Source organism: Curtobacterium pusillum, assembly GCF_007680845.1.
Taxonomy (GTDB): Bacteria; Actinomycetota; Actinomycetes; order Actinomycetales; family Microbacteriaceae; genus Curtobacterium; species Curtobacterium pusillum_B.
In genome coordinates, this window is the sequence record NZ_VEIY01000003.1 from 56391 (window position 1) to 111338 (window position 54948).

General features: G+C 70.6%; 62 protein-coding genes (2 of these 62 running past the window's edge). 34 read left to right on the forward strand and 28 right to left on the reverse strand.

Annotated features, from left to right (window positions below; genetic code table 11):
- From FS825_RS07910 to FS825_RS07985, 16 genes are all read left to right on the forward strand, one after another.
- Window positions 1-1147, forward strand: the final stretch of a protein-coding gene (locus FS825_RS07910) for an ATP-dependent Clp protease ATP-binding subunit (protein ID WP_144711962.1). The gene continues 1448 nt to the left of window position 1, outside the view; 1147 of the gene's 2595 nt are visible here — the last part of the coding sequence; its start codon lies off the left edge, out of view; it ends in the stop codon at window positions 1145-1147.
- Between the two features lie 562 nt (window positions 1148-1709).
- Entirely contained in the window at window positions 1710-1946 is a 237-nt protein-coding gene (locus FS825_RS07915; RefSeq protein ID WP_144711964.1) for a hypothetical protein, read from the forward strand.
- A 64-nt stretch (window positions 1947-2010) separates the two neighbouring features.
- Window positions 2011-2553 carry an adenine phosphoribosyltransferase gene (locus FS825_RS07920; RefSeq protein ID WP_144711966.1) on the forward strand — a complete coding sequence of 181 codons (543 nt, stop codon included), beginning with the start codon at window positions 2011-2013 and terminating at the stop codon, window positions 2551-2553.
- A 102-nt stretch (window positions 2554-2655) separates the two neighbouring features.
- Window positions 2656-4644 carry a threonine--tRNA ligase gene (gene thrS, locus FS825_RS07925; protein ID WP_144712490.1) on the forward strand — a complete coding sequence of 663 codons (1989 nt, stop codon included), beginning with the start codon at window positions 2656-2658 and terminating at the stop codon, window positions 4642-4644.
- Entirely contained in the window at window positions 4644-5270 is a 627-nt protein-coding gene (locus FS825_RS07930) for an HIT family protein (protein ID WP_260981090.1), read from the forward strand. The genes thrS and FS825_RS07930 overlap by 1 nt, the downstream gene beginning before the upstream one ends.
- 12 nt (window positions 5271-5282) lie before the next feature.
- The gene (gene pdxS / locus FS825_RS07935) at window positions 5283-6203 is read left to right on the forward strand and encodes a pyridoxal 5'-phosphate synthase lyase subunit PdxS (protein ID WP_144711968.1); all 921 of its coding nucleotides are present in this window, start codon (window positions 5283-5285) and stop codon (window positions 6201-6203) included.
- Window positions 6197-6793, forward strand: a complete 597-nt coding sequence (pdxT, locus tag FS825_RS07940; RefSeq protein ID WP_395885952.1) for a pyridoxal 5'-phosphate synthase glutaminase subunit PdxT — start codon at window positions 6197-6199, stop codon at window positions 6791-6793. The genes pdxS and pdxT overlap by 7 nt, the downstream gene beginning before the upstream one ends.
- A gap of 99 nt (window positions 6794-6892) precedes the next feature.
- On the forward strand, window positions 6893-7657 hold the full coding sequence (locus FS825_RS07945; RefSeq protein WP_144711972.1) for a YebC/PmpR family DNA-binding transcriptional regulator: 765 nt from the start codon (window positions 6893-6895) through the stop codon (window positions 7655-7657).
- 4 nt (window positions 7658-7661) lie between these two features.
- Window positions 7662-8330, forward strand: a complete 669-nt coding sequence (gene ruvC, locus FS825_RS07950; RefSeq protein WP_144711974.1) for a crossover junction endodeoxyribonuclease RuvC — start codon at window positions 7662-7664, stop codon at window positions 8328-8330.
- Window positions 8327-8947, forward strand: a complete 621-nt coding sequence (ruvA, locus tag FS825_RS07955) for a Holliday junction branch migration protein RuvA (RefSeq protein ID WP_144711976.1) — start codon at window positions 8327-8329, stop codon at window positions 8945-8947. Before ruvC ends, ruvA begins: the two co-directional genes overlap by 4 nt.
- Complete coding sequence (gene ruvB / locus FS825_RS07960) at window positions 8944-9981, forward strand: Holliday junction branch migration DNA helicase RuvB (RefSeq protein WP_144711978.1); 1038 nt, start codon at window positions 8944-8946, stop codon at window positions 9979-9981. The genes ruvA and ruvB overlap by 4 nt, the downstream gene beginning before the upstream one ends.
- Window positions 9982-10077: 96 nt before the next feature.
- Window positions 10078-10485: a preprotein translocase subunit YajC gene (locus FS825_RS07965; protein ID WP_144711980.1), complete on the forward strand. Its 408-nt coding sequence runs from the start codon at window positions 10078-10080 to the stop codon at window positions 10483-10485.
- An 88-nt stretch (window positions 10486-10573) separates the two neighbouring features.
- Window positions 10574-12325: a protein translocase subunit SecD gene (gene secD, locus FS825_RS07970; RefSeq protein ID WP_144711982.1), complete on the forward strand. Its 1752-nt coding sequence runs from the start codon at window positions 10574-10576 to the stop codon at window positions 12323-12325.
- Window positions 12325-13326, forward strand: a complete 1002-nt coding sequence (gene secF / locus FS825_RS07975; RefSeq protein ID WP_144711984.1) for a protein translocase subunit SecF — start codon at window positions 12325-12327, stop codon at window positions 13324-13326. Before secD ends, secF begins: the two co-directional genes overlap by 1 nt.
- Window positions 13326-13673: a rhodanese-like domain-containing protein gene (locus tag FS825_RS07980; RefSeq protein WP_144711986.1), complete on the forward strand. Its 348-nt coding sequence runs from the start codon at window positions 13326-13328 to the stop codon at window positions 13671-13673. Before secF ends, FS825_RS07980 begins: the two co-directional genes overlap by 1 nt.
- Window positions 13674-13730: 57 nt before the next feature.
- Window positions 13731-16073, forward strand: coding sequence for a RelA/SpoT family protein (locus tag FS825_RS07985; RefSeq protein ID WP_260981091.1), 2343 nt, complete (start codon window positions 13731-13733; stop codon window positions 16071-16073).
- Here the strand turns inward: FS825_RS07985 and FS825_RS07990 are convergent.
- The 3 genes from FS825_RS07990 to deoC all read right to left on the reverse strand — a co-directional run bounded on the left by FS825_RS07990 (window position 16052) and on the right by deoC (window position 18652).
- A complete protein-coding gene (locus FS825_RS07990; protein WP_144711988.1) occupies window positions 16052-16627 on the reverse strand; it encodes a hypothetical protein in 576 nt (191 codons plus the stop codon). The two genes, FS825_RS07985 and FS825_RS07990, sit on opposite strands and share 22 nt — an antisense overlap.
- 166 nt (window positions 16628-16793) lie before the next feature.
- Window positions 16794-17762, reverse strand: coding sequence for an ROK family protein (locus FS825_RS07995; protein ID WP_144711990.1), 969 nt, complete (start codon window positions 17760-17762; stop codon window positions 16794-16796).
- 143 nt (window positions 17763-17905) lie between these two features.
- The gene (deoC, locus tag FS825_RS08000; protein ID WP_186377134.1) at window positions 17906-18652 is read right to left on the reverse strand and encodes a deoxyribose-phosphate aldolase; all 747 of its coding nucleotides are present in this window, start codon (window positions 18650-18652) and stop codon (window positions 17906-17908) included.
- 42 nt (window positions 18653-18694) lie between these two features.
- Between deoC and FS825_RS08005 the strand changes: the two genes are divergently transcribed.
- The 4 genes from FS825_RS08005 to FS825_RS08020 all read left to right on the forward strand — a co-directional run bounded on the left by FS825_RS08005 (window position 18695) and on the right by FS825_RS08020 (window position 22913).
- Window positions 18695-20227, forward strand: coding sequence for an SDR family oxidoreductase (locus tag FS825_RS08005; protein WP_144711992.1), 1533 nt, complete (start codon window positions 18695-18697; stop codon window positions 20225-20227).
- Window positions 20224-20808 (forward strand): GDSL-type esterase/lipase family protein, encoded by a 585-nt coding sequence (locus FS825_RS08010; RefSeq protein WP_144711994.1) that lies wholly within the window; start codon window positions 20224-20226, stop codon window positions 20806-20808. Before FS825_RS08005 ends, FS825_RS08010 begins: the two co-directional genes overlap by 4 nt.
- On the forward strand, window positions 20808-21263 hold the full coding sequence (locus FS825_RS08015; RefSeq protein ID WP_186377135.1) for a DUF6804 family protein: 456 nt from the start codon (window positions 20808-20810) through the stop codon (window positions 21261-21263). The genes FS825_RS08010 and FS825_RS08015 overlap by 1 nt, the downstream gene beginning before the upstream one ends.
- 96 nt (window positions 21264-21359) lie before the next feature.
- Complete coding sequence (locus FS825_RS08020) at window positions 21360-22913, forward strand: stealth conserved region 3 domain-containing protein (RefSeq protein ID WP_144711995.1); 1554 nt, start codon at window positions 21360-21362, stop codon at window positions 22911-22913.
- 524 nt (window positions 22914-23437) lie between these two features.
- Here FS825_RS08020 and FS825_RS08025 read toward each other — a convergent pair.
- From FS825_RS08025 to ctaE, 5 genes are all read right to left on the reverse strand, one after another.
- Complete coding sequence (locus FS825_RS08025) at window positions 23438-24397, reverse strand: phosphodiesterase (protein ID WP_144711997.1); 960 nt, start codon at window positions 24395-24397, stop codon at window positions 23438-23440.
- Between the two features lie 192 nt (window positions 24398-24589).
- On the reverse strand, window positions 24590-26278 hold the full coding sequence (gene qcrB, locus FS825_RS08030; RefSeq protein ID WP_144711999.1) for a cytochrome bc1 complex cytochrome b subunit: 1689 nt from the start codon (window positions 26276-26278) through the stop codon (window positions 24590-24592).
- Window positions 26278-27345, reverse strand: a complete 1068-nt coding sequence (gene qcrA / locus FS825_RS08035) for a cytochrome bc1 complex Rieske iron-sulfur subunit (protein WP_186377136.1) — start codon at window positions 27343-27345, stop codon at window positions 26278-26280. Before qcrA ends, qcrB begins: the two co-directional genes overlap by 1 nt.
- A gap of 33 nt (window positions 27346-27378) precedes the next feature.
- Window positions 27379-28188: a cytochrome bc1 complex diheme cytochrome c subunit gene (gene qcrC, locus FS825_RS08040; RefSeq protein ID WP_144712001.1), complete on the reverse strand. Its 810-nt coding sequence runs from the start codon at window positions 28186-28188 to the stop codon at window positions 27379-27381.
- A 21-nt stretch (window positions 28189-28209) separates the two neighbouring features.
- Entirely contained in the window at window positions 28210-28839 is a 630-nt protein-coding gene (gene ctaE / locus FS825_RS08045) for an aa3-type cytochrome oxidase subunit III (protein WP_144712002.1), read from the reverse strand.
- A 79-nt stretch (window positions 28840-28918) separates the two neighbouring features.
- Here ctaE and trpD point away from each other — a divergent pair, with 79 nt between their 5' ends.
- Entirely contained in the window at window positions 28919-29962 is a 1044-nt protein-coding gene (gene trpD, locus FS825_RS08050) for an anthranilate phosphoribosyltransferase (protein WP_144712004.1), read from the forward strand.
- Window positions 29963-30073: 111 nt separating this feature from the next.
- Here trpD and glpK read toward each other — a convergent pair whose 3' ends face one another.
- Window positions 30074-31585 carry a glycerol kinase GlpK gene (gene glpK / locus FS825_RS08055; protein ID WP_144712006.1) on the reverse strand — a complete coding sequence of 504 codons (1512 nt, stop codon included), beginning with the start codon at window positions 31583-31585 and terminating at the stop codon, window positions 30074-30076.
- Between the two features lie 47 nt (window positions 31586-31632).
- Window positions 31633-32355 carry an MIP/aquaporin family protein gene (locus tag FS825_RS08060; protein ID WP_144712008.1) on the reverse strand — a complete coding sequence of 241 codons (723 nt, stop codon included), beginning with the start codon at window positions 32353-32355 and terminating at the stop codon, window positions 31633-31635.
- A gap of 315 nt (window positions 32356-32670) precedes the next feature.
- Between FS825_RS08060 and dhaK the strand changes: the two genes are divergently transcribed.
- The 3 genes from dhaK to dhaM are packed head-to-tail and all read left to right on the forward strand — an operon-like array spanning window position 32671 to window position 35073.
- The gene (gene dhaK / locus FS825_RS08065; protein ID WP_144712009.1) at window positions 32671-33672 is read left to right on the forward strand and encodes a dihydroxyacetone kinase subunit DhaK; all 1002 of its coding nucleotides are present in this window, start codon (window positions 32671-32673) and stop codon (window positions 33670-33672) included.
- A 55-nt stretch (window positions 33673-33727) separates the two neighbouring features.
- The gene (gene dhaL, locus FS825_RS08070) at window positions 33728-34354 is read left to right on the forward strand and encodes a dihydroxyacetone kinase subunit DhaL (protein WP_144712011.1); all 627 of its coding nucleotides are present in this window, start codon (window positions 33728-33730) and stop codon (window positions 34352-34354) included.
- Window positions 34351-35073, forward strand: a complete 723-nt coding sequence (gene dhaM / locus FS825_RS08075) for a dihydroxyacetone kinase phosphoryl donor subunit DhaM (RefSeq protein ID WP_144712013.1) — start codon at window positions 34351-34353, stop codon at window positions 35071-35073. The genes dhaL and dhaM overlap by 4 nt, the downstream gene beginning before the upstream one ends.
- Before the next feature lie 70 nt (window positions 35074-35143).
- Here the strand turns inward: dhaM and FS825_RS08080 are convergent, their stop codons facing one another.
- Window positions 35144-35731, reverse strand: a complete 588-nt coding sequence (locus tag FS825_RS08080) for a TetR/AcrR family transcriptional regulator (protein WP_144712015.1) — start codon at window positions 35729-35731, stop codon at window positions 35144-35146.
- A gap of 56 nt (window positions 35732-35787) precedes the next feature.
- Between FS825_RS08080 and FS825_RS08085 the strand changes: the two genes are divergently transcribed.
- Together FS825_RS08085 and FS825_RS08090 are read left to right on the forward strand one after the other, a co-directional pair.
- Window positions 35788-37008, forward strand: coding sequence for a beta-ketoacyl-[acyl-carrier-protein] synthase family protein (locus FS825_RS08085; RefSeq protein WP_144712017.1), 1221 nt, complete (start codon window positions 35788-35790; stop codon window positions 37006-37008).
- Between the two features lie 25 nt (window positions 37009-37033).
- Window positions 37034-37717 (forward strand): alpha/beta hydrolase, encoded by a 684-nt coding sequence (locus FS825_RS08090; protein ID WP_144712018.1) that lies wholly within the window; start codon window positions 37034-37036, stop codon window positions 37715-37717.
- On the opposite strand, the gene FS825_RS08095 is transcribed toward FS825_RS08090, so the two are convergent.
- A complete protein-coding gene (locus FS825_RS08095) occupies window positions 37701-38537 on the reverse strand; it encodes a helix-turn-helix domain-containing protein (protein ID WP_144712020.1) in 837 nt (278 codons plus the stop codon). The genes FS825_RS08090 and FS825_RS08095 overlap by 17 nt on opposite strands.
- 102 nt (window positions 38538-38639) lie before the next feature.
- On the opposite strand from FS825_RS08095, the gene FS825_RS08100 reads away from it, so the two are divergent.
- Entirely contained in the window at window positions 38640-39320 is a 681-nt protein-coding gene (locus FS825_RS08100) for an SDR family NAD(P)-dependent oxidoreductase (protein ID WP_144712022.1), read from the forward strand.
- Window positions 39321-39468: 148 nt separating this feature from the next.
- Here FS825_RS08100 and FS825_RS08105 read toward each other — a convergent pair whose 3' ends face one another.
- The 3 genes from FS825_RS08105 to FS825_RS08115 all read right to left on the reverse strand — a co-directional run bounded on the left by FS825_RS08105 (window position 39469) and on the right by FS825_RS08115 (window position 41511).
- On the reverse strand, window positions 39469-39909 hold the full coding sequence (locus FS825_RS08105) for a GNAT family N-acetyltransferase (RefSeq protein WP_144712024.1): 441 nt from the start codon (window positions 39907-39909) through the stop codon (window positions 39469-39471).
- Between the two features lie 136 nt (window positions 39910-40045).
- Window positions 40046-40819, reverse strand: coding sequence for a COG4705 family protein (locus tag FS825_RS08110; RefSeq protein WP_144712026.1), 774 nt, complete (start codon window positions 40817-40819; stop codon window positions 40046-40048).
- Window positions 40816-41511: a COG4705 family protein gene (locus FS825_RS08115; RefSeq protein WP_144712028.1), complete on the reverse strand. Its 696-nt coding sequence runs from the start codon at window positions 41509-41511 to the stop codon at window positions 40816-40818. Before FS825_RS08115 ends, FS825_RS08110 begins: the two co-directional genes overlap by 4 nt.
- 134 nt (window positions 41512-41645) lie before the next feature.
- Between FS825_RS08115 and FS825_RS08120 the strand changes: the two genes are divergently transcribed.
- Window positions 41646-42677, forward strand: a complete 1032-nt coding sequence (locus FS825_RS08120) for an alcohol dehydrogenase catalytic domain-containing protein (protein WP_144712030.1) — start codon at window positions 41646-41648, stop codon at window positions 42675-42677.
- Between the two features lie 11 nt (window positions 42678-42688).
- Here the strand turns inward: FS825_RS08120 and FS825_RS08125 are convergent, their stop codons facing one another.
- Genes FS825_RS08125 through FS825_RS08135 form a run of 3 tightly spaced genes read right to left on the reverse strand, consistent with a single transcriptional unit; the run spans window position 42689 to window position 45038 of the window.
- Window positions 42689-43993: a glutathionylspermidine synthase family protein gene (locus FS825_RS08125; RefSeq protein WP_144712032.1), complete on the reverse strand. Its 1305-nt coding sequence runs from the start codon at window positions 43991-43993 to the stop codon at window positions 42689-42691.
- Window positions 43993-44367 carry a tRNA-dihydrouridine synthase gene (locus FS825_RS08130; protein ID WP_144712035.1) on the reverse strand — a complete coding sequence of 125 codons (375 nt, stop codon included), beginning with the start codon at window positions 44365-44367 and terminating at the stop codon, window positions 43993-43995. Before FS825_RS08130 ends, FS825_RS08125 begins: the two co-directional genes overlap by 1 nt.
- A gap of 35 nt (window positions 44368-44402) precedes the next feature.
- Window positions 44403-45038, reverse strand: coding sequence for a dihydrofolate reductase family protein (locus FS825_RS08135; protein ID WP_144712037.1), 636 nt, complete (start codon window positions 45036-45038; stop codon window positions 44403-44405).
- A 290-nt stretch (window positions 45039-45328) separates the two neighbouring features.
- Between FS825_RS08135 and FS825_RS08140 the strand changes: the two genes are divergently transcribed.
- On the forward strand, window positions 45329-45739 hold the full coding sequence (locus FS825_RS08140) for a bleomycin resistance protein (protein WP_144712038.1): 411 nt from the start codon (window positions 45329-45331) through the stop codon (window positions 45737-45739).
- On the opposite strand, the gene FS825_RS08145 is transcribed toward FS825_RS08140, so the two are convergent.
- Both FS825_RS08145 and FS825_RS08150 read right to left on the reverse strand, forming a co-directional pair.
- Window positions 45709-46116 carry a hypothetical protein gene (locus FS825_RS08145; protein WP_144712040.1) on the reverse strand — a complete coding sequence of 136 codons (408 nt, stop codon included), beginning with the start codon at window positions 46114-46116 and terminating at the stop codon, window positions 45709-45711. The two genes, FS825_RS08140 and FS825_RS08145, sit on opposite strands and share 31 nt — an antisense overlap.
- A gap of 25 nt (window positions 46117-46141) precedes the next feature.
- Window positions 46142-46744: a class I SAM-dependent methyltransferase gene (locus FS825_RS08150; RefSeq protein ID WP_144712042.1), complete on the reverse strand. Its 603-nt coding sequence runs from the start codon at window positions 46742-46744 to the stop codon at window positions 46142-46144.
- A gap of 53 nt (window positions 46745-46797) precedes the next feature.
- On the opposite strand from FS825_RS08150, the gene FS825_RS08155 reads away from it, so the two are divergent.
- From FS825_RS08155 to FS825_RS18595, 4 genes are all read left to right on the forward strand, one after another.
- On the forward strand, window positions 46798-47259 hold the full coding sequence (locus FS825_RS08155; RefSeq protein ID WP_144712044.1) for a hypothetical protein: 462 nt from the start codon (window positions 46798-46800) through the stop codon (window positions 47257-47259).
- A gap of 130 nt (window positions 47260-47389) precedes the next feature.
- Entirely contained in the window at window positions 47390-48052 is a 663-nt protein-coding gene (locus FS825_RS08160) for a response regulator transcription factor (RefSeq protein ID WP_144712046.1), read from the forward strand.
- On the forward strand, window positions 48049-49077 hold the full coding sequence (locus tag FS825_RS08165) for a sensor histidine kinase (protein WP_144712048.1): 1029 nt from the start codon (window positions 48049-48051) through the stop codon (window positions 49075-49077). Before FS825_RS08160 ends, FS825_RS08165 begins: the two co-directional genes overlap by 4 nt.
- 96 nt (window positions 49078-49173) lie before the next feature.
- Window positions 49174-49311: a hypothetical protein gene (locus tag FS825_RS18595; RefSeq protein ID WP_186377137.1), complete on the forward strand. Its 138-nt coding sequence runs from the start codon at window positions 49174-49176 to the stop codon at window positions 49309-49311.
- A 35-nt stretch (window positions 49312-49346) separates the two neighbouring features.
- Here FS825_RS18595 and FS825_RS08170 read toward each other — a convergent pair whose 3' ends face one another.
- The 6 genes from FS825_RS08170 to FS825_RS08195 form a co-directional block, all read right to left on the reverse strand.
- Window positions 49347-50021: a DedA family protein gene (locus FS825_RS08170; protein ID WP_313960535.1), complete on the reverse strand. Its 675-nt coding sequence runs from the start codon at window positions 50019-50021 to the stop codon at window positions 49347-49349.
- Between the two features lie 46 nt (window positions 50022-50067).
- Complete coding sequence (locus tag FS825_RS08175; protein WP_144712050.1) at window positions 50068-50601, reverse strand: DUF2127 domain-containing protein; 534 nt, start codon at window positions 50599-50601, stop codon at window positions 50068-50070.
- 56 nt (window positions 50602-50657) lie between these two features.
- On the reverse strand, window positions 50658-51995 hold the full coding sequence (locus tag FS825_RS08180) for a ferredoxin reductase family protein (protein ID WP_222126909.1): 1338 nt from the start codon (window positions 51993-51995) through the stop codon (window positions 50658-50660).
- On the reverse strand, window positions 51976-52302 hold the full coding sequence (locus FS825_RS08185; RefSeq protein ID WP_144712052.1) for a hypothetical protein: 327 nt from the start codon (window positions 52300-52302) through the stop codon (window positions 51976-51978). The genes FS825_RS08180 and FS825_RS08185 overlap by 20 nt, the downstream gene beginning before the upstream one ends.
- 463 nt (window positions 52303-52765) lie before the next feature.
- Window positions 52766-53236, reverse strand: a complete 471-nt coding sequence (locus FS825_RS08190) for a hypothetical protein (RefSeq protein ID WP_144712054.1) — start codon at window positions 53234-53236, stop codon at window positions 52766-52768.
- Window positions 53237-53273: 37 nt separating this feature from the next.
- On the reverse strand, window positions 53274-53624 hold the full coding sequence (locus tag FS825_RS08195; protein ID WP_144712056.1) for an ArsR/SmtB family transcription factor: 351 nt from the start codon (window positions 53622-53624) through the stop codon (window positions 53274-53276).
- A 228-nt stretch (window positions 53625-53852) separates the two neighbouring features.
- On the opposite strand from FS825_RS08195, the gene FS825_RS08200 reads away from it, so the two are divergent.
- Window positions 53853-54254, forward strand: a complete 402-nt coding sequence (locus FS825_RS08200) for an arsenate reductase ArsC (protein ID WP_144712057.1) — start codon at window positions 53853-53855, stop codon at window positions 54252-54254.
- Window positions 54255-54268: 14 nt separating this feature from the next.
- Here the strand turns inward: FS825_RS08200 and FS825_RS18600 are convergent, their stop codons facing one another.
- Window positions 54269-54442, reverse strand: coding sequence for a hypothetical protein (locus FS825_RS18600; protein WP_186377138.1), 174 nt, complete (start codon window positions 54440-54442; stop codon window positions 54269-54271).
- 56 nt (window positions 54443-54498) lie between these two features.
- On the reverse strand, window positions 54499-54948 hold the end of the coding sequence (locus FS825_RS08205; protein ID WP_144712058.1) for an ATP-binding cassette domain-containing protein. It continues 1917 nt past the right edge of the window; the window shows 450 of its 2367 coding nt (coding positions 1918-2367); its start codon lies off the right edge, out of view; its stop codon occupies window positions 54499-54501.

The following is a 54948-nucleotide window of genomic DNA, read 5'->3' on the forward strand; positions in this document are numbered from 1 at the left end:
CTACGAGGAGGCGTCGCGTCTCCGCGACGAGATCGACGGACTGGAGGCGCGGATCACCGCCGCCTCGCAGTCGGACGCCAGCCGCGCCTCCCGTCAGGAGCAGGTGGGCACCTCGATCACGGAGACCGACATCGCCGAGGTGGTGGCGCGCGCCACCGGCATCCCGGCCACGCGGCTCACGCAGGGCGACCGCACCCGACTCGCCGCGCTCGAGGACGAACTCCACGAGCGTGTCGTCGGCCAGGACGACGCCGTGCGCGCCATCGCGACCGCGGTCCGGCGCAGCCGGACCGGCATGGGCGACCCGCGCCGACCGGTCGGGAGCTTCCTGTTCCTCGGCCCGACCGGCGTCGGCAAGACCGAGCTCGCGAAGGCCCTCGCGGGGTCGCTGTTCGGGGACGAGTCGGCGATGCTCCGCTTCGACATGAGCGAGTTCGGCGAACGGCACACCGTGTCGCGCCTGGTCGGTGCCCCTCCCGGGTACGTCGGCTACGACGAGGCCGGCCAGCTCACCGAGCGTGTCCGTCGGAACCCGTACTCGGTCGTCCTGCTCGACGAGGTCGAGAAGGCGCACCCGGACGTGTTCAACCTGCTGCTGCAGGTGCTCGACGACGGTCGCCTGACCGACGGTCAGGGCCGCACGGTGGACTTCCGGAACACGGTCGTCATCATGACGTCGAACATCGGGTCCGAGTTCCTCGCGTCGCGCTCCGGTGCGCTCGGGTTCTCGGCCTCGGCGGACGGCGGGTACTCCGAGGATGACCTGCGCGCCCGGGTGATGGGCAGGCTCCGCGAGTCGATGCGGCCCGAGTTCATCAACCGCATCGACGAGATCGTGCTGTTCCGCAAGCTGGACCGCACGCAGCTCCACTCGATCGTCGACCTGCTGCTGCAGGACACCGCGCTCCGACTGCTCGCGCAGGGCATGACGCTGTCGGTGTCCGACCAGGCGGTCGACTGGCTCGCCGAGCACGGGTACGAGCCGGAGTACGGCGCCCGTCCGCTCCGCCGCCTCATCCAGCGCGAGGTCGACGACCGGATCGCGGGGCTCGTCGTGGACGAGGCCGTGACCGACGGCGACACGGTGCGGGTGGACGTGGTCGACGGCGGGCTCGCCGCCACGGTCGCGGTGCCCGCCGCGGTCTGATCAGTTCCCTCGAGGACGCCCCGACGCCGAAAGGCGCCGGGGCGTTCGACGTTCGGCGTTGGCGTTCGGGAATGCAATTCCGGACGAATCGCCGAAAAGGGGGTTGCGCGGTGATTGCGGGTGTGGATAGTGTTCACGAGCACCAGTCAGCACGAGACCGAAAGGGGGCCTGACCATGATGATCACCGCAACGACTCCGTTCCGTGGCATCCGTACGTTCGGCGGCACCCCTGTCCGGGTCCGCTGACACGGAGCGTCCCACACCAGTCGACACCTGTGTCCTGACCCGTCTCCCGCGCTGAGTCCGCCTCGCCAGGAACGGTCTGACACCGCCGTCGGTCGCACTGTCCGTCGTGCCCGATCGTCACCGTCCGCGGTGACGATGGCGGCGTGGCGGAATGCGGCCGCGAATGTCGGTGGTCGGTGCGACGCTCCTGGTATCGGCAGCAATTCCTGACCGCTTCCCCGCGCATTCTCGCGTGGGCGCGGAATGCATTCTCGCGCATTCATTCCTCCTGCCCGTGTGCCGGGCAGTTCCGTCATGCCCTGAAGGGGACACACCGTGTCAACGAAGACCACCGCCATCCGCCCTCCCGGAACCCGCGCGGCACGCCGTCGGGTCTCGCTCTCCGACCGCATCGCGCTCCGCATCGGGATGACCCTCATCATCTGGAGCCGTCGCACCCACCACGTGCGTCCGTCGGTCGACATCGCCACACGGAACCGGCTCGAACGCGAGCGGCTCGACCGTGAGGCACGCTGGCTCGTCCAGAGTGCCGCGATGCACCTCTGGCACTGAGCACCACCGGCGCGGCGTGCGCCGACTCGTCGGACGTACGCCGCGCCTCCCGTACCGTTGTCTGGTGACCGAAACCGCAGCTGCACTCGTCGAACGACTCACCGCCATCGTCCCGGACTTCCCGTCGCCGGGGATCCTGTTCCGCGACGTGACGCCGGTGTTCTCCGACCCGGTCGCGTTCGGTCGCGTCTGCGAGGCCCTCGCGGCACCCTTCGCCATCGGCGACGGGTTCGCGGCGGTCGCCGGCATCGAGGCGCGCGGCTTCGCCCTCGCCGGGGGCATCGCCGCGCAGCACCAGGTGGGCGTGCTGACCGTCCGCAAGGCGGGGAAGCTCCCGGGCGAGGTCCTCAGCGAGCAGTACGCGCTCGAGTACGGCGAGGCCGAGCTCGAGCTGCGCCCGGGTCAGCTCCCCGCTGGTACCCGGGTGCTCGTCGTGGACGACGTCCTCGCCACCGGCGGCACCGGAGCGGCCACCATCACGCTGCTCGAGCGCGCCGGCTACGAGGCGATCGGCTTCGCCGCGCTGCTCGAACTCGACGGCCTGTCCGGTCGCGCGCGCCTCGAGCCGCGCCTGCCCGTGCAGACCCTCGGCGCCGTCCCTGCGTGAGCCCGCGCGCGCACTAGTCTTGACGCACCCATTCGATCGAGGAGTCCCATCATCGTGACCGAGTCAGTCGCCGCTCCGCCGGAGAACGCCGAGCCCGCAGCCGTGCCCCAGGCACCCGAGCCCCGCACCGCGACGACGACCACTACGGGGACCGAGCTCTTCGACGGCGTGCGCGGTGTCGTCGCGATCCGGGTGGCCGGCGTCCTCAAGGACCTCGCCGCCGAGGTGCAGGCCGGCGAGACCGCCGAGGCCGTGACCCTCGACGAGCAGGACGGGCTCGACATCCTCCGCCACTCGGCCGCGCACGTGCTCGCGCAGGCCGTCCAGCAGATCAACCCGGACGCCAAGCTCGGCATCGGCCCGCCCGTCACCGACGGCTACTACTACGACTTCGACGTCGCCGAGCCCTTCACCCCGGACGACCTCAAGGCGATCGAGAAGGGCATGGACCGCATCGTCAAGCAGGCCCAGCGCTTCCGTCGCGTCGTCGTCACCGATGAAGAAGCGCGCGAACGCATGGCGGGGGAGCCCTACAAGCAGGAGCTCATCGGCCTGAAGGGCGCTGCCGAGGCGGGCGACTCGGGCGAGAGCGTCGAGGTCGGCGCCGGCGAGCTGACCGTCTACGAGAACGTCGACCCGAAGACCGGCGAGGTCGTCTGGCAGGACCTCTGCCGCGGCCCGCACGTGCCGCACACCCGCTGGGTCGGCAACGCGTCGAAGCTCATGCGCGTCGCCGCGGCGTACTGGCGCGGGTCCGAGAAGAACCCGCAGCTGCAGCGCATCTACGGCACCGCCTGGCCCGACAAGGACCAGCTGAAGGCCTACCTCGTCCGTCTGGAAGAGGCGGCGAAGCGCGACCACCGCAAGCTCGGCGCCGAACTCGACCTGTTCTCGTTCCCGGACGAGATCGGGTCCGGCCTGGCGATCTTCCACCCGAAGGGCGGCATCATCCGCCGCGAGATGGAGGACTACTCGCGCCGTCGGCACGAGCAGGAGGGCTACTCGTTCGTCTACACGCCGCACATCACGAAGGGTGACCTGTTCGAGCAGTCCGGGCACCTCGGCTGGTACAAGGACGGCATGTTCCCGCCCATGCACATGGACGAGGCCAAGGACGAGGACGGCAACGTCACCCGGCAGGGGGCTGACTACTACCTCAAGCCGATGAACTGCCCGATGCACATCCTCGCCTACCGCTCGCAGGCCCGGTCCTACCGCGACCTGCCGCTGCGGATGTTCGAGTTCGGCACGGTGTACCGCAACGAGAAGTCCGGCGTCATCCACGGCCTCACCCGCGTCCGCGGCATGACCCAGGACGACGCGCACATCTTCACCACGCAGGAGAAGATGAAGGAGGAGCTGACCACCACGCTCCAGTTCGTGCTCTCCCTCCTGCGCGACTACGGCCTCGACGACTTCTACCTCGAGCTCTCCACGAAGGACCCCGAGAAGTACGTCGGCGACGACGAGGTCTGGGACGTCGCGACGAACACCCTGCGCGAGGTCGCCGAGGAGTCCGGTCTCGAACTCGTCCCCGACCCCGCGGGCGCGGCGTTCTACGGCCCGAAGATCTCGGTGCAAGCGCGGGACGCGATCGGTCGCACGTGGCAGATGTCGACCGTGCAGCTCGACTTCAACCTGCCGGAGCGCTTCGGCCTCGAGTACGCGGCGGCCGACGGCACCCGTCAGCGCCCGGTGATGATCCACCGCGCCCTGTTCGGCTCGATCGAGCGCTTCTTCGGCGTCCTCACCGAGCACTACGCGGGCGCGTTCCCGGCGTGGCTGTCACCGGTCCAGGTCGTCGGGATCCCGGTCGCGGCCGAGTACGGCGACTACCTCGACGAGGTGATCGCGACGCTCCGCTCGCACGGCGTCCGCGCCGAGGTCGACCACTCCGACGACCGGATGCAGAAGAAGATCCGCACGCACACCAAGGCGAAGGTGCCGTTCCAGCTCATCGCCGGCGGTGACGACCGGGACGCCGGAGCGGTCTCGTTCCGGTTCCGCGACGGCCGACAGGACAACGCGGTGCCGGTGGCCGAGGCGGTCGACCGCATCCTCACCGCGATCCGCGAGCGCGCGCAGGTCTGATGACCCGTCCAGGAGGCGCAGCGCAGGTCCCCGGGACCGGTCACGTCGACGACGCGGCCGGGTCCGGGGACGACCCCCTGGTGATCCGGGACGCCGCGACCGCCGCTGCGGTGCCCGATGCCTTCCAGCGCCTCTGGAACCCGCACCGGATGGCGTACATCGACGCCGGTCGCGAGGGCAAGGGCCGCGGCCACGACGACGACTGCCCGTTCTGCGAGGCGCCGCAGAAGTCCGACGAGGACGCCCTGATCGTCGCCCGCGGCGAACACGCGTACGTCCTGCTCAACCTCTTCCCGTACAACAACGGGCACCTGCTCGTCTGCCCGTACCGGCACGTCCCGCTCTACGACGAGGCGACACCGGACGAGCTCCGCGAGATCGGCGAGCTCACCCAGACGGCGATGCGGGTCCTCCGGTCCGTCTCGCACTGCGACGGCTTCAACATCGGGATGAACCAGGGCGAGGTCGCCGGGGCTGGCGTCGCCGGCCACCTCCACCAGCACATCGTGCCCCGGTGGCAGTCGGACGCGAACTTCTTCCCGATCATCGCGCGGACGAAGTCGATGTCCCAGCTGCTCGGCGAGACCCGGCGTCTCGTCGCCGAGGGGTGGCCCACGGACCACTAGACTGTCGGCATCATGAGCGACAGCAGCAGCACCCCGAGCACCCCCGGCACCTCGATCACCGGCTCCGACCGCGTCAAGCGCGGCCTCGCGGAGATGCTCAAGGGCGGCGTCATCATGGACGTCGTCGACGCCGAGCAGGCCCGCATCGCGGAAGAAGCCGGCGCCACGGCCGTCATGGCCCTCGAGCGCGTCCCCGCCGACATCCGCGCCCAGGGCGGCGTCGCCCGCATGTCCGACCCGTCGATGATCGAGGAGATCATCGCGACCGTGTCGATCCCGGTCATGGCGAAGGCCCGCATCGGTCACTTCGTCGAGGCCCAGGTGCTGCAGGAGCTCGGCGTCGACTACATCGACGAGTCCGAAGTGCTCTCGCCCGCCGACTACGTGAACCACATCGACAAGTGGAACTTCACCACCCCGTTCGTCTGCGGTGCCACGAACCTCGGCGAAGCCCTCCGACGCATCACCGAGGGCGCGGCCATGATCCGCTCCAAGGGTGAGGCCGGCACGGGCGACGTGTCCGAAGCCACGAAGCACATCCGCACGATCAACAAGGAGATCGCGGCGCTGCGCAACCTCAAGGAAGACGAGCTGTACGTCGCCGCCAAGGAACTCCAGGCGCCGATCGACATCGTCAAGGAGGTCGCACAGACCGGCAAGCTCCCGGTCGTGCTCTTCACGGCCGGTGGCGTCGCGACCCCGGCCGACGCCGCGATGATGATGCAGCTCGGCGCCGACGGCGTGTTCGTCGGCTCCGGCATCTTCAAGTCGGGTGACCCGGCGAAGCGCGCCGCCGCGATCGTCAAGGCCGTCGCCTTCCACGACGACCCGAAGGTCATCGCGGACGCCTCGCGTGGCCTCGGTGAAGCCATGGTCGGCATCAACGTCGCCGACGTCCCGGCACCGCACCGCCTGGCCGAGCGCGGCTGGTGAGCGCGCGGCCCCGCATCGGGGTGCTCGCGCTGCAGGGTGACTTCCGCGAGCACATCGCGTCCCTCACGGAACTCGGCGCCGACGTGGTGCCGCTGCGTCGTCCGGAGGAGATCGCGGCGCTCGACGGCGTCGTGATCCCCGGCGGCGAGTCGAGCGTGATGGACAAGCTGTCCCGTGCGTTCGGCGTGGCCGAGCCCCTGGCCGACGCGATCCGCGGTGGTCTCCCGACCTACGGCACCTGCGCGGGCATGATCATGCTCTCTTCGCGCATCGCCGCCGGCATCGACGGCCAGCAGACCCTCGACGTCCTCGACACCACGGTCCGACGGAACGCGTTCGGCAGCCAGAACGACTCGTTCGAGGTCGACGTCCCGATGCCCGCGCTCGGGGACGCCCCGGTGCACGCGGTGTTCATCCGTGCGCCCGTGGTCGAGGAGCACGGACCCGGGGTCGACGTCCTCGGGGCCCTCGCCGACGGGCAGGTCGTCGCCGTGCAGCAGGGCAACGTCATCGCGAGTGCCTTCCACCCGGAGGTCGCGGGCGAGGACCGCTTCCACCGCCGCTTCCTGGACCTCGTCCACAGCGCCTGAGGCCGCACCACTCGTCCACGGTCCCAGCGAGGCGGACGCACCCCGCGCCTCCCGGGCCGGTAAACTGGACCAGATTTTCCGTCAGACGCAAGGAGCACCGTGTCCGGGCATTCCAAGTGGGCAACGACCAAGCACAAGAAGGCCGTCATCGACGGTCGCCGTGCCAAGTCGTTCGCGAAGCTCATCAAGAACATCGAGGTCGCCGCGAAGATGGGCGGTGCCGACCTGTCGGGCAACCCGACCCTCGTCGACGCCGTGCAGAAGGCCAAGAAGACCTCGGTCCCGAACGACAACATCGACCGCGCCATCAAGCGCGGCGCCGGTCTCACCGGTGAGTCGATCGAGTACACGACCATCATGTACGAGGGCTACGGCCCGAACGGCGTCGCGATGCTCATCGAGTGCCTCACCGACAACAAGAACCGCGCTGCTGCCGAGGTCCGGACCGCGATGTCCCGCAACGGCGGCACGATGGCCGACCCGGGCAGCGTCGCATACAACTTCGCGCGCAAGGGCGTCATCTCGGTCACGAAGACGGACGGCCTCGACGAGGACACCGTCATGACGGCCGTGCTCGACGCCGGTGTCGAGGACGTCATCGACCAGGGCGCCGGGTTCGAGGTCATCACCGAGGCGACCGACCTCGTCGCGGCACGCACCGCGCTGCAGGACGCCGGCATCGACTACGACTCCGCGGACGCCGAGTTCGTCCCCGGGCTCAAGGTCCCCGTCGACGCCGACACCGCGCGCAAGGTGTTCCGGTTGATCGACGCGCTCGAGGACAGCGACGACGTGCAGAACGTCTACTCGAACTTCGACATCCCCGCCGACGTCCAGGCCGAGCTCGACGAGGACGAGGACTAACCCGATGCTCCGCGTGCTCGGGGTCGACCCCGGGCTCACCCGGTGCGGCGTCGGCATCGTCGAGGTCGCACCGAACCGGCGCGCACGGCTCGTCCACGTGACGGTCGTGCGCACCCCGGCGGACATGGCGCTCGAGCAACGGCTCCTGCGGATCGCCGACGGCATCGCTGCCGAGATCGACGAGCACCGCCCGGATGCCGTCGCGGTCGAACGCGTCTTCGCGCAGGCGAACGTTCGCACCGTCATGGGGACCGCCCAGGCCGCCGGACTCGCCTTGCACGCCGCGGCCGCACGCGGACTCCCGGTCGGCCTGCACACCCCGTCCGAGGTGAAGGCGGCGGTGACCGGCTACGGCAACGCGGACAAGCGGCAGGTGCAGACCATGATCGCGCGGGTCCTCGGGCTCGACGAGGCGCCGAAGCCGGCCGATGCCGCGGACGCGCTCGCATTGGCCGTGTGCCACGCCTGGCGCCTCGGATCGCCGGACGCGGTCGGCACCCGCGCGACCAACCTCACCCCGGCGCAGCGGGCCTGGCGGGACGCCCAGGGCGGCACCGTCGACTCGCCGTTGGCGCGTGCCGCGGCCGCCGCCGCCCGACCGCAGCGCGGTGGTCCGCTGGCGCAGCGTGGCTCCTCGGCTTCGTCGGTGGCGGGCCGTAAGCTCGGGGCATGATCGCGAGTCTCCGGGGCACCTGCATCGACGTCGCCGGGTCGAACGTCGTGGTCGAGGTCGGGGGAGTCGGCTACGCGGTCACCGTGACACCGGCGCACGCCCTGACGATGCGCCACGGGGCGGAGGTCTTCCTCCGCACCGCGATGATCGTCCGCGAAGACGACCAGATGCTCTTCGGCTTCGAGACGACCGACGCGCTGCAGGTGTTCGACCTGCTCCGGAGCGTCTCCGGCGTCGGTCCGAAGTCGGCGATGGGCGTCCTCGCCCACCTCGACCCCGCCCAGGTCGCGAACGCCGTCGCGAACGACGACGACGGCGCGTTCCGCAAGGTCTCCGGCATCGGCCCGAAGACCGCCAAGCTCATCATCGTCGCGCTCTCGGGCAAGCTCGCCGCGTTCGAACAGGCCACCGTCGTCGCCGCCACCCGTGGTGGCGCCGCGCACCCCGCCGCGACCGACGTGGTCGAGGCGCTCGTCGGCCTGGGGTGGCGTGAGGACGCCGCACAGCGCGCCGTCGACGACACCATCGCGAACGAGCCGGGGGCCGCCGCGATGGGCACGCAGTCGCTCCTCCGTGCCGCGCTCGGTGCGCTGCGTCCCGCCGGGGCCAGCCGGTGAGCGGCATCACCGCCGCCAGCCCCGAGTCGCAGGAAGAACTCGCGTTCGAAGGCGCGCTGCGTCCGAAGTCGCTCGACGAGTTCGTGGGGCAGCGCAAGGTGCGGGGCCAGCTCGACCTGCTCCTCAAGGCCGCCGCGATGCAGGACCGCACGCCGGACCACATCCTGATGGCCGGCCCGCCCGGTCTCGGCAAGACGACGCTCGCGATGATCGTCGCGCACGAGTCGGGGCGCCCGTTGCGGATGTCGAGCGGGCCGGCGATCCAGCACGCGGGTGACCTCGCCGCCGTGCTCTCGTCGCTCGTCCCGGGCGAGGTCCTGTTCATCGACGAGATCCACCGCATGGCCCGTTCCGCGGAAGAGATGCTCTACCTCGCGATGGAGGACTTCCGGATCGACGTCATGGTCGGCAAGGGCGCCGGCGCGACGAGCATCCCGCTCGACCTCGCGCCCTTCACGCTCGTCGGTGCGACGACCCGCGCGGGGCTCCTCCCGAACCCGCTCCGCGACCGCTTCGGCTTCACGGCGCACCTCGAGTTCTACGAGAAGGACGAGCTCGAACAGGTCCTCATCCGGGCCGCGCACCTCCTCGAGCTCGACATCGACCGCTCCGCGCTCCGCGAGATCGCCGGGCGCTCCCGGGGCACCCCCCGCATCGCCAACCGCCTGCTCCGGCGCGTCCGTGACTACGCCCTCGTGCACCGGACGACCGACGGCATGGCCGCCGTGCAGGGCGCCCTCGACCTCTACGACGTCGACGAACTCGGGCTCGACCGACTCGACCGCGCCGTCGTCGAGACCATGCTCACGCGCTTCGACGGCGGTCCGGTGGGGCTGAACACCCTCGCGGTCTCCGTCGGCGAGGAATCCGAGACGATCGAGTCCGTCGTCGAGCCGTTCCTCGTCCGGGTCGGCCTCGTCACCCGCAGCCCTCGCGGGCGGATCGCGACGCCCCAGGCATGGCGGCACTTCGGGATGACCCCGGGCCACGCCAGCGCCGCGCAACCCGGTCTCTTCGACGACGACACCGACTGACACCACCCCGCAGTAGTCGTGGTGCCGTCCCACCCACAGGCGTGTGCCCTAGACTGCTACGGCCCGAAACCGAGCAACCAGAGAAGGCATCGCATCATGGGTCAAGAAGTCATCCTCATCGTCATCGTCGTGGCGTTCGCGGCCTTCATGTTCTACAACAGCCGGAAGCGCAAGAAGCAGCAGTCCGAGCTGGCCGACAAGATGGTCCCGGGCGCGAAGGTCATGCTCTCCTTCGGGCTCTACGGCACGCTCCTGTCCGTGAACGACGAGAAGGTCACGGCCGACGTCGAGATCGCTCCGGGCACGGTCGTCACGGTGCACCGCCAGACCCTGTCCCGCGTCGTCGACGACAACGCGTCGGACATCGAGACCACCGCGACGCCGGAAGACGAGCCGGCAGCGCCGAAGCCCGTCGCCGAGCTCAACGGCGAGCCGATCTACGGTGAGCGCATCGAGCCCACCGACGCCGACGCCGACGCGGCGAAGCGCAAGACCGAAGACTGACCTCCCACGACCCCGGGTCCACCGACCCGGGGTCTGATCCTGCCGCCGGTCCCCCGCCGTCGGTCCTGACAGAAAGACGAGACGACCGGTGGCACGATCGACACCCGTCAAGAAGGCGATCCGCTCGCTGACCTGGTTGGTGATCCTGATGGCGGTCCTCGCGGGGTTGAACACCGCCGCGTCGATCCTCGCCGGATCCACCAAGGACGACACCGGGAAGTGGTTCGCCGGGGCGAGCTGGGTCCCGGAACTCGCCCTCGACCTGCAGGGCGGCACGCAGCTGACGCTCGCGGCCCAGAACACCGAGGGCGGCTCGGTGACGAGCCAGCAGCTCGACCAGGCCGTCAACATCATCCGTCAGCGCATCAACGCGACCGGTGTCTCGGAGTCCCAGATCAACACCCAGGGGGCGAACAACATCGTCGTCTCCATCCCGGGCAAGCCGGACAAGGCGACGATCGACCGCATCGAAGCGGCCGCGAAGCTGACGTTCCGCCCGGTGCTCTACACCGAGGCGGCGACGAACACCGCGGTCGGTGACGACGGCTCCTCGACCGCCTCGCCGACGCCGTACTCGCCGCCCGCGTCCCTCGCGGCGACCCCGAGCGCGAAGCCGTCGAACGCGAGCGACCTCAACTGGGTCACGCCGGCGCTGCAGGACCTCTACACGAACTACAACTGCGACGCACCGGACGACGTCACCACGGCGCCCGACGACGAGCCCCTCGTCACGTGCGACCAGGACGGTGCCGCGAAGTACATCCTCGGACCGGTCGAGGTCTCCGGGTCGAACATCAGCAACGCGACGTCCGGCCTCGCGACCGACTCGCAGGGCACCTCCACCGGTCAGTGGGCGGTCAACCTGACGTTCAACGGCGAGGGCACCAAGGACTTCCGGACGGTCACGAACCGGCTCGTCTCGCTGACCCAGCCGCAGAACCAGTTCGCCATCGTGCTCGACGGCTCGGTCATCACCGCGCCGACGACGAACTCGGCGATCACGAACGGCAAGGCGCAGATCACCGGCTCCTTCACGGCGGACTCCGCGAAGACCCTCGCCGACCAGCTGAAGTACGGCGCGCTGCCGATCAACTTCCAGGTCCAGTCGAACGAGAACATCTCCGCCACCCTCGGGACGGCCCAGCTCGTCGGCGGCCTCGTCGCGGGCCTGATCGGGCTCATCCTGGTGATCATCTACTCGGTGATCCAGTACCGGGCACTCGCCTTCGTCACGGTCCTGTCGCTCGGCGTCGCCGCGGCGCTCACGTACCTCGTGGTCGCGATCATGTCGTGGCGCATCGACTACCGCCTGTCGTTGGCGGGTGTCGCCGGTCTGATCGTGGCCATCGGCATCACGGCGGACTCGTTCATCGTGTACTTCGAACGCATCAGGGACGAACTCCGCGACGGCCGCGGGCTCGAGAGCGCCGTCGAGTCCGGCTGGAAGCGGGCCCTGCGCACGATCCTCGCGTCCGACTCGATCAACTTCCTCGCCGCCGTGGTGCTCTACATCCTCGCGGTGAGCGACGTGAAGGGCTTCGCGTTCACGCTGCTCCTCACGACCCTGATCGACGTCGTGGTGGTCGTGATGTTCACCCACCCGATGATGCAGCTCATCGCCCGCAGCCGGTTCTTCGGCGAAGGGCACAAGTTCAGCGGGCTCGATCCGTCCGCACTCGGCGCCGTGTACCGCGGGCGCGCACAGTTCCGCGCTCCCGTCGTCGACGGCAAGCGCCAGCGCAGTGCGGGCGAGGCGCAGCGCCGACAGACGATCGCGGAGCGGAAGGCCCAGCAGGCCTCCGGCGACAACGGCAGCACGCCGGACGGGAAGGACGACTGATGGCCAGCTTCAGCCAGTTCGGCAGCGACCTCTACACGGGCAAGCGCTCCTACGACATCGTCGGCCGGCGCAAGACCTGGTACATCGTCGCGATCATCGCGATCGTGATCTCGCTCGCGGTACCGTGGCTCCGCGGCGGGTACCAGCTCGGCATCGAGTTCACCGGCGGCTCGGAGTTCACGCTCTCCGACGTCAAGAACCTCGACCAGAACCTCGCGACCGAGACCGTCGAGTCGATCGTGCCCGAGGGCGTCCCGCGCGTCTCGCAGCTCGGCACCCACGGCATCCGCGTCCAGACCGGGCAGCTCACCGACCGCGAGACCACCGAGGTGCAGGACGCCCTGGCGAAGGCGTATGACGTGCCGGACAGCCAGGTCGCGGCGACGTTCATCGGTGCGACCTGGGGCGCCGACGTGCTCGCCCAGGCGATCCGCGGTCTCGTGATCTTCCTGGCCCTGGCCGCGGTGTTCATGGCGCTCTACTTCCGCACCTGGAAGATGTCCGTCGCCGCGATGGTCGCGCTCCTCCACGACCTGCTCATCACGGCCGGTGTCTACGGCATCGTCGGGCTCGAGGTCACGCCCGCGGCGGTGATCGGCTTCCTGACGATCCTCGGCTACTCGCTGTACGACACCGTCGTGGTGTTCGACAAGGTGCGCGAGAACACGAGCCAGGAATCGCACCGCACGTTCGTGCAGTCGGTCAACCTCGCGGTCAACCAGACCCTCGTGCGCTCGATCAACACCTCCGTCGTGGCCCTGCTGCCGGTCGGCGCGATCCTCTTCATCGGGTCGTACGTGCTCGGCGCCGGGACGCTCCGCGACATCTCGCTCGCGCTGTTCATCGGCATCATCGTCGGCACGTACTCGACGATCTTCATCGCCTCGCCGATGTACGCGCACCTCCGCGAGAACGAGCCGAAGATCAAGCAGGCGGACGCGAAGAAGCAGGCCGCAGCGGCGAAGCGCAAGCGCGAGGTCGACGCGGCGGCGAACGCCTGATGCCCGCCGAGATCGACGAGGTCGACGTCGCCGAGGCGCTCCGGCGGCTCGGGTCCGGCTCGCGGCTCTTCGACGTCCGCGAGCAGGGGGAGTGGGACGAGGTCCACGCGCCCCAGGCAACCCTGGTGCCGATGTCGGAGCTGGTGGCGCGGTGGCAGGAGATCGACGGCGGCGACCAGCCCGCGATCGTCGTCTGCCACTCGGGCGCCCGGTCCGCACGGGTCGTCGCGGCCCTCGAACAGTCCGGTGTGTCCGCGGTCAACCTGACCGGGGGCATGGTGGCCTGGGAGCAGGCGGGCGCTCCGGTCGTCCGCGACGCCCAGGGCGAACCGCGTCACGAGCACTGACCGGACACGCGTAGTCTTGTCGGATCGAGCTCGGACGGTCGTCACGGGAGGCGCATCATGACGGACACGCGTGAGTCCACGCCCCAGGACGCCTCCACCCCGAGCGCGAGCCGTCCGGGTTCCGCGCCGCGCCCGTCGAGCCCGCTCGGCCCGAACACGACCGGCAACCTCGGCTCGCTCCGGTCGCTGCTGCCGCGGCTGTTCTCGCGTGCCCAGCCCGCCGGCGCGGTCGACACCCTCATCCGGACGGTCCGGTCGCACCACCCCAAGGCCGACGTGACGCTCATCGAGCGCGCGTACTCGGTGGCCGAGCGCGCCCACGACGGGCAGAAGCGCAAGTCGGGCGAGCCGTACATCACGCACCCGGTGGCCGTCGCCCAGATCCTCGCCGACCTGGGGATCGGGACGATCACGATCGCCGCCGCGCTCCTGCACGACACAGTGGAGGACACCGACTACCAGCTCGACCAGCTCCGCGCGGACTTCGGCGACGAGATCGCCATGCTGGTCGACGGCGTCACCAAGCTCGACAAGGTCAAGTACGGCGACAGCGCCCAGGCCGAGACCGTCCGCAAGATGGTCATCGCGATGTCGAAGGACATCCGCGTCCTCGTGATCAAGCTCGCCGACCGCCTCCACAACGCCCGCACGTGGGGCTTCGTCGAGTCGACCTCCGCCACGCGGAAGGCGAAGGAGACGCTGGAGATCTACGCGCCCCTGGCGCACCGGCTCGGCATCCAGATGATCAAGCTCGAGCTCGAGGACCTCTCGTTCGCGGTGCTGCACCCGAAGCTGTACGTCGAGATCGACAGCCTCGTCAAGGAACGCCAGCCGAAGCGCGAGCAGTTCGTCCAGAACGTCATCGGGACGCTGAAGAAGGACCTCAAGGCCGCGAAGGTCCGCGGCGACGTGATGGGCCGCCCGAAGCAGTACTACTCGATCTACCAGAAGATGATCGTCCGCGGGCGCGAGTTCGACGAGATCTACGACCTCGTCGGGATCCGGGTCCTCGTCCCCACGGTCCGTGACTGCTACGCGATGCTCGGCTCGGTGCACGCCCGGTGGACGCCGCTGCCCGGCCGCTTCAAGGACTACATCGCGACGCCGAAGTTCAACCTCTACCAGTCGCTGCACACCACGGTCCTCGGACCGCAGGGTCGCGCGGTGGAGATCCAGATCCGCACGCACGAGATGCACCAGCGCGCCGAGTTCGGTGTCGCGGCGCACTGGAAGTACAAGCAGCGTGCAGCCGGCCGGGACGTCGACACCTCGTCGTCGGCGACCGACCAGGACATGGCGTGGCTCGCGCACATCACCGACTGGCAGGCCGAGACCAGCGACCCGGGGGAGTTCCTCGACTCCCTGCGCTACGAGATCGGCGCGAAGGAGACCTACGTCTTCACGCCGCAGGGCAAGGTCATCGGACTGCCGTCCGGCGCCACGCCCGTCGACTTCGCGTACGCCGTGCACACCGAGATCGGGCACCGCACGATGGGCGCGAAGGTCAACGGCCGCCTCGTCCCGCTCGAGAGCACGCTGTCCAGCGGCGACGTGGTCGAGATCTTCACGTCGAAGAACCCCGACTCCGGCCCGAGCCAGGACTGGCTGACCTTCGTCCGGAGCCCCCGCGCCCGGAACAAGATCAAGCAGTGGTTCACGAAGGAACGCCGCGAAGAAGCGATCGAGCAGGGCCGCGACGCCATCGCCCGCGCGATGCGGAAGCAGAACCTGCCGCTCCAGCGGATCATGAGCCAGGACTCCATCTCCGAGGTGGCGTCCTCGATGCGCTACGACGACGTGTCCGCCCTGTACGCCGCCGTGGGCGAGGGACACGTCTCGACCCAGTCCGTGATCGAGAAGGTCCTCGGGAACGTCCAGACCGAGACCGAGACGGAAGAGCCGGAGCTCAGCTTCCCGCGCCAGGTCACCAGCCGCCAGCTGCGCAACAGCGACAGCGGCGTGCTCGTCCGTGGCGCGCCGGACATCCTGGTGAAGCTCGCGAAGTGCTGCACCCCGGTGCCGGGCGACCAGATCGTCGGGTTCATCACCCGCGGGCAGGGCGTCTCCGTCCACCAGGCGTCGTGCACCAACGTGAAGTCGCTCATGAACGAGCCCGACCGCATGATCGAGGTCGAGTGGGCGCCGTCGTCGAAGTCGGTGTTCCTCGTCCAGATCCAGATCGAGGCGCTCGATCGGTCGGGGCTCCTCAGCGACGTCACCCGGGTGCTCACCGAGTACCACGTGAACATCCTGTCCGCGACGGTCTCGACGTCCTCCGACCGCCTGGCGCTCAGCCGGTTCGTGTTCGAGATGGGCGACACCACCCACCTCGACCGGGTGCTCAACGCGGTGCGCCGGATCGACGCCGTCTACGACGTCTACCGGGTCAGCGCCGGCTGACCCGGGCCCCGGAGCCCACGGAGCCGACGCTCCGCCTGCCGGGCCATCGGGATCGTCCCGAGGGCGTCGAGGCGTCGTCCGAGTTCGTCGACGGTCACCGTCCCGGTCGCGAGCAGCCCCGTCACCGCGGACGACTCGGCGGCGCCGAAGTCCGTGCCGGGTCGGCTCGGGCTCCGGAGGAGGTCCACCGCCGTCCGGATCGGCGTCGTCACGTCGAGCCCACCGGTCCGGACGACGTCCCCGTCGGCCAGGACGACCTCCCGCAGCCGCACGCTCGGGCCGACGTGCACGCGGAGCGTCGGCGAGATGCACGCGTCGAGCGGCGTCGGCGGTCGCGACGTCGCGCCCCAGATCCACGCGGCGGTCCGGGTGCACGCGATGAGCCTGGCGTCCGGCAGGCTCCAGGCCGTCGCCGCCGCGCGGAGTGCGGGGGTCTGCGGTTCGGCGGGGGAGGCCCAGCAGTCGCCGACGGGCACGAGCTCACCCGCCAGGACCGCCGCGCGCAACTCGGCTTCCGGCCAGTCGTCAGTGGTGAGCAGCGGGGAGCGGGGCACCCGGACATCCTGCCCGATCACCCGCCGACCGGCGGGCTGCCTGTGGACAAGCGCACAGGCGGACGGGAGGCGCGGGGCGGCGCCGCACCGCGCCTCCAGTCCGGCAGTGGACGCGACCACCGCGCCACCGGCACCCGACGGGACCGTCAGCGCACGCGCGTGCGCGTCAGCGCAGGACGTCCGCGCGGTGCACGAGCGCGGCCGCGCCGATGAGCGGTCCGTCCTGCGACAACCCCGTCGGCACGATCTGCACCTTCGTCACGAACCCGAACTCGACCCGCTCCGCGACGGCCTGCCGCGCGTACTCGAACAGGTCCGGGGTGACGTGCGAGAAGCCGCCACCGATGGCGACGACTTCGAGGTCGACCAGGCTCGTCGCCGCGGCGATCGCCTGGCCGAGGGCCCGACCGCTCCGCTGGACGGCCGCGACCGCGATCTCGTCACCGGCCGCGTAGCCAGCCGAGAGCTCCTCGCCGGTGGTGCCGGCGAACCCCTGCCGACGCGCCCACGCGACGGTCTTCGGGCCGCTGGCGATCGCCTCGAGGCAGCCCGTGCCGCCGCACGCGCAGTGGTCGTCGAAGCCGCCGCACTCGACGTGGCCGATGTGCCCCGCGTTCCCCGTCGGGCCGCTGACGGTGCGGCCGTGCAGGATGAGTCCGCCACCGACGCCGGTCGACACGATCATGCCCATGACGTGGTCGAAGCCCTGGGCCGCGCCGACCCAGTGCTCGGCGAGGGTGATCGCGAGACCGTCCATCCGGAGCGTCACGGGGACGCCGGCGGGCACGTGCCGGGCGACGCGGTCGCGCAGGGGGTACCCGCGCCAGACCGGCATGTTGAGCGGGGACACGAGCCCGTGCTCCTCGTCCACCGGGCCGGCCGAGCCGACCCCGACGCCGACGAGCGTCGCGTCGGCGGGGAGCGCCGCGAGCGCGGCCGTGACGACCTCGTCGACCGCGGCCTGCAGTTCGTCGGACGTGCGCTGCGGGCCGGTCGGGCTGCGGAAGCGCGTGGCGGGCAGGACCACGCCCGCGTCGGTCACGAGGGCCGCTTCGACCTTCGTGCCGCCGAGGTCGACGGCGAGCGCGAGCGCGTTCGTGGTCGGGGTGGTGGACTGCGGTGCGGTGGTGGACATGCTCGCTCCGATGCGGCGGTCTGGAGGCGCGGTGCGGGCCGCCGGGGCGGCGTCGCGCCCGGTGGGGTCCGGCTCCGTGCTGGTGGGTCGGTCAGTGCTGGTGGTGCGGTGGTGCGGTGCTGGTTGTGCTGGTGGTGCTCGTGTCAGTACGACGTCGAGTCGTCGCCGAGCGCCGACGCGGTACCGGTCTCGGCGCGGTGTGCGACCTCGTCGAGGATGCGGGCCGAGGCGCTGGTGCCGATGCGGTTCGCGCCCGCCTCGACCATCTCGAGGAACGTGTCGAGCCCGCGGACGCCGCCGGAGGCCTTCACACCGGTGTCCGGCCCGACCGTGGCGCGCATGAGCCGGATGTGGTCGGCGGTCGCACCGCCGCCGGCGAACCCGGTGGAGGTCTTCACGAAGGCCGCGCCGGCACGCTGAGCGGCCCGGGACGCGGCGACGATCTCGTCGTCGGTGAGGAACGCGGTCTCGAGGATGACCTTGACGACGGTGCTGCCGGCGGCGTCGACCACGGCGCGGACGTCCTGCTCGACGCGCTCCCAGTCGCCGGACTTCGCCGCGCCGATGTTCTGCACCATGTCGAGCTCGAAGGCGCCGTCGGCGAGGGCCTGCAGCGACTCGGCGACCTTGGCGGCGGTCGAGGTGGTGCCGTGCGGGAAGCCGATGACGGTCCCGACGCCGACCCCGGTGCCGGTCAGACGACCGACCGCGTACGCGACGTCGCTCGGTCGGACGCACACGCTGAACACGCGGTACGCGGCGGCCTCGTCGAGCTGGGCGTCGACGTCGGAGCGGGTCAGCTCCGGCTTGAGGATCGCGTGGTCGATGAGACCCCGGACCGCATCGGCACTGACGTGGTCGGGATCGACGGGGAACGCTGCATTGTCCACCGGGCAAGCCTACCCGGAGCCGAGCCGCGTACCGTGCCCCGCATGCACGTCCTCGTCACCGGAGCCACCGGGTACATCGGTGGTCGCCTCGTCCCCCGTCTCCTGGAAGCCGGCCACAGCGTCCGCGTCTTCGTCCGCACGCCCCGCAAGCTGCAGGACGTCCCCTGGCACGACGACGTCGAGATCACGTCCGGCGACCTGCAGGACGCCGCGGCTGTCCGCACCGCCGTCGACGGGATCGAAGCGGTCTACTACCTCGCGCACGCGATGGGGGCCGAGGGCGACTTCGAGCACGCCGAGCGCCAGGCCGTCGAGACCATGGCGCACGAGGCGGAGGCGGCCGGGGTGCGCCGGTTCGTGTACCTGGGCGGCCTGCACCCGGACGGCGAGCTGTCGAAGCACCTCAGGAGCCGGAAGGAGGTCGGCGACGTCCTGCTCCGGTCCGGCGTCCCCACGATCGCGTACCAGGCCGGCGTCGTCATCGGCTCGGGCAGCACCTCGTTCGAGATGATCCGCCACGTGACCGACGTCCTGCCCTGGATGCCGGCGCCCCGGTGGGTCCGGAACCGCATCCAGCCGATCGCGGTCCGCGACGTCCTCTACTACCTCGTCGCGGCACTCGACATCCCCGAGGACGTGAACCGCACGTTCGACATCGGCGGACCCGACGTCCTCCGCTACGGCCAGATGCTCAACGGGTACGCGGTGGAGGCGAAGCTGCCGCAGCGACCGATCTCCGTGCTCCCGGTGCTCACCCCGGGTCTCGCGGCGCACTGGTTCAACCTCGTGACCCCGATCCCGCGCAAGCTCGCGACACCGATCATCGAGTCGCTGCAGTTCGAGTGCGTCCAGCGCGAGCACGACATCGACGACGTGGTGCCCCGGCCGAAGGGTGGGCTGACGTCCTACCGCCGAGCGGTCCGGCTCGCCCTGACGCGCATGCGCACCGGCGAGGTGGAGACCAGCTGGCGGAACGCGACCCTGGCCGCGACCCCGGCCGACCCGCTGCCGAGCGACCCGGACTGGGCCGGGCACACGGTGTACGTCGACGACCGCAAGCGCCACTCCGCGGCCTCGGCCGAGGACGTCTGGCGCGTCGTCGAGTCGATCGGCGGCGAGAACGGGTGGTACTCCTTCCCGCTCGCCTGGGTCGCTCGCGGCTGGCTGGACAAGCTCGCCGGCGGAGTCGGCCTGAACCGCGGCCGGCGTGATCCGAAGCGACTCGAGCAGGGCGACGCGCTCGACTGGTGGCGCGTGGAACGACTCGAGCGCGGGCGGTACCTGCGGCTGCGCGCCGAGTTCAAGTCACCGGGACGCGCCTGGCTCGAGATGACCGTGACGCCGGCGGACGACGGCGGCAGCGACTACCGCCAGCGCGCGATCTACTTCCCGCAGGGACTCGCCGGACGGCTGTACTGGTACTCGATCCTCCCCTTCCACGGCGTGATCTTCCCCGGCATGGTGGAACGCATCACGGCGGCCGCCGAACGGGAGTCCGAGCACACCGAGTCGACGGGGCGGAACTGGACCCAGCAGAATGGGGGCGGGGAACCCGCACACGAGGAGGCAGCATGACCACGGAACGCACCAGCGTCCTGTTCCTGGGCGACAGCATCACCGAGCAGGGTTCGTGGGACGCGTGGCTGCCCGACGAGCGCACCGTCAACCTCGGCATCGGCGGCGACACCACGGACGGGGTCCTCGCACGCCTGGACGCCGTCATCGCCGAGCAGCCCGAGGTGATCGTGCTCCTCATCGGCACGAACGACTTCGGCAACCACCGCAAGAGCGTCGAGCACGTGGTCCGCGGGGTGGAGTCGATCCTCGTGACGCTCCGTCGCGAGCTCCCCGGCGTCCGTCTGCTCCTCGTGTCGATCCTCCCGCGGCAGGCGGAGTGGGCGGCGAAGATCGAGGAGGCGAACCGGCACCTGCGCCAGTTCGTCGCCACGTGCCACGCGCAGTACCTCGACGCGTGGCCGGCCCTCGCCGACGGCGACCACCTCGACGAACGCTTCACCGACGACGGCCTCCACCTCACGGAGGACGGCTACCGCGCGTACGTCGCCGAACTCCTGCCGGCGCTCGAGCGGGTCCGGGGCCTGCCGCCGATGTCCCGTCCCTTCCAGGCGATCGACCTCGACGACGCCGCGCTCTGATGGCGGCACGCAAGGGCCGGCCGGCGGCGGGCTCGTCGCTGCACGGCGTGCCGTCGGCCCCGGCGCGTCCGGGACCGTCGGCGTCGGGACGGGGCGGACGAGCGGGCACCGACACCCCACCGTTCACCCGACCGGCCCTCGCACCGTCGCTCATCGCGGCGATCCTCCTGCTCGCCTGCGTCGCGCTCCTCGACACGTCGGCGTTCGTCTTCGCCCGGTGGGGCGTCGCCGTGCTGGCGCTCATCGTCCTCGTGTTCGCGGTCCGGGGGCGTGCGTGGTGGGCCGCGGTCCTGATGGCGGCGGTCGCCGTCTGCTGGAACCCGATCGCCGTCGTGCCGATCCCGGGCGAGGTGTGGGCGGCCCTGCAGATCGTGGCGGCCGCGCTGTTCATCGTCGTGGGGATCCTCGTCAAGGTGCCCCGCGAGACGGAGCCGACCCGCGCCTCCAGGTCCTGACGGGTCCCGCGCCGACGGGCGCGACCAGGGGTCCGCGCGGACGGTAGGATCGAGGGGTCGGGCGCAGGGCCCGGCCGACCGACGCGAAGGGCGTGGATGAGCAACGAGACCGAGCCGGAGACCGAGAGTCCTCTGCTGAACCCTCGACCGTCCTCCGGCGGTCTCGATCGACCCGACGTCGTCGTGCGGAAGGGTCGGCTGACGCTCGTCAACGGGCACCTGACCCCGCAGCAGTCGATGATCGAGGACCTGCTGTTCCTCGACGACGCGCTCACCAGCGGCGACGTCGACCACCTGCTCATCCGCGGGAACGACCAGCGACCCGTCATCGCCGTGGACGAGCGCGACCGACAGCGTGCCGAGAGCGCCGTGATGGCCGCCGCGGCGAACGAGCCGTTCTACGCGAAGCCGCCGGGGGAGCCCGCGGTGCTCGTCATCGACGACGGCCTCGGACCGGTCGACGAGCCGGTGCTCCGCGTGTTCCGACCGCGCGTCGAACCGCTCGGACGGCTCCGGTACGGCGCCGAGACGAGCGTGCAGCTCGAGTTCTGGCGCGTCACCGACACCGAGGTCCTCGCACCGGTCGAGAACGCGCTCATGCGACGCAGCCTCCCCATCGACGAGTTCGTGCTCGTCGACATCGAGCGCTACGGACGCACCTGGCGCACCGTCGAGCACATGTTCGACGACCACGTGTCGGACATCCGGTTCCCGATCGACATCGTGTTCTCGTGGGTCGACGGCAACGCCATCGAGTACCAGCGCGCCCGTCAGGCGGCGCAGTCCGGCGCCGTGCTCGGGGAAGGCGACGACGCCCCCGCCCGGTTCCGGCAGATCGACGAGCTGAAGTACGCCCTCCGGTCCGTGCACACCTTCGCGCCCTGGATCCGGCAGATCTACATCGCGACCGACTCGCCGGCACCGCACTGGCTCGCCGACCACCCGAAGGTGCGGATCGTCCGCTCCGAGGAGTTCTTCGCCGACCCGTCCGTCCTGCCGACGCACAACTCGCAGGCCGTCGAGTCGCAGCTCCACCACATCCCGGGCATCAGCGAGCACTTCATCTACTCGAACGACGACATGTTCTTCGGCCGCACGGTCGACCCGTCGGTGTTCTTCAGCCCGGGATCGGTGACGAAGTTCATCCTCGCGACCACCCGGATCGGGCTCGGGTCGAACAACCCGGCGCGCAGCGGGTTCGAGAACTCCGCCCGGGTCAACCGTCGGCTCCTGCAGCAGCGGTTCGGTGCCGTCACGACGCGGCACCTGGAGCACGCACCCACGCCGCTCCGGGCCTCGATCATGACCGAGATGGAACACGAGTTCGCGGACGAGTTCCGCGCGACGGCTGCGTCCCGGTTCCGGGCGGCCGAGAACATCTCGGTGACGAACTCGCTGTACCACTACTACTCGCTGCTCACGGGTCGGGCGATCGTGCAGGAGAACGCTCCGGTGCGGTACATCGACACGACGATGCAGTCCGGACTCCGGGCACTCGACGAGCTGCTCAAGAAGCGGAACGTGGACTTCTTCTGCCTGAACGACGGCAGCTTCCCCGAGGTCAGTGACGAAGAGCGGACGCAGCGGGTGACCGACTTCCTCGAGCGGTACTTCCCGTTCCCTGCGCCGTGGGAGAAGCCCGCGTCCTGACGCGGGCGCTGGCGCCGCGGGCGCCGCGGCGCGGCCCAGCGGCGGCGCGGCCGCCGGGGCCGGGCGGGCCGGTCCGCCGAGCGGGCACAACACGCCGCACGCCCTCCGCCGAGCGGGCGTTACAGGCCGCCCGAGTCCGGCGACCGTGACAGATATGGCCCGCTCGTCGCCCCCGCGCGTCCGGCATGCCGAGGTCTCACCGCGTGCAACCTCGGCGCCGACCTGGCCGGGTCTCGCACCGAGCGGGCGGGACACGCGCACGCCGAGGGCCGAGCGGGCACAACACGCCGCCCGGGTTCGGCGACCGTGACGGATATCGCCCGCTCGGCGCGCCCGCGAGCTCGGGGCGGCCGGACGATCGGCCTCGCCGAAGTCGCACGGCGTGCGGCCTCGGGGGCAGACGGGCCGGGCGTCGAGCGGGCAGGACACGCCGCGCGGCGAACGCCGAGCGGGCAGGAAGTGCCGGGCAGGCCCGGCGAGCGTGACGGATGTTGCCCGCTCGGCGTCGGCGCCGGCGCCCGCCGTCAGCGGTGGACGGGGGAGACCGGCACGGAGTCGAGCGTGAACACCGGGATGCTCGACGTCACCGGCGCCGGCTCGGCCGCTGCCGGGATCACGACGCCGGCGGCCGCGAGCCGAGCCTCGGTTTCCACCGCGGACACCGGCTGCCCGACCGTCCCGTAGTGCCCGATCGGCACGACCGAGTGCACCACGTTGTGGCCGTAGACGTGCACGAGGTTGAACGACTGCGCGCCGTCCTGGCCCCGGGTCCCGCCCTGGAACTCCGTGAGGTCCTGGGTGTAGCACGTGGCACTCGCGACCGAGACGGGGATCCCGGCGAACACCGCGCTCGTCGAGTAGTGCAGGTGCCCGGCGATGATCGCGATGACGTCACTGCCCTCGACCACCTCGGCCAGGGCGTCCTGGTCGCGCAGCTCGACGAGGACGGCGAGGTCCTGCACGCTCGGGACCGGCGGGTGGTGCATCGCGAGGATCGTGCCGTGCGGGGCCTGTTCCGAGAGTACCTCGGCGAGCCAGTCGAGCTGCGCGGGGGAGACCTCGCCGTGATGGGCGCCGGGGACGCTCGTGTCGAGGGTGATCACCCGCAGGCCGTTCACGTCGTAGACGAAGTCGACCGGACGGTCGGTGGGTTGAAGGCCGAAGAGCTCCTGGCGGAAGGCGCCGCGCTCGTCGTGGTTGCCCATGGCCCAGATGACCTGGGCGCCGATCCGCTCGGCGGCGGGCTCGACGATCGACCGGATCCGGGCGTACGCCCCTGGCTCGCCCTTGTCGGCGACGTCGCCGGTGACGACGATCGCCTCCGGACGGGTCCCGGAGGCTTCGATGTCGGCGACGATCTCGCGGAGTCGGGCTGCGGCGTCGACGTCACCGTAGAGGTCGCCGTCACCCGCCACGAGGTGGGTGTCGCTGAGGTGGAGGAGGAAGTGGTTCGGCCTGGGGTGTTCGGCCGTCCGGCTGTCCATCGGGGTTCCATTCCGTTGGCGGGTGCGTGGTGCAACACAGTGCCACACCGTCCTGGACGAGTCCAACACGTCCGCGTGAATCGCGGGTGAACCGGAAGCGGTGTTTCCCGAAACCGAGGCGAACATGAGGCGAACGAACGAGCCCCCCGACCACGAAGTGGACGAGGGGCTCGTTCGTTCTTGCCGAGGAATTTAATGGTTGCCAGCACCGATGGCCGCAGCCGGGTGCTCACCTTCCGCGAGCTCGGGCCCGTGGTGCGCAGCGTGTGCCGCGTCGAGCTCGGCCTTGCTGACCGGCGTGATGCGGTCCTCGAAGAAGAAGCGCGACATGCTGGCGCGGATCTTCTGCACCCCGGTGATCTGGCCCTTGGCGTTCGGGCGGATCATCAGCGGCTTGTACTCGTTGAACTGCAGCAGCTTCCACCGCTCGTACTCGTCGAGCTGCTCGTGCACCTCGATGTACTCGCCGTGGGGGAGTCGCACGATGCGGCCGGACTCGTACCCGTGGAGCACGATCTCGCGGTCCTTCTTCTGCAGGGCGAGGCACACGCGCTTCGTGATCCAGAAGGCGACGAACGGGCCGAGGACCGTCGTGGCCTGGATCACGTGGATCACGTGGTCGATCGAGACGTAGAAGTGGGTCGCGATGATGTCCGACGAGGCGGCGGCCCAGAGGCTCGCGTAGAGCGTGATGCCGGCGGCGCCGAGCGCGGTGCGGGTCGGGGCGTTCCGCGGACGGTCGAGGATGTGGTGCTCGCGCTGGTCGCCCGTGACCCACGCCTCGATGAACGGGTAGATGAACATCGCCAGGATGAGCGCCACGAGGACGGCGATCGGAGCCAGGATGTTGAACGACACCGTGTAGCCGAACCACACGACCTCCCAGTGCGGCGGCACCAGACGGAGCGCACCGTCGGCGAAGCCGATGTACCAGTCGGGCTGGGTACCGGCGGACACCGGGGACGGGTCGTATGGGCCGTAGTTCCAGATCGGGTTGATCGTGAACAGCGACGCGATGAGGGCGAGGATGCCCGCGACGATGAAGAAGAACCCACCGGCCTTCGCGGCGAACGCCGGGAGGATCGGCACACCGACGACGTTCTCGTTCGTCTTGCCGGGGCCCGCGAACTGCGTGTGCTTGTTGATGACGACCAGCACGAGGTGGACGCCGAGCACTGCGACGAGGATCGCCGGCAGCAGCAGGATGTGCAGCGTGTAGAGACGGCCGACGATGTCGGTGCCCGGGAACTCCCCGCCGAACAGCAGGTAGGCGATCCAGACGCCGATGACAGGCACACCCTCGATCATGCCGACGATGATGCGCAGACCGTTGCCGGAGAGCAGGTCGTCGGGGAGCGAGTAGCCCGTGAAGCCCTCGGCCATGGCCAGGACCCAGAGGATGAAGCCGAACACCCAGTTGAGCTCACGCGGCTTGCGGAACGCGCCGGTGAAGAACACGCGGGCCATGTGCAGCATGATCGACGCCACGAACAGCAGGGCCGCCCAGTGGTGGATCTGCCGGACGAAGAGCCCGCCGCGGATGTCGAACGAGATGTTCAGCGTCGACTGGAGTGCCGTCGACATCTCCACGCCCTTCAGCGGGACGTACGAGCCGTGGTACACGACCTCGGCCATCGACGCCTGGAAGAAGAACGTCAGGAAGGTGCCGGAGAGCAGGACGACGACGAAGCTGTACAGCGCCACCTCGCCGAGCATGAAGCTCCAGTGGTCGGGGAAGATCTTGCGCCCGACCTCCTTCACGAGGCCCGAGATGCTCGTGCGCTCGTCGATGTAGTTGGCGACCCCGCCGATGATGCGGGATCCGCGCTCCGGTGCCGGCTTGGTGCTCGACGCAGGTGCGGTGGTGGTGGTGCTGCTCATCAGCGTTCACGCTCCCAGAAGGACGGTCCGACGGGCTCGTGGAAGTCGCTCTGGGCAACCAGGTAGCCGTCGTCGTCGATCGCGATAGGAAGTTGGGGGAGGGGGCGTGCCGCCGGCCCGAAGATGACCTCGCAGTTGTTCGAGACATCGAAGGTCGACTGGTGACACGGGCAGAGCAGGTGGTGCGTCTGCTGTTCGTACAGGGCGACCGGGCACCCGACGTGGGTGCAGATCTTCGAGTACGCGACGATGCCGTCGTACCCCCAGTCCTCGTGCCCCTTGCTGGGGTTGAGGTCCTTCGGGTCGAGGCGCATGAGGAGCACGGCGGCCTTGGCCTTCTCCTCGAGCATGTCTTCCTTGTCGAGCAGGCCGTCGGGGATGACGTGGAACACCGAACCGATGGTCACGTCGGACGCCTTGATCGGCAGACCCGTCGGGTCCTTCGTCAGGCGCGTGCCCTTCGCCCACATGGTGTGGCGGAGGAGTTCGTTCGGGTCGGCGGCCGGTGCGAGGTCACGCACGAGGACGATGCCCGGGAGCGGGAACGCGGCCAGCGCACCGATCATCGAGTTGCGGATCAGCTTGCGACGGCTGAAGCCGGACTCCTTGTCGGCGAGCTGGAAGGCCTCGACGGCCTTCGCGCGGGTCGCGTCCGTGCCACGGGTGCCGTGACGGAGCTCCGAGATCTCGCGGTCGACGACGAGCGACTTCGACCAGTAGACGGCACCGAGGCCGAGTGCGAGCAGGGCGAGCGCGATCGACAGACCGAGGAACAGGTTCGCGGTGCGGACCGTGCCGAAGTCGTCGGAGCTGATCGGGAACGCGACGTACGCCGCGATCGCGAGGACGCTGCCGACGATCGACAGGTAGAAGAACGTGGCGACCTGACGCTCGGCGAGACGCTGCTTCTTCGGGTCGACGTCGGTGCGGCGCGCGCGGTGCGGCGGCTCACCCGGGTTCTCGAACGGCTCCGTGGGGAGGACCGCGATACCAGCCGACGTCGGGGTCGTGCCGTGCTTCTCGACAGCCGAGGACGAGTTCAGTGCCTCGTCGTCGTGCTCTGCCATGGTGTTCCCTTCAGTGTCGTACGACACGGACGATCAGTTGGACTTCGCGGTCAGCCAGACGGTCATCGCGACGACCGCGCCCAGACCGAAGATCCAGATGAACAGACCCTCTGCCACCGGGCCGAGGGAGCCGAGGGCGAACCCGCCGGGCGACTTGTTGTCCTGCACGTACTTGAGGTACGTGATGATGTCGGCCTTCTGCTGCGGCGTCAGGTTGAGGTCGTTGAAGACCGGCATGTTCTGCGGGCCGGTGATCATGGCCTCGTAGATGTGCTTGCCGGACACCGACTGGAGGTTCGGGGCGTACTTGCCCTCGGTCAGCGCACCACCGGCGCCGGCCACGTTGTGGCACATCGCGCAGTTGATGCGGAAGAGCTCCGCACCTTCGGCGGCGTCGCCACTCTTGCCGTCGGTGAGGTCCGTGGAGGGGACCGACGGGCCGGGGCCGAGCGATGCGACGTACTCGGCGAGGGCGTCCACCTGCTCGTCCGTGAACTGGGCGGGCTTCTCTTCCGCCTGGGGGCCCTGCGCGGCCATCGGCATGCGACCGGTGCCGACCTGGAAGTCGACCGACGCGGCACCGACGCCGATGAGGGACGGGCCCTCGCTCGTGCCCTGCGCGGACAGACCGTGGCAGGTGGCGCAGTTCGAGGCGAAGAGCTTCTGGCCCTCGTTCACCTTCGACTGGCTCGACGCGGCCACGGTGCTCGTGCTGTCGTCGGCGTTCGCCGTGGAGCTGAACAGCGCGTACGCACCGCCGGTGGTCATGAGACCGACGACGATGAGCGACACGGTCGCCATCGGGGAACGGCGGCCCTTCTTGGACTTGGTTCTGTTGAACATGCGGTGGGGGCTATCCAGTTCCTACTTGAGAAGGTAGATGACGGCGAAGAGGCCGATCCAGACGACGTCGACGAAGTGCCAGTAGTACGACACGACGATCGCGGTGGTCGCTTCCTTGTGACCGAAGTTCTTGGCGGCGAAGCCGCGACCGAGCGTCAGCAGGAAGGCGATGAGGCCACCCGTGACGTGGAGACCGTGGAAACCGGTGGTCATGTAGAAGGCCGAGCCGTAGGCACTGGAGGAGAGCGTGATGCCCTCGTGCCAGAGGTTGGCGTACTCGAAGATCTGGCCGCAGACGAAGATCGCGCCCATGCAGTACGTGACGAAGAACCACTCCGTCATGCCCCAGTCCTTCGGGTTCCAGCTCGTGCGGTGCACCTGGAAGCGCTCCGCGGCGAACACCGCGAACTGGCAGGCGAAGCTGGACAGCACCAGGATGATCGTGTTCACCGAGGCGAACGGCACCTCGAGCTTGGAGGTCTCGGTCGCCCAGAGCTCGGGCGAGGTGCTGCGCAGCGTGAAGTAGATCGCGAACAGGCCGGCGAAGAACATGACCTCGCTGCCCAGCCACACGATCGTCCCCACGGCAACGGCGTTCGGCCTGTTGAGGACCGGACCGCTGGCGGATCTGGAGAGAGGGGTGCTAGTCACGTCTCCATTATGTCGGAAGTCACCGACAGTGTTTTCGCAGGAGACTGGCGGGTCACTCGAATTCACTACGATCGACGACATGCTCGACGTACTCTCATGGCCCTCGGTGATCAGCGCGCTCATGGCGCGCGAGGACCTGACGATCAGCCAGTCCACATGGGCCATGCAGGAGATCGTGGCAGGACGGGCGACGGCGGCGCAGATCGCCGCCTTCGTCGTCGCGTTGCGCGCGAAGGGCGAGACCGTCGACGAGGTCGTCGGCTTCCGCGACGCCATCCTCGACGCCGCCATCCCGCTGGACGTCGACCCCATGGCGCTCGACATCGTGGGGACGGGCGGCGACGTCGTCGGGACCGTGAACGTCTCGACCATGGCGGCTATCGTGATCGCCGCGGCCGGCGTCCCCGTCGTCAAGCACGGCAACCGCGCGAGCTCCTCGAAGTCCGGGTCCAGCGACGTCCTCGCCGCGCTAGGGCTCGACCTCACGATGGACGCCGCGCGTGTCGCGGACACGTTCCGGCGTGTCGGCCTGACCTTCGCCTTCGCGAGCGCCTTCCACCCGGGCTTCGCCCACGCGGCGGCGGTCCGGCGCGAGATCGGCGTGCCGACCGTGTTCAACTTCCTCGGTCCGCTCGTCAACCCCGCGCGGTGCGAGGCGAACGCGGTCGGCGTCGCGCAGCTCGACCTCGTCCCGATCATCACGGGCGTGTTCCAGACCCGTGGGGCGACGGCGCTCGTGTTCCGCGGCGACGACGGGCTCGACGAGCTCACCACGACCGGGCACAGCCACATCTGGGAGGTCACGGGCGGCCGCGTCACCGAGCACGACCTCGACCCGCGCGACCTCGGCATCGCCCGCGCCGCGACCTCGGACCTGCTGGGCGGCGACCCCGAGCACAACGCCGGCGTGGTGCACCGCGTCCTCGCGGGGGAGTCCGGCCCGGTCCGCGACATCGTGCTGCTCAACGCCGCCGCCGGCCTCGTGTCGTTCCGGCTCGCCGAGGACCCGTCCGAGGTCGACCGGCCGATCCTGCACCGCTTCCGCGAGCAGCTCGTCGTCGCCGCCGAGGCGGTCGACTCCGGTGCCGCAGCGCGCAAACTGGCCGAGTGGGTCAGCGCGTAGGTCGCACCGCACGCACGAGACGCAACGCACGCACGAGACGCAACGCACAGGAGGCGCGGCGCCGGTCCGTGGGACCGGCACCGCGCCTCCAGGCGGTCGCGTCAGCGCGTGTTACTGGACGTCCTCGTCGACCCAGTCGAAGGTCTTCGTGACGGCCTTCTTCCAGAGGCGCAGGGTGCGCTCGCGCTCGGCCTCGTCGAGCTGCGGCTCCCAGCGCTTGTCCTCCTGCCAGTTGGCGCGGAGCTCGTCGAGGTTCGCCCAGAACCCGACGGCCAGACCGGCCGCGTAGGCGGCGCCGAGCGCGGTGGTCTCGGCGACCACCGGACGGACGACCGGCACGTTGAGGATGTCGGCCTGGAACTGCATGAGCGCGTCGTTGGCGGTCATGCCACCATCGACCTTGAGCTCCGTCAGGTCCACGCCGGAGTCGGCGTTGACGGCGTCGAGGACCTCGCGGGTCTGCAGCGCCGTCGCCTCGAGGGCGGCACGCGCGATGTGGCCCTTGTTGACGTAGCGGGTGAGTCCGACGATCGCACCGCGGGCATCAGGACGCCAGTACGGGGCGAAGAGACCCGAGAACGCCGGGACGAAGTACACGCCGCCGTTGTCCTCGACGGTCTTGGCGAGGGCCTCGACCTCCGGGGCGCTGCCGATGAGGCCGAGGTTGTCGCGGAGCCACTGGATGAGCGACCCCGTGACGGCGATCGATCCTTCGAGTGCGTAGTGGGTGTCCGCGTCGCCGAGCTTGTAGCCGACGGTGGTCAGCAGCCCGTTCTCCGAGCGGACGATCTCCGTGCCCGTGTTGAAGATGAGGAAGTTGCCGGTGCCGTAGGTGTTCTTCGACTCGCCCTGGTCGAACGCGGCCTGGCCGAACGTCGCGGCCTGCTGGTCGCCGAGGATGCCGGCGATGGGGACCTCGCGCAGCAGGTTCGAGGACTCGACGTGGCCGTAGACCTCGGAGGAGCTGACGATCTCCGGGAGCATCGACTTCGGCACACCGAAGTCGGCGAGGATGTCGTCGCGCCACTGCAGCGTCTCGAGGTCCATGAACAGCGTGCGGGACGCGTTCGTGACGTCGGTCTTGTGGACGCCGCCGTCGATGCCACCGGTCAGGTTCCAGAGGACCCAGGTGTCGGTCGTGCCGAACAGCAGGTCCCCGGCCTCGGCCTTCTCGCGCGCACCCTCGACGTTCTCGAGGATCCACATGATCTTCGTGCCGGCGAAGTACGTCGCGAGCGGCAGGCCGACGATGGCCTTGTACCGGTCGGTGTCGCCGTCGGCGAGCTTGTCGACGATGGACTGCGTGCGGGTGTCCTGCCAGACGATCGCGTTGTAGACGGGCTTGCCGGTCGTCTTGTCCCAGACCACCGCGGTCTCGCGCTGGTTGGTGATGCCGACCGCCGCGACGTCGTGGCGGGTGATGTCCGCGCGGGACAGCGCCTGGCCGATGACCTCACGCGTGTTGTCCCAGATCTCCGCCGGGTCGTGCTCGACCCACCCGGCGCGCGGGAAGATCTGCTCGTGTTCCTTCTGTCCGACGGACACGATCGAGCCGGAGTGGTCGAAGACGATCGCTCGGGTCGAGGTCGTGCCCTGGTCGATGGCGACGATGTAGTCGGCCATGGGTGCTCCTTACGGTGTTGCTCGGGTGGGTGTTGTGGAGAGATGGATCAGGCGAGGGGGAGCAGGGCGTAGGACAGCCCGGCTGCGAGTGCACCGCCGACGAGCGGTCCAACGACGGGGACCCAGGCGTAGGCCCAGTCGCTCGAGCCCTTGCCGCGGATCGGGAGGAGAGCGTGCGCGATGCGCGGACCGAGGTCACGAGCCGGGTTGATGGCGTACCCGGTCGGACCACCGAGCGAGACACCGATCGCGATCACGAGGAAGGCGACGGGGACCGCGCCGAGCTCGGCGGGGGTCTTGCCGTTCGTGAACGCGATCACGACGAAGACGAGGACGAAGGTGCCGATGATCTCGGTGACGAGGTTCCAGCCGTAGGAGCGGATCGCCGGGCCGGTGGAGAACACGCCGAGCTTCGCGGCCGCGTCGGGCTCCTCGTCGAAGTGCTGCTTGTAGGCGAGCCAGACGATGACCGCACCGATGATCGCGCCGATCAGCTGCGCGAGCCAGTAGAGGAACATCTCGCCGACGGTGATGTTGCCGAGGATCGCCTGCGCGAGGCTCACGGCCGGGTTGAGCTGGCCGCCCGACTTGTAGGACACGGTGACACCGGCGAAGACCGCGAAGCCCCAGCCGATCGTGACCATGAGGAAGCCGGCGCCGAAGCCCTTCGACTTCGTCAGCGAGACGGCGGCGACGACGCCGCCACCGAGGATGATGAGCATCGCCGTACCGACGAGCTCAGACAGGAAATTGACGCCGATGCCGTCCATCGGTGGACCTCCAGTGCGTGAGGGTGGGGGTCCGGTGAAGCTGCGCCGCACTCCCCGTTGAGTGATTGAGGCCGAGCATAGTGACGGGGACTCGCGGTGGGCGATGACTTCGTGAGGGAAGTGCGACAAAGTGCACGAACGTGCAGGAGGAGTGTGCGCCGAGGTCTCCGGAGGGATGCGCACGACCGCACCCCCATGCACGAACGTGCAATGTCAACGAACGACTGAGCGCGCTCGCGTTGTACATTGGGGCCACTCCGGTCGACGACGGCGGTGTGCTGCCTCTCGATCGCCCGCACTCTCGTGGAGGTCAGCATGAAGAAGCTCATCAACGATCCGCAGGCTGTGGTCACCGAGACCGTCCGCGGGTTCGCACGCGCCCACGCCGGTCACGTGGTCCTCGTCGAGGACCCGATCCACCTCCACCGCGCCGATGCCCCGGTGTCCGGCAAGGTCGGCATCGTCAGCGGCGGCGGCAGCGGCCACGAGCCCCTGCACGCCGGGTTCGTCGGGTACGGCATGCTCGACGCGGCCGTCCCCGGTCCGGTGTTCACGAGCCCCACCCCTGATCCGATCGTCGCCGCGACGAAGGCGGTCGACGGGGGAGCCGGTGTGCTCCACATCGTGAAGAACTACACCGGCGACGTGCTCAACTTCGAGACCGCCGCGGAGCTCGCGGGCATGGACGACGTGCGGGTCGAGTCCGTGGTGGTTAACGACGACGTGGCCGTCCAGGACTCCCTCTACACGGCCGGCCGCCGCGGGGTCGCCGGCACCGTCGTCGTCGAGAAGTGCGCCGGAGCCGCAGCCGAGCGCGGGGACGACCTCGACCAGGTCGCCGCGGTCGCCCGGCACGTGAACGACGTCACCCGGTCGATGGGGCTCGCCCTGTCCTCCGGCACCGTCCCGCACGCGGGGGAGCCGTCCTTCACGCTCGCCGACGACGAGGTCGAGCTCGGCATCGGCATCCACGGCGAACCCGGACGCGAGCGCATCCCGATGGCACCGGCCGACGAACTCGTCGACCGGGTGCTCGAACCGATCCTCACCGACCTCGACGCGCCGGCCGGCTCGAAGGTCCTGCTCCTCGTCAACGGCATGGGCGGCACCCCGCTGTCCGAGCTCTACATCGCCTACCGACGGGCCGCCGAGGTGCTCACCGACCGCGGGTTCGAGGTCGCGCGTAGCCTGGTCGGTGACTACGTCACGTCCCTCGAGATGCAGGGGTTCTCGCTCACCGTCACGGTGCTCGACGACGAACTCACCGCGCTCTGGGACGCTCCGGTGGAGACCCCGGCACTCCGCTGGGGCCGCTGACCCGCCGCACCACGACCCGGCCCGCCACGGAGCCGGACGCAGGAAGGAACACGAATTGGCGCTCGACACCGCATGGGCCATCGACTGGGTCCGACGCACCGCCGCGACGATCGACGAGCACCGGGCAGAGCTCGTCACGCTCGACCGGGAGATCGGTGACGGTGACCACGGCGAGAACCTCGACCGCGGCTTCCGCGCCGTGCTCGAGGCCGTCGACGCCGACTCGTTCGACACCCCCGGCGCCGTGCTCAAGGTGGTCGCGACGAAGCTCATCTCCACGGTCGGCGGCGCCGCCGGGCCGCTCTTCGGCACGGCGTACCTCAAGGCGGCCCAGGCGGCCGGCGACGCGACCGAGCTCGACGCCGACACCCTCGTCGCGGTCTTGACCGCCGCTCGCGACGGCATCGTGTCCCGCGGCAAGGCCGCCGTCGGCGACAAGACGATGGTCGACGCGTGGTCGCCGGCGGTCGACGCCGCCGCGGCCGCCGCCGGCGCGGGGGACAGCCCCGAGCAGGTGCTCGCCGCCGCCGCCGACGCCGCGGTCACGGGTGCCGAGTCGACCGACCCGCTCGTCGCGCACAAGGGCCGCGCGAGCTACCTCGGGGAACGGGCCGTCGGGCACCGCGATCCGGGCGCACAGTCGACCGTGTACATCCTCCGGGCCGCGGTGGACGCCGCGTGACCGTCGGGATCCTCGTCGTCTCGCACAGCGCGGCGATCGCGACCGGCACCGTCGAGCTCGCCCGCCAGATGGCCTCGGACGTGCCGATGGTGGCAGCCGGCGGCACCGACGACGGTGGCATCGGGACCTCGTTCGAGGCGATCACCGCCGGGATCGAGGAGCTCGGCGACGCGGACGCCGTCGTGGTCCTCTGCGACCTCGGCTCGGCCTACCTGACGACCGACACGGCGCTCGACTTCCTCGACGACGACGCACGCGCTCGCGTGCACGTCTCGCCGGCTCCGCTGGTGGAGGGCGCGGTCGCCGCGGCCGTCGCCGCGCAGACCGGTGGTGACGTGGACGCGGTCCTGGCCGCCGCCGCGTCGGCCGCAGCCTCCGATGACGACGCGGGTCGCGCCTCCGATCCGTCGGGTGGTCAGCCTGGAGGCGCGGCGCAGCTCGACGGCACCGGTCCGGTCGACGACGCGGTCGCGTCCGAGACCGTCGAACTGGTCAACGAGAGCGGGCTGCACGCCCGCCCCGCGGCGGAGTTCGTGAAGACCGCCGCGAAGTACGAGGCCTCGGTGCGGGTGAACGGCGTCGACGCGAAGAGCCTGCTCGCGATCATGGCGCTGGCGCTGCCGAAGGGCGCGACCGTCACGGTCGAGGCGACGGGGCCGGACGCCGACGACGCCGTGGCCGCGCTCGTCGCGCTCGTGCGGTCCGGCTTCGGCGAGTAGCCCCGCCTGCGCCGTGTCTCGGTCGGGCCGCGCCGAGTCTCGGTCGGGCCGGCCGGGCCGGCCACCGGGGTCAGACGATCGAGACCGTCCCGGCCAGATCGAGGTCGGACGGGCCACCGGTGACCCCGGCGTCCGCGAGGAGCGTGGCGCCGAAGACCGCGCTCCAGAAGGTCCGGGCATCCCGGGCGACGCCGCTCGGACTCGTCCACCCGTGCTCGGCGACGACCCGGTCGAGGTAGCGCTCCGACTGACGGAACAGGACCGCGAGCAGCAGTCGGACGCGGTCCCGCTGTGCCCCGTCGTCACCGGCCGCCGCGAGTGCCCGCACCACGAGCGGGGTCGACGGCATCGCGAGGGCGGTGCGCGCGAGGACCTGCCGGAACGCCTCGGCCGTGGTCGCCCGGCGCCCCGCTGCCTGCAGCCGCGTGGTGTCCCGGAGGAACAGCGCGAAGGCGGCGTCGAGCACGAGCCGGTCCTTCGACCCGAAGTGGTGCGTGATCTGGTTCGGGTAGACCCCGGCCGCGCGGGCGACCTCGCTGACCGTCACCGCTCGGCGTCCGCTCGCGCCGCTGCTGAGCAGTCCGGCCGTCGCAGCGAGGATCTTCGCCCGGGTCGCTGCGCCCCGGGGGGTGCCGGGAGCGTCGGTCGTGGTTGCCATCTCCGAATTGTACGTGGTACAACTCCACTTGTTCAACGTACAAGAAGGAGTCTTCCGTGGACATCTCCATCACCGGCTACGGCGCGGTCTCCCCGTTCGGCCACGGCGTCGACGCGCTCTGGGACGCCCTCGTGGCCGGGCGCTCCGGCGTGCACGTCCTCGAGCGGTCCGGCTCGTTCTGGGACCAGGTCCCGACCATGGTCGGGGCCGACGCCGACCTCGACGCGGACGGCGCGCTCGGCCGGGTCCGGGCGAACCGGCTCGACCGGAGCCAGCAACTCGCGCTCGTCGCGGCGGAGGAGGCCTGGGCGGACGCCGGGACGCCCGCCGTCGAGGGCGACCGGCTCGCCGTCGTCGTCGGGACGGGCATCGGGGGAGTGGAGACCCTGCTCGACGCGCACGACGTCCTCGGCGCCTCCGGGGCACGACGGGTGTCACCGCGCACCGTCCCGATGCTCATGGCCAACGGCGCTGCCGCCCAGATCAGCATCGCGTTCGGCGCGCGGGCCGGTGCGTACACGACGGTGTCGGCGTGCGCTTCCGGGGCCGAGGCGATCGCGACGGCCGCCCGGCTCATCGCCACCGGTGAGGCGGACGTCGTGATCGCCGGCGGGACCGAGGCCGCGGTGACCCCGGTGACGATGGCGTCCTTCGCGCAGTCCCAGGCGCTCGCGAAGCCGGGCGACGACGACCCGACCACGCTCTCGCGGCCGTTCGACGTCGACCGGCGCGGGTTCGTGCTCGGCGAGGGCGCCGGGTTCGTGGTGCTCGAACGCGCCGAACACGCCGCGGCGCGGTCACAGCGGTCGCACGGCACGCTCGCCGGCTGGGGGATCACCTCCGACGCGTTCCACATCACCGCGCCGCTCGCGGACGGCAGCGAGCAGGAGCGAGCGATGGCGGCCGCTATCCGGATGGCCGGGCTGACCGGAGCGGACATCGACCACGTCAACGCGCACGCGACCGGCACGCCCGTCGGTGACGTCGGCGAGGCCGCGGCGATCGCCCGCGCCGTGGGCACCGGCGCGCTCGTCACCGCGCCGAAGAGCGCGATCGGGCACATGTTCGGCGCTGCCGGAGCGGTCGAGTCGATCCTCGCCGTGCGGACGATCGAGACCGGGGTCGTGCCGCCGACCCTGAACCTCGAGCACCTGGACCCGGCGGTCGCCCTCGACGTGGTGTCCGGGACGGCACGGACGGCACCGATCCGGAGCGCGCTCAACAACTCGTTCGGGTTCGGCGGCCAGAACGCGTCGCTCGTGTTCACCGGGGCCTGACCGCCGGACGGAGCAGGATGGGTCCGTGTCCAGGAGCATCCACACGACGACGACCCACGACGGCACCACGGTGGCGCGGGTCCGCGCCGCCGGTCCGGGCCAGCGGACGTGGTTGCTCCTGCACGGGTCCGACGGACACGAGACCGACCTCGTCCCGCTCGCGGAGCGGCTCATCCCGGACGCGGCGGTCGTCGCGCCCCGGGGGACCGTGCCGACGCCGTCCGGCTTCGCGCACGTCGACCGGCGGGAGGACCGGACCTTCGACGAGGACGGCCTCCGAGTCCGCTCGGCCGCGCTCGCTGCGCTGATCGAGGAGGAGCAGGGGTCCGTGCCGCCGGGCGACGGCATGCTCCTCGTCGGGTTCTCGAACGGCGCGGTGATGGCCGCCGCACTCGTCGAGTCTCGTCCGGACCTCTTCTCGGCAGCGGTCCTCCTCCGGACGCAGCCCCCGTACGAGACCACCGCTGCCCGACCGGCCGAGGCGAGCGCGCCCGCGCCCTCGATCCCGGTGCTCGTCCTCGACGGTCGGGACGACGCCCGACGCCGTCCGGACGACGGGCGTCGCGTCGCGGACCGGTTGCGCGGGCTCGGCCACCGGGTGTCGCACGTGGTGCTGCCCACGGGGCACGGGATCACGGACGATGACGAGCGAGCGATCGGCGCGTGGCTCGCAGGGATCGAGGACGGGACGGTCAGCGCGTCGGCGTGAGGTCCTGCAGGCCCGTGACCCGGAGCAGGTCGAGCTTCGCCGCGTCCTCCGTGCCGGGCACCGCCGTGTACACCACGATCCGGAGATCCCCGCCGGGCACGCTCAGCACGTCGCAGTCGATCTCGATCGTCCCGACGGGGGAGTGCACCCGCTTGCGGCTCGCCCGGTGCTCGGCGACCCGGCCGGTGTTCCAGCGCCGTTCGAACTCGGGCGACTCGCGGCGGAGCCGGGCGACCAGCTCGGCGAGGTCACGGTCGGCGGGGTAGCGACCGACCGCGGCGCGGAGGTCGGCGGCGAGGTCGCTGGAGAACTCCTCCTCGTGCTCGGCGTCCCACTCGACCTCGTCGTGCCCGTGCATGAAGTGCCGCCAGACGAGGTTCCGGTCGATGCCGGAGTACCGCGACGGGTCCCCGGTCATCGCCGCCCAGAGGTCGTTCCAGAGGACGATGTCGTGCGCGGCGGTGAACACCGCGAGCGGGACGTCACCCAGGCGGTCGACGATCCGTTGCACGCCCGGGGTGACGTGGCGGGGCACCACCAGGCGGGACGGCGGCACGACGGAGGCGACGCGGCAGAGGTGGTCGCGTTCCTCCTCGGTGAGGCGGAGCGCGGTCGCGAGCGCGCTGAGGAGCTGCGCGGACGGGTTCGTGGCGCGGCCCTGCTCGAGCCGCACGACGTAGTCGACACTGACACCGGCCAGCGCGGCGAGCTCCTCGCGACGGAGACCGGGCGTCCGCCGACCCGGCCCCGCCGGCAAGCCGACCTCCTCGGGACGCACCCGGTCGCGCCAGGAACGCAGCACACTCGCGAACTCACTCATGTGCACCATCCTCGCCCCGCGCCTCCCGGCTTCCCTGGTACTGCCGGTCCCACTGTCGAGCGGTGCCTGGGGGACCCGGCCTTGGTGGCGGATGGTGGGGGCATGACAACGACACTCATCACCGGAGCCAACCGCAGCCTCGGCCTCGAGACCGCCCGACGCCTCATCGAGGCCGGCCACACCGTCTACGCCGGCATGCGCGACCCGTCGCGCGGCGACGAGGCCCGTGCGCTCGGCGCGCACGTCGTCCAGCTGGACGTCACCGACCAGTCCTCGGTCGAGCGCGCGGTCGCCGAACTGCCCGGACTCGACGTGCTCGTGAACAACGCCGGGATCCTCGGGACCTCGTTCGGCGTGGACGACCTCGACGCCGCCGCGATCGCCTCCGTGCTCGACACCAACGTCACCGGGGTCGTCCGGGTGACGCAGGCCGCGCTGCCGCTCCTCCGCGAGTCGGCGAACCCGGTCATCGTGAACGTCGCGTCCGGCGTCGGGTTCCCGCGCTGGCTCACCACGCCCGGGCGGGACGAGTACCCCGTGCCCGCCGTGCCGTACGCGGCCTCGAAGGCGGCGCTCATCGCACTCACCGTGCAGTACGCGAAGAACTTGCCGACGTTCCGGGTGAACGCGAGCGACCCCGGGTACACCGCGACCGAGTTCAACGGGTTCGGCGGGCACCAGACCGTCACCGAGGGGACGGACGCGACCGTGGCGCTCGCGACCATCGGGGCCGACGGGCCCACGGGGGAGTTCCACGACCGCGACGGGCGCGTCGCGTACTGACGACCGGGCGCGTCGGGACGCGTCGCGTCCTGACGTGACCGGCAGCAGACGGGAGGCGCGTGGCGGACCGGCACCGCGCCTCCCGTCCGTCGCGTGGTCGCGTGACCGGCGTGGCGGGCCGGCACCGCGCCTCCCGTCCATCCGCCCGTCAGTCCTGGACGTCGGTGCCGAAGCCGGGGCCCGGCCGCATCATCCAGCCCTCCGCGTCCGGCAGCGGGCGGAACCCGAACCGCTCGTACAGGCCGTGCGCGTCCGCGGTGAAGAGTGCGAACCGCTTCAGCCCGAGCGCTTCGACGACCTCGGTCACGCCCCCGACGAGCGCGACGCCGACGCCACGGCCGCGCGCCGCAGGGTCGACGAACACGTCCGCGAGCCAGCCGAACGTGACGCCGTCGGTGATCACGCGGGCGTACCCGAGCTGCTGACCGCTCGCCTCGTCGAACACGCCGAAGTTGCGGGAGCCGGCGATGATCGCCTCCTGCGCTGCCCGCGTGCGACCGCGGGCCCAGTAGGACTCCTCGCTCAGCCAGCGGTGCACGCGGTCGACGTCGAGGTCGGCGGGGTCGTCGGAGAAGCGCAGTCCGTCCATGCGCCCAGTGAACCGGCGGGTGGGCGCGCGGGGCAACGGCCGATCCGGATGCGGCGGCCTGGAGGCGCGGCGTGGGCCCGGCGGGACGGTGCGGGTGGGAGCGTGCCGCGTCGACGGTCCTGTGCTGCCGCGTCCGTCAGTCCGCGGTCCGACCCGCGTCACGGGACGGCGCCACGACGATCCGGCCCCCGCGTCGGTACTGCGCCGACCACGCGACCGTTGCGGCGATCAGGAGCACCAGGATCGCACTGACGAGTCCGGTGCCCACACCGAGGCCGCCACGTCCGTGCGGGACCGCCACCCAGTCCGCGAACGACGCGCCGACCGGCCGGGTGAGGACGTACGCCGTCCAGAACGCGGCGACCGGTCCGAGCAGCCCGGTCAGCCGGCCGACCACGACGAGAGCCATCGCCGCGACGAAGACCAGCCCGGCGGCGAGGAACCCGAGGCGGAACGTGGTGGCCAGGAGGTCCCCGGCGGCGGTGCCGAGCGCGAACGTCACCACGACGGCCGCCCAGTAGAAGTGCTGCCGCCGGCGGGTGGTGACGGAGTGCACGTCGAGCGTGCCCTCGACGCGCCGCCACACCACGAAGACCGCGGTCAGCGCCACCAGGAACACCGACGTGGAGACCAGGTACGGCACGCCGAACGCGACGTGGGCGACGTCCGCGATCATCGTCCCGAACACTCCGACCATCGAGACCGCGGTCCAGTACAGCCACGGCACGTACCGCGTCGTGGCGAGCTGGAGCGCGAGCACGCCGGCGAAGAGCGCTGCCGTGACCAGGACCGTGGGCGCGGGATCGAACCGCGTGACGAGGAAGTCCGAGAGTGTTTCGCCCATCCCGGTGGTGAGGACCTTGACCACCCAGAACGACGGAGTCGGGTCGGGGACGCGGTTCGCGGTCATGCGGCTGCGGATCCGTCGCGGCGGAGCCGGACGGAGAGCCAGCTGATGATCGCGGTGATGACGACGAGGAAGACGATGCTCGTGGCGATGGTCCCGATGCCGAGTCCGCCGTCCTGGACCGGCGAGGACAGCAGGTCTCCGGTGGACGCACCGAGCGGGCGGGTGAGGACGTAGGCGATCCAGAAGCAGAGCACCGCGCCACGGCGGCCGATCGACCAGACCGCGGCGGTGACGGCGATCGCGCCGGCGAAGAGCAGCAGGGAGGGGAAGGAGCCGAGGCCGGTCTGCTCCGCAATGAGGTCACCGGCCGCCGTGCCGAGGGCGAAGGTGAAGAGGATCGCCAGCCAGTAGAACGCTTCGCGGCGGACCGTGTCGATGCTGTGGATCGACAGGGTCCCCTCGGTCCGGAACCAGATCACGAACACCGCGGCGAGCGCTGCGGCGAACACGGTCGTGCTGAGGATCAGCGGCACGCCCAGCCCGTCGGTGAGGTCGTCGGTGATGCACGTGCCGACGATGCTGATGAGGACCACCGTGATCCAGTACCGGGTCGGCCGGTACGAGTGGAGGTCCGCTGCGGTCTCACCGACGGTGGTGGCGAGGACCTTGATGATCCAGAACGAGGCAGTCGGGTCCGGGACCTTGTTCGATCGGACGCGACGAGGCCGGAGCGCTACGGGCGGATGGGACACGGTGTTCTCCTCGTCGGACGGAGCGGTACCGCGGTGCGGGACCGCTGACGTCACGACGGTAGGAACCCGTTCACAAGACTCCGCCAAGAATCGGGACACGGGCCGGGGCAGGGCGGGTCTGTCAGGATGACGGGATGCGCGCAGTGCAGTACGCCGAGTTCGAGTCCGTGCCGTCGATCGTCGAGGTCCCGGACCCGGCGGCACCCGCGGACGGTGTCGTTGTGCGGGTCGCCGCGACCGGGGTCTGCCGGAGCGACTGGCACGCCTGGAAGGGACACGACGACTCGGTGCGACTCCCGCACGTGCCCGGGCACGAGTTCGCCGGCGTCGTCACCGCCGTCGGCCCCGAGGTCACCCGTCACGCCGTCGGGGACCGGGTGACCGCGCCGTTCGTGTTCGCGTGTGGCTCCTGCGCCGAGTGCCTGGACGGCGCCACCCAGGTGTGCACGCGGCAGGAGCAGCCCGGCTTCACGCTGCCGGGGTCGTACGCCGAGTCGGTCGTCGTCCCGCACGCCGACGTCAACCTCGTCGCGCTGCCCGACGCCGTCGGGTTCGCCGAGGCCGCCGGGCTCGGGTGCCGCTTCGGGACCGCGTACCACGCCCTGCACGCTCGAGCGCGGGTCGCCGCGGGGGAGTGGGTCGTGGTGTTCGGCTGCGGCGGGGTCGGGCTCTCGACGGTCATCGTCGCCGTCGCCGCCGGTGCCCGGGTCGTCGCCGTCGACGTGTCGGCCGGCGCGCTCGACCGAGCAGCGGCTCTCGGCGCCGCCACCGTGACGATGGGCGACGATGCCGCTGCGGCCGTCCGGACCATCACCGGCGGGGGAGCGCACGTGTCGGTCGACGCGTTCGGGAGCCGTGCCACCTCGGTCGCCGCCGTCGCGTCCCTGTGCCCGCGCGGACGCCACGTGCAGGTCGGGCTGCTCCTCGACGACGAGGCGCAACCGGCGATCCCGATGGGCCGGGTGATCGCCGAGGAGCTCGAGCTGCTCGGCAGCCACGGCATCGCGGTGGGGGAGTACGCGGCGATGCTCGAGGACGTCGTCGCCGGACGGCTGCGGCCGGCGGACTCGATCGGGCGGTCGATCACGTTCGACGAGCTGCCGGATGCGCTCGTGGCGATGGACGGGCCCGCGACGAGCGCGGGGATGACGGTCGCGGTCGTCTGACCGCCCTGCCGTCAGGCGCGGATGAGGTTCGGTGCGAAGCGGCACCAGTAGTCGGTGATGGGCCCGTCCGACTCCCGGATGCCGACACCGTACGACTCGCCGTCGATGACCCAGGACCCGAGGACCGGGTGGTTGTGCCCGTTCGACCCGGGGAAGTCGGGCAGCTCGTGGTACTGCTGCCACACCTGCTCCCGCCCGGTGCCGGAGCGCCGGTACTCCCGGCCGTTCGTCGTCACGGACCCGTCGGCGCGGTGCACCGCGATGCCGTCGCCCTCGCGCCCGAAGACCGGCTTCACGACGAAGTCCGTCATCCCGTGTGGGCCGTCGGCGTACGCCGGCAGGAGGTTCTCGTGCCCCGGGAACAACCGCCACAGCGCGACGAGCAGCAGCTTGTTCGACAGGAACATCTTCCACGCCGGCTCGTACCAGTGCCCGAGGCGCCCCCGGTCGCGGATGAGGAACGCGCCGAACTCCTGGTCGCCCTGAGCGCGGTCCTCGCCGGAGACGAGGTCCTCCCACGGGTACAGCTTGAAGATGTTCCGGATGACCGGGTACTGCGTCCCCGGCTCGTCGCCCGGCAGCGTGAACACGCTCCGTGACGACCCGACGGGCTCCTCGTTGCCGACGAACTGCCGTGCGGCAGCGTGCCAGCCGATGTCCTTCATCTCGATGCCGGTGTGCTCCCAGCCTGCTTCGGCCGCCAGGTCCCGCATGTACGCGACGGTGTTCCAGTCCTCGCCCGCGGTGTCCAGGTCGGAATGGGCGACGAACAGCCGGCCGCCGTCCTCCGCGCGCAGCGACTCGTGCAGGAGGGCACGCCACCGCCGGACCATCGCCTCGTGGATGCCGTTCCACTGGTCGGTCTCGGCCGGGAGCTCGCCGGTCGCCAGGCGGTCCTGCAGCCAGTGCCACTGCGACACCGACGCCTCGATGAGTCCGGTCGGGGTGTCGCCGTTGTACTCGAGCAGCTTCGCGGGGGAGCCGTCCCCGGCGTACGCGAGGTCGAACCGCGCGTACACGTCCGGCTCGTCGTGCTCGAGCGACCACGCGGCGAGGTCGAACCCGGCCGGGGTGAGGCCGAGGGTGCCGAGCGCGCCGGACGCCATGTACCTGGCGGCCTCGAGGCACATCCGGTGCAGCTCCTCGGTCTGCTGCTCCAGCGCCTCGACCTCCGGCAGGGTGAACACGTACGCGGCGCCGTCGTTCCAGTACTCGACCTCGGACCCGTCGTCCCGGTGCGACCGGGAGTAGATGAGGCCGGTCTGCTGGATCCGACGCTGCCAGTCCGGACGCGGGGCGAACTCCACGCGCTCCATCAGCCGCCGAACCCACCGTGCTCGCCGGAACCGCCGAAGCCGCCCTTCGACACCGAGCTGCCCTTCGACGAGAAGCCCGACTTCGCGCTCTTGCCCGCGGGGAGCGTGTCGGTCCCACCGGACACCGACTTCCCGACCGCTGGGACCTTGGTCGCGCGGCTGCCGCTGAGCGGCAGATAGTACCAGCCGGCGTGCCCGCCGTGGTTGTTGCAGTCGTCGTCCGGCAGGCGCTTCTGCGTGGAGTTGTCGCGGCAGATCTTCGCGTAGTCGCTGTTGACGCCGGCGCCCTCACCACACCCGGTCAGGGATGCGGCCAGCGCGGCGGCCACTCCGATCGAGACGACACGGGACGCACGACGACGACGAACACTCACGTCGTCGAACAGTACCGGGGTCGGTGGCTGGCCGCTCAGCTGCGCGGTCGGTACACCTCCGCCTTCGCGCCGCCGGCGAAGGCGGTCGAACTGACCAGCTCGAGATCGAGTTCGTGCTCGAGCCCGTCGAAGATGCCCGCGCCGGAGCCGAGCGCGACGGGCAGCACCACGAGGCGGTACTCGTCCACGAGCCCGGCACGCACGAGGCTCCGGCAGAGGTCCGTACCGCCCTGGGCGAGGAGGTAGCCGGGGTGGTCGTCGCTGGCACCGCCCGTGTCGCTGGCACCGCCGGCGTCGTCGGCCCGCAGCCGGACGATCTCCTCCGCCAGGTCGCCGCTCGCGACGCGGGCGCCCGACCAGGTGACCGCCGCCGCGTCGGGGGAGTCACCGAGGTCAATCGCGCTCGGGTCGAAGCCGGGGTTCCTGGTGACGACGACCTTCGGGATGGCGTTCATGACCGCGGCGATCGGCGTCGAGGCGTTCGCCCAGTACCCGGCGATCGACTCGAACGTCCGCCGACCGAACACGTGGACGCCGGCGCCCGCCACGGTGTCGAGCACCCAGGCAGCGGAGTCGGGGGTGGAGGCCCGGAACATCCAGTCGGACTCCGCGCGCATGCCGGCGACGTGACCGTCGAGGGACATCGACATCTTCAGGACGAGCTTCCGCATCGAACACCGCCTGCTCCGAGCGCCCGACGGCGCTCACGGCGCGATCGTAGGGCGGACGGCCGAGACACGCCCGGGCGTCACGGCTGCGAGCAGTCCTGTCAGGATCGCGGGTCGCGACGACACCTCTGGATAAGGAGTGAGATGCGGCGGACGACGCTGGTCCGGCCTTCGATCTGGGGGGACTGACGGCCTGGAGGCGCGTGGCGGGGACGACCCGCGCCTCCAGTCCGTCGGTGGGTCACTGGATCGCCGGAGGCCCGCTGCGGCCTGTAGGGTGCGACGCTGGTGCCGTGAACGACGCCCTCGCACCAGCGCTCGTCCCCGAGCTCCTCGTTGCCGACCTCGATCGGAGCATCGGGTTCTGGTGCGGTCTGTGCGGCTTCGACGTCAGCTACGAACGTGCCGAGGAGCGCTTCGCGTACATCGTCCTCGGCACGGCGCACCTCATGCTCGAGCAAGCGGGAGTCGGTCGCAACTGGGTCACCGGTCCGCTCGAGCGCCCGCTGGGCCGTGGGGTGAACTTCCAGATCTCGGTGGCTGACGCGGGTGCTCTCGCCGCCGTGCTCGAGCGTGCCGGCGTGGAACTCTTCATGGCGCTGGAGACGAAGTGGTACCGGGTCGGTGGCGATGACGTCGGAGTGCAGCAGTTCCTCGTGCAGGACCCGGACGGCTACCTGGTGAGGTTCCAGTCGGCGGGGTAGCTCTGCGGCACTGCGACGATCTGCACGTCATCCTCGTAAGTGATCCGTCCGGGCGTGGTCGTTCGGAGCTCGACCCACGGGACCTGGTGACGGTCGAGCAGGTGGAGGTACGTGGTGGCCATCTCGAGGAGATCTGTCGCCTCCGCTCGGAACCACGAGCGCGCACCGGGGTGGAGGGCTTCGTCGAAGCAACCCGGTTCGACGGAGGAGGGGTCGGCGTAGAGGCGGTGCGCCCGACGGTTCGCGGCGACGAGCCAACGCTCGTCCGCATCGGAGAGCCGACCGCCGTCTCGGAGGCCGATGGCGAGTGCGAAGATCCCGGGGAAGCGGCCGCGTCTGTTCGGTACGGCGCTCTGGAATCGGACGAACTGGCCCACGCCCTCACGATACCGAGTGACTCCGTCAGCGCAGGACGGCCGTTATGGCTCCGTGCGGACGCGGACGAGCGGCGGCGCCGATCCTCGTGTGGGTCTCGACGATCGCGAACCCGGTGGCGTCCAACTCGCCCGCGAGCGCCTCGGCGGGCCAGCGGTAGGCCGTGACGACAGCGTGGTCGAACGGGTCGACGGCGGCGCCGAGGAAGAAGCCGACGAGGAGCTGCCCGCCCGGTCGGAGGACCCGAGCGAACTCGTCCAGAGCACGTCGGACGGCGTCCGGCTCGTGGTGAATGAGGGAGTACCACGCCAGCACCCCGCCGTACCCCTCGTCCGGATCGGCCAGGGCGTCGATGTCACCGACCGTGAACGGCACGGTCGGGTGTTCGGCCCGAGCATGCTCGATGAAGGCGGGCACCCGGTCCACCCCGCGGGCGTCCGCGCACTGCGAGGCGAGGTGAGCCGTCCAGTGCCCCGGGCCACACCCGGCGTCGAGGAGCGGCCCCACGACCGACGAGGCCCGTGACGTCACGAGCGCCAGGTCGGACGGGTGCACCGTTGCGATCGACCCCAGCGCGGCGGTGTACTCCGCAGCACGCCTCGAGTACGACCCTTCGACATCTGATGGCACGCGCGCAGCCTAGGACACGAGCGTGGTCGCGTGCGGCATGGCAGGCTTCGAGCATGCCGACGCAGTTCGACCCGATGGTGGGGGAGACGGACGCGATGCTCAGGGCACGGAGTGCCGGGACCGTCTCGGACGAGGCCCTCGCAGACTGGATCGATCGGGCCATGACGGCGTGGACATCCCCGCTCGCGTTGCAGGGCGCTCATCTGCTCAACGACGTGCTCGTCGCAGGGACCGGCGGTCCGGGTGATTCGATGCAAGCGGCCCGGCTGTGGTGGTCGCAGGAGCGTACGGCGTACGCGGCTGACCCTGCGGGCTGGGACCGTCGGTACTGGTCGCGGTACCTGCGGCGTCTCGCGTCGCCCGATCTGGGTCCGGATCTGTCCGAGGCTGAGGTCGATCGCCGTACAGCAGCTTCGCACCGAACGGCTCGACGCACTGCGGAGGACCTGGTACGAGAGGGCTTGATCGCCCGGCGAGACGCGGACGACGTGCTGCACGCCGCGGGATTGGAGTGACAGGAGCTCCTGACGGCCGCGACAGCCGTCGTGGTTCGCCGATCGTGGTCGCGACGGGAGCGCCGGTGCCCACAGGGACTGCTGTGCCAGTCTTGGCGTTGACGCCGCCAGCGACGCTCGAGGAGGAACGGTGACGGACCAGGACCGACTGCTGCTCGTCGAGGACGATCCACGTCTCGGGCCGCTCGTCGCCGAGGTGCTCGGTGACGACTGGGACGTCGTCCTCGTGACGTCGGGCGAGCAGGCACTGGACGCAGCGGCCGGCCGGCGGTTCGCGGTGATGGTGGTCGACCGGCGCCTCCCCGGGATGGACGGGGCCGCGTTCATCGCTGCACTCCGGGGCCGTCGAGACGCCACTCCGGTACTCATGCTCACCGCTCTCGGCGCGCTCGAAGACCGGGTGTCCGGGCTCGATGCGGGTGCCAACGACTACCTCGTGAAGCCGTTCGAGTTCGAGGAGCTCTCGGCCCGACTCCGAGCGCTCACCCGCGACTACAGCTCCGAGGGCGACCCGCTGCCGATCGGCGAGTGGACCTTCTACCCGGACACCAAGACGGTGTACTCGCCGTACTCCGGGCGCATCCAGCTCACGGACCGTGAGAACGCCTTGCTCGCCCTGCTCGCGAAAGCACCGACCACCGCCTTCTCGCGGGCGCACATCCTGTCGAGCGTGTTCGGAGAGAGCGAGCTGGAGGGCACGGTCGACACGTACGTGCACTACATCCGACGCAAGACGGACCGCGGACTCATCACGACCATCCGCGGGGTCGGCTACCGGATCGGTTCGCCGTGATCCGGGATCGACCCGACGACCGCCTCGACCCCGACCGGATGGCGGTCCGTCGCTCTGCCGTCCGGATCGGCTGGCAGGTCGCCGCCGTGTCCGCGGGGCTGGTCGTCCTCATCATCGGACTCGTCCTCGCCTACGTGCTCTGGCAGTCCTCTCCGCGCGAGGAGCTCGAACGGCACCGGTCCGACGCGACACGCATCTTCGTCGACAGTGACGAACTCATCGCGGTCCTCGCGGTCGTCGGTGGCGGTGCCGTCGTGCTCGCCGGCGTCGCCACGTGGGTGATCGCACGCCGAGCGGTCCTGCCGCTCGGCGAAGCGCTCCGGATGCAGCGCACGTTCGTGGCGGACGCGAGCCACGAGCTCCGGACACCGCTCACCGTGATGAGCACCCGCGTGCAGCAACTCCAACGGCGGATGGACCCTGAGGACCCGAACGGAGCCGTCGTCGCCGAGCTCCGAGACGACACCCGAGCCCTCGCGGCCATCGTCGACGACCTGCTCCAGGCCGCGACGATGCACGACGACGACGCGGATCCTTCCCGCAACGGCGGCACCTCGGTGCACGCGGAGATCCTCCGGACCGCCCAGGACCTCCAGGTGCTCGCGAGCGAGCGCGATGTCCGGATCCTCGTCGACCGGACCGAAGCCGTCGTGGCGATACCCGCAACGCCGTTCCGGCGGTGCATCCTCGCGCTCGTCGACAACGCGGTCGGGCACGCCCCGAGCGGATCGACCGTCGAGGTCACCGTCGTCGAGCGAGCAGGACTCGTGGACATCGCCGTCCGCGACCACGGCCGGGGGATCACCGGCATCGACCCCGAGCGTGTCTTCGATCGGTTCGCCCACGGTGCACCAGCCGCGGGCCCCGACACACCGCGATCGAGCTACGGCATCGGCTTGGCGCTCGTGCGGGAGCTCGCTGTCCGTCACCACGGATCGGTGCGGGTCGCAAGGACGGGCTCCGAGGGCACGGAGTTCGTCCTGACGCTTCCACGCGCCGTCACGATCCGCACCGCCCGCGACTGAACACTCCCGGAACGGTGCCGTCCGCATCCGACCGACGTCTTCGCCGATTCTTGGAGGACGAGTCGGACCGTGGTGGCAACGACACGAGGAGCGCCCATGGTCCGGATCATGATCGGAGCGGCCGTCGGGCTGCTCCTCGCCACGACGGCGGGAGCAACGGTCTTCGTCGCGATCAGCCCGGACGTCGTCGCGTTGACCGCCGAGAACGACAATCCAGGTTATCCGCCGGAGTGATCAGGCGCACGGACCGCTCGACTCCGACGGCCCGATCATCGTCTGTCCGTGGTCACCGGGTGCGTGCGACCTGCGTCCTCGTCCGACCGGCGGCGGTCGTGGCGACTCCGGAGTGCCCCGATCAGGACCGGGAGCACGGAGACGACGACGATGACGATCGACAGGACGTCGATGTTGTGGGCGACGAACGGGATCCCGCCGAGCAGGACGCCGACGAGTGTCATCGCGACGACCCAGGTCACACCGCCGACCACGTTCCACACGGTGAAGCGTCGCCAGTGGACCTTGGCGGTCCCAGCGGCGAGCGGGACGTACGTCCGGACAACGGGCACGAACCGTCCGAGCACCAGCGACAGCGCGCCGTACCTGGCGAAGAAGCTCTCTGCTTCGCGGAGCCGCGACGTCTTGAGCAAGCGGGCGTCGTCAGTGAAGAGTCGGCGGCCGAAGTCACGACCGAGCCAGAAACCGACCTGGTCGCCGAGGAAAGCGGCGACGACACCGACGACGATGATCTGCCACGGGGTGACCCCCAGCGTGCTCGAGAGGATCGCCGCGGTCACGAGGAGGGAGTCGCCGGGCAGGAACGGGAACAGGACCCCGGACTCGATGAAGATGACGACGCCGATGCCGAGCAGGACCCACGGCCCGAAGGCGTGGAGGAGGGACGTCGCGTTGAAGAGGAAGATCGCGGCCGGGAGCATCACGTGCATCCGGAGATCCTGACCTCGCCGTGGTCAGGATCCTCAAAGAATCGACTCACCGTGTCGACGGATCAACGCGGCTCCGGACCACGGCCCGCCACGCACCCGCCAGCGTGTGGCCCCTGCGGTACTCCCGCCACGTCAGTGCGAGCAGGGCGGCGTCGACCACCGCGAGCAACGCCACACCGACACCGGGAGCGAGCACGAGCTCGACGAGCTGCAGCACGAGGAAGACCGCGAGCGCACCGATCGACGCGAGGAACCCGCGGCGACTGCCGCGCAGGAGTGCGAGGACGATCGCGACCTTCACGGACCCGTGGAAGAGCAGGTACGCCGCGGCGAGGACGGTCCCGGTGGAACCGAGGTCGGCGACGCCGTTCGACAGCGCGGGCGCGAGCGCGTTGTCCGGGTCGACCGTGAGGAGCCAGTCGACGAGACGATCGGTGAGCACCACGAGCGCGTGCGGTCCGAACAGCAGCAGCGGGACCCCGGCGGCCAGCTCGACGACACCGCTGACGGCCTTGAAGAGGACGCCGAGGACGAACACGGCGTCGACGACCCGGCCGTCCCGACGCGTCACTCTGCCCATGACCCCGAGCTTCGGGCGTCGACTCACAGAATCGGCTGAGGTGTGTGCTGCGCGGATCAGAACGCGAACTCTTCCTGGTGGATGCGCCGTCGCGGAACGCCAGCGTCGAGCAGTGCTTCCCGCGCGGCGCGGGACAGGGCCGGTCCCGCGCACATGTAGACGTCCCGCACCGCCACGTCCGGCACGATCCGCCGGAGGTTCGCGGCCGTCATGGCGTTGACCGGATCACTCGAGGCGCCGACCAAGTACACGAGGTGCGCCGGTCGCCAGGCCGCGATCTCCTCGAGCTCCCGACGGAACAGGAGGTGGTCCTCGTGCGGTACGCGGTAGATCAGGGTGAGCGGGCCGCCGGTGAACCGCAGGCTCTCGAACAACGTCCGCATCGGCGTGATGCCGACACCGCCGGCGATGAGCAGGACGCCCGTGCGGGTCCGCCGCCGCTCGGTCATCGCACCGTACGGCCCCTCGGCGATGACCGAGACGCCGGGACGGAGCTGCTGGACGAGACGAGTGCCGTCGCCGACCGCACGGACGGTCAGTCGGAGCCGACCGTCCCGGACCGGCGCGGACAACGAGAACGGGTGTGCGGCCGTCCAGGTCGCGGGAGTCAGGAACCGCCAGCGGAAGAACTGGCCGGGCTCCGCCTCGAGCTCCTCCAGGTGTGCGCCGCGGACCACGACACTGACCGTGTCGGGGCCTTCCCGGACGAGCCGCTCGACGCGGAGGCGGTGGCGGGCCGCCTGCAGCAGCGGGCTGATCACCCGGAACCGGATGAGCGCCGCGAACGCGAACGCGTAGACCAGGCTCCAGAGGACCTGGACCACGGGACGTCCGGCGAGGTCGGGTCCGGCGAGTTCATGGACGAAGGAGAGTGCGATCGCGAGGTAGGTGGTGAGGTGGATCGCGTGCCACGTCTCGTAGCGCATGCGACGGCGAGCAGCACGAGCGGACGTGATCCCGATGGCGACGAACAACGCCGTCGATGCGGTCGCCGCGACCAGACCAGGCATGTCGAGGACCTGTGACGTCGCTGCCGGCAGACCGAGCGCTTGCGCCTGCGCCCACGCGAGCGTGGCGGCGACCCCGTGCACGAGCACGAGCACGAGGACGAGCGGGCCGAGCTTCCCGTGCCATCTGGCCATGCGGTCGGCTCCGACACCGCTCTCGAGCGCAGGGATGCGCGCCATGAGGACGAGCATGACCGTCACGGCCCATCCAGCGAGGAGGCCCGCGAGGTGCGCGAGCAGCGCCGCGTTCACCATCAACGGTCGCGGCGCGTCGACGACGGCGAGTGCGCTGACGGCGACGGCGCCCGAGGCGGCGAGGACGAGCGCGGTCCCGGCTGTGACCGCTGCGTGTGGTAGCGGCCGCGCCTCACCGACCACCGCGACCACCCCGTCCGTCTGCGGTGCGGTCGAAACGGTCCGCCGGACCGGTGTCGACTCCGGTGCCAGCCCCGTCGTCCGACGGCGCGGGATCGGCTTGCACCTGCGGATCGGCCGGAGCTGCTGGCTGGACGGGCGACGTGGCCGGGGCGGTCACGCCGACGACGACGCCTGCGATGAGTGCTGATGCGAACACCGTCCCGGTGACGACCCGCGTGGTCGTCGACCAGGCACGGCGTGACATCGTGCGGCGGACGTCGAGCGGCGGCACCGCCACGGGTGGCGCCGGGATGGACTGCGTACTGGTGGCCTGCATGGAGGCGTTCCTTCGGGAGGGTCTGACGAGACCACGGTCGGGACCGGCGCCTCGGTGGCGCCGTCCGCGTCTTCGTTCGTGTGCTCCCATGCCAAGTCCGCGGCGCTCAGAATCGACTCAGCCGGGACGGCTCCCAGGCGGTCCTGGCCGAGTTCTTCGTGTGTTGATACCGAGCGGCGGCGGGGGAGCGGGCTCCGCTGGGCCGGTCGAGCTGGGGGTGGTAGGGAGGCGCGTTGCTCGGATCGCCACAGTGGCTTCGGCGAGGAACGGCAGCGCGGCGATGGCGACTGTGCTGAGGTCCGCTGCGACGAGTTGGAAATCGTCCTGCTCACGGGGCAGCAACGATGCCGTGACGTCTTCGCGTGAGGTGCTGCCGGGCCGGGCGGAGCGAGGGAGCGCACCTTGCCGGGGCTCCGAGGCTTCGAGTTGACATAATATGCATTATCGGTCATCACTCTGGGACTCAGCGGGACCGGTCCGACCTACTCAAGGACTCTTGCGAAGCGAGGAACTCATGCGCCGCCTCACGCAGCAGATCTGGCAGTTCATCGGTCGACGGCTCGTCCCATGACGAGGCCAGTCCCACGAGGACTCCGATGCGATTCGACATCGGGTCGTTGTAGTACCTGCGGGCAAAGGCTCGGAGCACTGCGCTGTACTCGCGGACGTTGACCGGATCGACGATCAGGCTCCGGGCGACGTAGGTCACGAACTCCTCCCTGTCAGCAGCGTCGTCGATGCCCGGGATCTGGAGTTCTCGCCGCAGATCGTCCGCCGCGGCGCGGAGCTCCCACTCGGGCGCTCGAACGCTGAGTCCAGCAAGTGCAACGAGGGCCCCAGTCGCAGTGTCATCGTTGACGAGGTCCGCTGCCAACCGCGGAAGCTGCGGCAGGACCGCATCCGCATCGAACAGCGACCGCGTCAGAGCGATCACCAGCGACTTCGCTGCATCACGAGAAGCCACCCCGAGGTCACGGCTTCCCGATGAGCCCGGCGACGGCATCGAGCGAGCCGTCCGCGATCGCGTAGTACGCCCACGTCCCACGCTTCGACCTCGTCAGGAAGCCGGCGTCGACGAGCACCTTGAGGTGGTGCGACACCGTGCCCTGCGACAGGCCGAGCGGTTCGGTGAGGTCGCACACGCACGCCTCGGCGTCCGCGTGGGCGGCGACCATCGACAGCAAGCGCAGCCGAGCGGGATCCGCCAGGGCCTTCAGCGTCTTGGCGAGGCTCTCCGCATTGGCAGCGCTGATGACCTCACCGGTCACCGGCGAGCAGCACGCCTGCAGATCCCTGATCGGGAGCATCTCGATCGTCGACATGCACTGATCCTGCCACATGCATTGACAGCCGTCGATGCTTTGCAGCACTCTTGCATCGACACTCATCGATGGAGGGAGGGATCATGGACACGCTCTGCACCGAGCTCGGCTGCCCGCCGGCGCTGCAGCAGGACTGCTGCGACACCGACTGCTGCTGACACCCATCGTCCGCCCCTGAGTGCACCAGGAGCGGACCCACCACCCCTGACCGCCAGACTCGAGGACCCCATGACCGACCCCAAGCCAGCCGTCCTGTTCGTCTGCGTCCACAACGCCGGGCGCTCCCAGATGGCCAGCGGCTACCTGCGCCACCTCGCCGGCGACCGGATCGACGTCTTCTCCGCCGGCTCGGAACCCGCCGACCAGGTCAACTCCGTCGCCGTCGCCGCCATGGCCGAGGTCGGCATCGACATCGCTGGCATCGAGCCGCGGATCCTCACCGTGGACGACGTCCGCGCTGCCGACGTCGTCGTCACGATGGGGTGTGGAGACGCCTGCCCGGTCTTCCCCGGCAAGCGTTACGAGGACTGGGAACTCGCCGACCCGGCGGGCAAGGACCTGGAACAGGTCCGGCCGATCCGCGACGACATCAGGGCCCGCGTCGAGCGGCTGATCAGCGAGACCCGCTGATCACGACTCACTGATCAGGATTCGAGGTCGGCACCCGGGTCGCCGCTCGTGGGCACGTCCTCCGCGTCGATCTCGAGTGCGGCTTGTTCGTCGCCCTGTTCCTCGAGCTGCTCGCGGTCGGTGTCCGGCTGCTCCGGCGCTTCGCTCTGGGTGGTCTCTTCGGCAGGGTCTGGCTGGCTGTAGCTCATGCGCTGCACCGTACGCCGGTCGACCTGCGCGAGCGTCCGGCGCTCACGCCGGCGGCTCAGGCGCCGACGTACGCCGCCAGGTGCTCCCCCGTGATCGTCGCCCGCGCAGCGACCAGATCAGCCGGCGAGCCTTCGAACACGATTCGGCCCCCGTCGTGACCGGCACCCGGGCCCAGGTCGATGATCCAGTCGGCGTGCGCCATCACGGCCTGGTGGTGCTCGATGACCACGACCGTGCGCCCGCCGTCGACCATGCGGTCGAGGAGCCCGAGGAGCTGTTCGACGTCCGCCAGGTGCAGACCCGTCGTCGGCTCGTCAAGGACGATCACACCCCCGGGCTCCCCCAGGTGCGTCGCGAGCTTGAGCCGCTGCCGTTCACCACCCGACAGGGTGGTCAGCGGTTGCCCGATGGTGAGGTAGCCGAGCCCGACGTCGACCAGGCGGGACAGGATGGCGTGGGCCGCAGGGATCTTCGACTCCCCCGCGGCGAAGAACTGTTCGGCGTC

What these genes read in the sequence shown, in the direction of transcription:
- FS825_RS07930 (WP_260981090.1), top strand. Translation starts at nt 4,644, where the DNA reads ATGACCCGTCCAGGAGGCGCAGCGCAGGTCCCCGGGACCGGTCACGTC.
- pdxS (WP_144711968.1), top strand. Translation starts at nt 5,283, where the DNA reads ATGAGCGACAGCAGCAGCACCCCGAGCACCCCCGGCACCTCGATCACC.
- ruvC (WP_144711974.1), top strand. Translation starts at nt 7,662, where the DNA reads ATGCTCCGCGTGCTCGGGGTCGACCCCGGGCTCACCCGGTGCGGCGTC.
- ruvA (WP_144711976.1), top strand. Translation starts at nt 8,327, where the DNA reads ATGATCGCGAGTCTCCGGGGCACCTGCATCGACGTCGCCGGGTCGAAC.
- FS825_RS07965 (WP_144711980.1), top strand. Translation starts at nt 10,078, where the DNA reads ATGGGTCAAGAAGTCATCCTCATCGTCATCGTCGTGGCGTTCGCGGCC.
- secF (WP_144711984.1), top strand. Translation starts at nt 12,325, where the DNA reads ATGGCCAGCTTCAGCCAGTTCGGCAGCGACCTCTACACGGGCAAGCGC.
- FS825_RS07980 (WP_144711986.1), top strand. Translation starts at nt 13,326, where the DNA reads ATGCCCGCCGAGATCGACGAGGTCGACGTCGCCGAGGCGCTCCGGCGG.
- FS825_RS07985 (WP_260981091.1), top strand. Translation starts at nt 13,731, where the DNA reads ATGACGGACACGCGTGAGTCCACGCCCCAGGACGCCTCCACCCCGAGC.
- FS825_RS07995 (WP_144711990.1), bottom strand. Translation starts at nt 17,762, where the DNA reads ATGTCCACCACCGCACCGCAGTCCACCACCCCGACCACGAACGCGCTC.
- FS825_RS08005 (WP_144711992.1), top strand. Translation starts at nt 18,695, where the DNA reads ATGCACGTCCTCGTCACCGGAGCCACCGGGTACATCGGTGGTCGCCTC.
- FS825_RS08010 (WP_144711994.1), top strand. Translation starts at nt 20,224, where the DNA reads ATGACCACGGAACGCACCAGCGTCCTGTTCCTGGGCGACAGCATCACC.
- FS825_RS08015 (WP_186377135.1), top strand. Translation starts at nt 20,808, where the DNA reads ATGGCGGCACGCAAGGGCCGGCCGGCGGCGGGCTCGTCGCTGCACGGC.
- FS825_RS08020 (WP_144711995.1), top strand. Translation starts at nt 21,360, where the DNA reads ATGAGCAACGAGACCGAGCCGGAGACCGAGAGTCCTCTGCTGAACCCT.
- FS825_RS08025 (WP_144711997.1), bottom strand. Translation starts at nt 24,397, where the DNA reads ATGGACAGCCGGACGGCCGAACACCCCAGGCCGAACCACTTCCTCCTC.
- qcrB (WP_144711999.1), bottom strand. Translation starts at nt 26,278, where the DNA reads ATGAGCAGCACCACCACCACCGCACCTGCGTCGAGCACCAAGCCGGCA.
- qcrA (WP_186377136.1), bottom strand. Translation starts at nt 27,345, where the DNA reads ATGGCAGAGCACGACGACGAGGCACTGAACTCGTCCTCGGCTGTCGAG.
- qcrC (WP_144712001.1), bottom strand. Translation starts at nt 28,188, where the DNA reads ATGTTCAACAGAACCAAGTCCAAGAAGGGCCGCCGTTCCCCGATGGCG.
- trpD (WP_144712004.1), top strand. Translation starts at nt 28,919, where the DNA reads ATGCTCGACGTACTCTCATGGCCCTCGGTGATCAGCGCGCTCATGGCG.
- glpK (WP_144712006.1), bottom strand. Translation starts at nt 31,585, where the DNA reads ATGGCCGACTACATCGTCGCCATCGACCAGGGCACGACCTCGACCCGA.
- FS825_RS08060 (WP_144712008.1), bottom strand. Translation starts at nt 32,355, where the DNA reads ATGGACGGCATCGGCGTCAATTTCCTGTCTGAGCTCGTCGGTACGGCG.
- dhaK (WP_144712009.1), top strand. Translation starts at nt 32,671, where the DNA reads ATGAAGAAGCTCATCAACGATCCGCAGGCTGTGGTCACCGAGACCGTC.
- FS825_RS08080 (WP_144712015.1), bottom strand. Translation starts at nt 35,731, where the DNA reads ATGGCAACCACGACCGACGCTCCCGGCACCCCCCGGGGCGCAGCGACC.
- FS825_RS08095 (WP_144712020.1), bottom strand. Translation starts at nt 38,537, where the DNA reads ATGAGTGAGTTCGCGAGTGTGCTGCGTTCCTGGCGCGACCGGGTGCGT.
- FS825_RS08100 (WP_144712022.1), top strand. Translation starts at nt 38,640, where the DNA reads ATGACAACGACACTCATCACCGGAGCCAACCGCAGCCTCGGCCTCGAG.
- FS825_RS08105 (WP_144712024.1), bottom strand. Translation starts at nt 39,909, where the DNA reads ATGGACGGACTGCGCTTCTCCGACGACCCCGCCGACCTCGACGTCGAC.
- FS825_RS08110 (WP_144712026.1), bottom strand. Translation starts at nt 40,819, where the DNA reads ATGACCGCGAACCGCGTCCCCGACCCGACTCCGTCGTTCTGGGTGGTC.
- FS825_RS08120 (WP_144712030.1), top strand. Translation starts at nt 41,646, where the DNA reads ATGCGCGCAGTGCAGTACGCCGAGTTCGAGTCCGTGCCGTCGATCGTC.
- FS825_RS08125 (WP_144712032.1), bottom strand. Translation starts at nt 43,993, where the DNA reads ATGGAGCGCGTGGAGTTCGCCCCGCGTCCGGACTGGCAGCGTCGGATC.
- FS825_RS08135 (WP_144712037.1), bottom strand. Translation starts at nt 45,038, where the DNA reads ATGCGGAAGCTCGTCCTGAAGATGTCGATGTCCCTCGACGGTCACGTC.
- FS825_RS08155 (WP_144712044.1), top strand. Translation starts at nt 46,798, where the DNA reads ATGCCGACGCAGTTCGACCCGATGGTGGGGGAGACGGACGCGATGCTC.
- FS825_RS18595 (WP_186377137.1), top strand. Translation starts at nt 49,174, where the DNA reads ATGGTCCGGATCATGATCGGAGCGGCCGTCGGGCTGCTCCTCGCCACG.
- FS825_RS08170 (WP_313960535.1), bottom strand. Translation starts at nt 50,021, where the DNA reads ATGCACGTGATGCTCCCGGCCGCGATCTTCCTCTTCAACGCGACGTCC.
- FS825_RS08175 (WP_144712050.1), bottom strand. Translation starts at nt 50,601, where the DNA reads ATGGGCAGAGTGACGCGTCGGGACGGCCGGGTCGTCGACGCCGTGTTC.
- FS825_RS08185 (WP_144712052.1), bottom strand. Translation starts at nt 52,302, where the DNA reads ATGCAGGCCACCAGTACGCAGTCCATCCCGGCGCCACCCGTGGCGGTG.
- FS825_RS08195 (WP_144712056.1), bottom strand. Translation starts at nt 53,624, where the DNA reads ATGTCGACGATCGAGATGCTCCCGATCAGGGATCTGCAGGCGTGCTGC.
- FS825_RS08200 (WP_144712057.1), top strand. Translation starts at nt 53,853, where the DNA reads ATGACCGACCCCAAGCCAGCCGTCCTGTTCGTCTGCGTCCACAACGCC.
- FS825_RS18600 (WP_186377138.1), bottom strand. Translation starts at nt 54,442, where the DNA reads ATGAGCTACAGCCAGCCAGACCCTGCCGAAGAGACCACCCAGAGCGAA.